Raw genomic sequence first — 55,015 nt, 5'->3', positions numbered from 1 at the left:
TCGGCGGCACCCACCGAGTCGCGGATCACCTCCTCGAACCGGGCGGTGTGCGCGCCGAGGATGAACTTCTGCTCCGGCGCCGATCCGATGTTCTCGACGATGTCCAGCAATGCGTCCCGCTCGCCGTCGAAGAGGTCGGGCGGGAAGAACGGCAGGGTCATGATCGACCTCGGTAGAAGTCACGAATGGAGCCGCACACCTTTTCCACGTCCGCTGTGGACATGTCGGGATAAAGAGGAAGTGCGATGGTGTGCCGGCACGCGTCCTCGGCATTCGGGAAATCACCGGAACGATGTCCCAGGTCGCGGAAACAAGGCTGCAGGTGTAGGGGCACCGGGTAATAGACTTCGGTCTGCACGCCCTGCGCCGACAGGTGCGCGGCCAGGTCGTCGCGCGCCTCGACTTCGATCACGTAGACGTAGAACACGCCACCTGGACGGGCCGCGGGCAGCTTGCGCACGCCGGGCAGCCCTGTGAGCGACTCCGTGTAGTGCGCCGCGAGCAGCGCGCGGCGGGCGATGTCCGCTTCCAGCCGGGTGAGCTTCGCGAGCAGCACCGCGGCCTGGATGTCGTCCATCTTGCTGTTCATCCCGGGCAGCCCGGTCTCGGTCGAGATACCGGGGAAGTTGTCGATCGTGCGCCCGAACCGGCCGTGGTGGCGCAGCGCGTCGACCGTGCCGGCGACGCGCGGATCGTTCGTGAGCACCGCGCCGGCGTCACCGATCGCGCCCAGCGTCTTCGTCGGGAAGAACGACAGCACGCCGCCCGCCCCGAGCAGGCCGGCATGCGTGCCGCGGTGCCGCATCCCGATCGCCTCGGCGCTGTCCTCGACCACCGCGAGACCGAGCCGCCCGGCGACGCCGAGCACCCCGTCGACGTCCGCGAGCTGCGAGAACAGATGTACCGGCATGACGAACCGGGTGCGGTCGCCGGCGACGTCGGCCACCGAGGCGGGGTCGATGCCGTACCCGTCGGGCTCGATGTCGGCGAAGACCGGCCGGCCGCCCGCGAGCACGACCGACGACGCCGATGCGACGAACGAGAAGGCGGGAACGACCACCTCGTCGCCCGGCCGCAGACCGGCCGCCCTGAGCAGCAGCACCAGCGCGTCCGTGCCGCTGTTCACCCCGATGACGAAACGGGCGCCGGTGTAGGCGGCCAGCGCGGACTCCAGTTCCGCGACCTTGTGACCGTGCGAGTACTTGCCGTTCTCGATCACGTCGACAATGTTCCGTCGGGTCGCGGGCCACAGTTCCGAGAATGTGGCCGATTGTGTGTGGAAAGGGATCGACAGCGTACCCACCTCCGCGGCGAATGATCGTTTCCGAGCGTAGGGCAGCCGATCAGGACGGCGATCGGGTTCACTCTTCCTGGTCAAGAAGGAGTGGCGGGCATTGACACCGGAGGCCCTCCGGCTAGCGTCGAAATCGGCCTGAATTCCCGTTCGAAGATGGGGCTCGAACCGTGCAGTCATTCGTGGTGGGACTCGGCCGGGCCGGAGCGGGTCTGCATCTTCCGGTGCTCGCGAAAGCGCGGGATCGCGACCCGCGGCTCTTCGGTGATCAGGACGTCGTGGCGTGCGACCCACGCCGCACGCTGCCCCGCCGGCCCGGTCTCGTCGCCACCGCGAGCATCGGCGAGGCGGCCGGCGGACTCGATCCCGCCGGCACCGTGGTGCACATCTGCACACCGCCGACCGAGCGGCACGCGGTGATCACCGAACTGGCCGGGCTCGGCTTCCGCAACATGATCGTGGAGAAGCCGCTCGCGTCCGACGCCGACGACCTCGCGCGGATCATCCGGGTGCGGCGCAAGCACCGGCTGCACATCGAGGTCGTCGAGCCGTGGCTCACCAGCACGCTCACCAGGCGGCTGATCGAGCTGACCAGCTCCGGTCTGTTCGGCGCGCCGAGGTCGATCACGATCGTGCAGAACAAGCCGCGGTTCCGCCGTTCGTTCGCGGCGCCGGGCCATCCGACGGCGTTCGACGTCGAGTTGCCGCACGGCGTCGCGCTCGCGTTGCGGCTGGCCGGTGCCGCACGGGTCACCCACGCGGCGGGAACGGACCTCGAGGTGGACGGGCAGTTCAGCCCCCGGATGGGCGGCGCGGACGTCGGTCTCCGGCACAACTCGGGCGTCCGCACCGAGATCAGCTCCGACCTCACCAGCCCTGTGCGGGAGCGGCGGATCACCATCGACTTCGCGCACGGCAGCGCGGTCGGGCACTTCGCGGTGAGCGACGACGACGACCACTCGCAGCTGACCCTGCGGGCGAACGGCCTCAGCGAGCACGTGGTGCTCCGCGACGACTCGCTGACCGAGTGGATGGTCCAGGCCTACCGCAGGTTCCGGGCCGGCGGGGAGCAGACGCGCGGGTTCAACTTCGCCGCCGAGGTCGTGCAGCTGTTGTCGGTGGCCAAGAACATCTGTGCGGAGCCGGTGGTGCCCGCGGCTCGCACGGAGACCGGCCCCGTGGCGATGGCGCACCATGCCGGCTGACGTCGTGCTGGCGGGCATCACCGACGAAGCGGCGCACGATCTCGCCACCCAGATCGAGGTGCTCGCCGAGCTCGGCTGGCCCGCGATCGAGCTGCGCACGATCGACAGGCGGGCCGTCGCCGACCTCACCGACGACCAGTTCGCCGCGGCGGCGACGGCGTTGGCCGACAGCGGGTTGCGGGTGATCTGCCTCGACTCGCGGATCGGCAACTGGGCCCGTCCGATCACCGCGGACTTCGAGCAGGACCTCGCCGAACTCGACGTGCTCGCCCGCCGCGCCAGGTCGGTCGGCACCCGCTACCTCCGGATCATGTCGTACCCCAACGACGGCCTGAGCGATCACGACTGGCGCACCGCGGTGATCACCCGGATCAAGGCGCTCACCCGCAGGGCCGAAGCCGCCGGCGTGACGCTCCTGCACGAGAACTGCTCGGGCTGGGCGGGCACCGGCGCCGCACGGATGCTCGAGCTGCTCGACGAGGTCGCGAGCCCGGCCCTGAAGCTGTTGTTCGACACCGGCAACGGCGTCGCGCACGGCTACGACGGCTTCGACCTGCTCGGTGACATCGCCGGCCACGTCGAGCACGTGCACGTCAAGGATGCGGACGCGCACGGGTTCACGCTCCCCGGCGAGGGAACCGCGCGGGTGGCGGAGTGCGTGAAGCTGTTGCGGGCGAACGGCTACCGCGGCGCCTGGTCACTGGAACCGCATCTCGCCCTGCGCCCGCACGAGCCCGGTGAGCTCGCCGGCGACGCGGTGGCGTCGTTCCTCGCGGCGGGCCGGGCGATGGCGGAACTCCTCCGGTGATCGGACCGGACCGGGACCTGCTGCTCCGCCTGCTCAGCCTGCCGACCGCCGGCCCGCTGGAGACGACGGCCGAGGTCCACCTGTGGGAGGCGATGGACGTCTTCGCCTCAGCGGCGGCCGGTGCCGGCTTCCGCGTCGCGCATCTCGCCGCGCCCTCGCCGTCGGTTCTTCGCCGTCCGGACGTGCCGTCGGTCCTCCACGACGTGGGGCCGGAGTTCCTCGCCTGCCAGCCGAGCCTGGTGCTCCGGCTCGGGCCCGCCGAACCTGCCGTGATGTTCAACGTGCACCTCGACACCGTGGCGCCGTTCGAACCGGAGGGCTTCGACGGCACCAGGTTCCACGGGCGCGGCGCGATCGACGCCAAGGGCCCCGCCGTGGCGATGCTGGCCGGGATCCGGGCGGCGATCGCCGCCGACCCGGCGGTCGGCCGCGACGCCGGAGTGCTGATCCAGGCCGTGTCCGGCGAGGAGGGCGGCGCCATGGGCACGTTCGGCACCCGGCCGCTCGTCGAGGCCGGATTCCACGGCGGGCTCAACATCTTCTGCGAGCCGACCGGGCTGCGGCACCTGCCGCGCTGCACCGCGGCCATGACGGCGAGCGTGCGGGTCGACGGCGACGACGCGATCGACGACGAACCGCACCGGGGTCACAACGCCACGGTGCTGCTCGGGTTCCTCGCCCAGCACCTCGCCGCCGGACTCGCGCCGCGCGGGCAGGTCTGCGTGGCGGGGCTGCACACCGGCCGGTTGCACAACCGGGTCTACGGCAGCGGCGAACTGCTGTTCAACATGGCCTACGACTGCGCGGACTCGGCGCGGACCATGAGCGCGGCGATGGAGACCGGCCTGCGGACCGGGCTCGCCGAGTTCTCCGACCGCTTCCGCGAAGTGCCGTTCTTCCACCGCACCGCCGCCGACGCCGCGGCGATCACCAGTCTGCGGTGGGCTAAGCGCGGGTTGCCCGCGCTGCCACCGCAGGACATCCCGCTGCTGGACGCGATCGTGCCGCGGTGGCCCGCCGGCGAACCGGCCTTCACCTGCGACGCCATCTGGCTCGCCGATGTGCCGGACGCCCGGACGGCGGTGCTCGGTCCGGGTTCGCTCGGCGCCAACAACGCTCACGCTCGTGGTGAGTTCGCCGATGTCGCCGAACTCGACCGGTTCAGCGACATCGTGCGCGACATCGTGTTGCGGTTCACCAGGAATGGAGGAGCATGACGGTTCTGGTGCCCTATCGGACACTGCTGTCCACAGTGGCCGACGTGTTCGCCGGCAGGGGGATGCCCGCCGGCCGGGCTGCGATCGCCGCCGAGGCGCTGTGCCACGGCGAGCTGACCGGCATGACGTCTCACGGCCTGGTCAACCTGACCCGGTTGTACCTCCCGCTGTTCGACGACGACCGCACGGATCCCCTGGCGGACATGGTGATCCAGACCGATCTCGGCGCGTGCGTGCTGGTCGACGCCCGGCGCACGCTCGGGCTGTGGTCGGCGAGCCAGGCCGTGGAACTGGCTTGCGCCAGGGCGTCCCGGCACGGCATCGCGATGGTGTCGTTGCGCGGCGCCACGCACATCGGGTGCGCGGGCCACCACGCCGCCAGGGCTGTGCCGCACGGCATGATCGGCCTGATCGCGTCGAACTGCGGCGGTCAGCGGATCGCCCGGCCACCCGGTGGCGCCGTCCCGATGCTCGGCACGAACCCGCTCGCCCTGGCCTGTCCCGCCGGCGACGCGCACCCGTTCGTGCTGGACATGAGCACCACCGTCGTGCCGACCGGCCGGGTGCGCGCCGCGGCTCGCGCGGGCGAGCCGATCCCACCGGGCTGGCTCGCTGCCGCCGACGGCACACCGGTGACCGACCCGGCGGCGTTCGACCGGGGTGACGCCCACCTGCTGTGGCTGGGCGGCGAGCCCGAAACCGGGGCCTACAAGGGTTTCGGTCTGGGTCTGCTGGTGGAGGTGCTCGCCGCGCTGGTGCCCGGTGCGGCGCTCGGCGCGTTGTCCGCCGACGGCGACCGGGACGACGACATCGGCGTCCTGGCGGTCGCGATCGCGCCGGATCTGCTGCGCACCGGTTTCGCCGCGGACGCCGCGTCGCTCTTCACCGCGGTGCGCGGCTGGCCCGCGCTCGACCCCGCCGCCCCGGTGGCCTACCCGGGCTGGCACGAGGGTGAACGAGCGGCGCGGTTGCGGGAGCACGGTGTGCCCCTGCCGCGCGCGTTGTTCGAGGAACTGCGGTCGGTGACGACGGGGGTGCCCGCGTGATGCGGCTCGGCATCGTCGGACTCGGCGTGATCTCCCGTTTCTACCTGACCGCGCTGGAGAGGTCCCCGGACTTCACGCTCGCCGCGGTCTGCGATCGGGACCCCGCCGCGCTGGCGGGTCACGGGGTACCCGGCTACCGCGACCACCGCGAGCTGCTCGCCGCGGGCGGGCTGGACGCGGTCGTCGTCACCGCGCCGAACGACGTGCACGCCATCGTGTGCCGCGACGTGCTCGAAGCCGGACTGCCGGTGTGCGTGGAGAAACCGCTGGCCACCACTCTCGCCGACGGCCGTGACCTGGCCGGGCTGGCCGCCGGGCGGCAGGTCGCGTTGTTCACCGCGTTCCACCGCCGCTACAACAGCAACGTGCTCGCGTTGCGCGACCAGATCGGCGCCGCGACGATCGAGTCGATGACGGTGCGGTACCTCGAACAGATCGAGGACCACGTCGGCCACGACCGCTGGTACCTCGACGCGGCGCGCTGCGGCGGTGGCTGCGTCGCGGACAACGGCCCGAACGCGCTCGACCTCGTCCGGCTCTTCCTCGGGCCGGTGACGCTGCGCGGCGTGCGGATCGACCGCGACGACGTCGGCGTCGACCGGCAGGCGGTGCTGACGCTCGACCGTGCGACCGTGCAGCTCGACTGGTCGTTCTCCGGCGAGGTCAAGGACGTCGAGGTCCGGCTGTCCGACGGGTCGGTGCTCCACGCGGACATGCTGGCCGGTTACCGGGAGTTCAAGGAGTCGCTCCGGCACGAGTACGAAGGCGTGCTGCGTGAGTTCGCGCTGGCGGTGCGATCGGGGGCCGCGTGGTCCGACGGCGGCCTGGCCGCGCTGTCCGTTGTGGACGAGGCGTATCGGAGGGAGACGCATGCGTGAGGACGGGCCGAAGCGGGAGATCACCGCCACGGTCGTGAAAGTGCTGGTGCACCAGCGCGACGACCGCGGCATGAGCCTGGAACCGTTCGCCAGCCGGTGCGTGCGCGAAGGTGAGGTGCACGAGCTGGTCACCACCGACCACGACGACACCACGCCCGGCGCGCGGATCGACCGGGTCGGTTTCCTCGGGTTCGCCGAGATCGGCTGCGCGGGCGTGATCGACCGCGGTGACGAGGTGTGGATCGGCGGGGTCCGGGTGGGCACGGTGCTCGGGTTCGACGCGTGCCACTTCCCCAACCACTACAACATCCTCGTCCACGTGCCACAGCTGCGCACCGGGCCCGATCTCGGCATGAAACCCGAGCTGGGCGTGCGGTTCACCCAGTCGAGCTGAACACAGCGGAACGGGCCCCGGGCGAATCCGCCCGGGGCCTGTTCCGCCGCGCGGTCAGCGGCCGAGCAGCGGCACGTCCAGCTTGCCCATGTGGTAGTCGCGCACGGCGAACACGAGCTCGTCGACTGTCAGCTTGCCGTTGCCGTTGGCGTCGATCTTCCGGAACGCGTCCGCGGCGGCGGAAGGCTCGACTCCGACGGCGTCCAGCCACTTGCCGAACTCCGCCGGGCTCACCTCACCGTCCCCGTCGGTGTCGCACATCCCGACGATCGCCGCGATCGTGGGACGGACGACCCGGTTGAACCCCGAGTCGCCGTCCTGGAAGATCTGCGACTCGGCCACCTCGATGAACTGCTCCTCGGACATCGCGCCGTTCGGTCCGACGCCCGCCTTGGTCGCCAAGTACTCGAACATGCTCGTGAACGCGTCGATCAGGGCGCGCGCCTGCGGCGACGCGGCGTCCTCGCCGAACGCGTCGATGATCCGGCGGGCCTCGGCCTCGTAGTCGGACCTCTCGATCCGGCCGTTGTTGTTGACATCCCATTTCGCGAAACGCTTCTTGAGCCGGTCGTTCTTGGCCGTGGAGGTCGTTGCGGCGGTCATTCGGGCACACTCCTTGTACGGAAGTTCGGAAGAACTGATGTCCGCCTGCCGGGCCTCACCCCCGGCAGGCGCCCCTGCGACAGGCGCACTTACAGGCGCACGACCTCCTCTCCGGGAACGCGGCCCGTCACGTCGAAGAACAGCCGGGCGGTCCTCGCCAGCCGGCCGAGGTCGTAGTCGCGGTGAGCGACGAGCAGCACGGCGGCGTCCGCGGTGCGCAGAGCCGTGCCGAGATCGTCCACGGCCGGCCCGAGTTCGGGCACCACACCGGCCACCGGGTCGTGGTAGGTCACGATCGCACCGAGGCCACGCAGGCGCAGCGCGATCCGCACCGCGGCGGACTCACGGGTGTCCGGCACGTCCGCCTTGTAGGTGAGACCGAGCAGCAGGATCTTCGTCCCCCGCAGAGGTCTGCCGTATTCGGCGAGCAACCTCGTCACGCGTTCGGCCACGTAGGACGGCATCTGGTCGTCCACCCGCCGTGCCGCGTGCACGACGCCCAGCCGGGTGCCTTCCCGTTCAGCCTTGTCCAGCAGGTACCTGGGGTCGACCGGAATGCAGTGCCCGCCGGCGCCGGGGCCGGGCACGAACGGCGCGAACCCGAACGGCTTGGACGCCGCGCAGTGCAGCACGTCCCACACGTCGACGCCGATGGTGTCGCAGAACATCGCGATCTCGTTGACCAGCGCGATGTTCACGTACCGGTAGGTGTTCTCCAGCAACTTGGCCATCTCGGCCTCGCGGGTGCCGCGCGCCACCACCACCGTGTCGACGAACCGCCCGTAGAACGTGGCGCAGTGCTTGGCGCACAACGGAGTGTGACCGCTGACGACCTTCGGCGTGTTGCGCAGGCCGAACCGCGAATTGCCGGGGTCGATCCGCTCGGGCGAGTAGGCGAGCGGGAAGTCCTCGCCCGCGATCAGCCCGTGCCGTTCCAGGATCGGCCGGACGACCTCGTCGGTGGTCCCCGGATAGCTGGTCGACTCCAGCACCACCAGGGTGCCGGGCCGTAGGTGTTCGGCGACGGTCGTGGCGGCGGAGCGCACGGCGGCCAGATCCGGCCCGCCTCCGGCATCGAGACCGGTGGGCACGCAGATCGTGATCGTCTCGGCACCGCTCAGCACCGCCGGATCGGAGGTGACGGTGAAACCCCTGGCCTTCATCGCCCGCAGTTGAGCCGGCGACACGTCGAGCACGTGCGAACGGCCCTCGGCCACTCCGGTGACCACCTCCGCCGAAGTGTCGTACCCGATCACCGACAACCCGGCGGCGACGGCTTCGGCGGCGAGTGGCAGTCCGACGTAGCCGACGCCGACCACGACAAGATCGACAGACACGTGTGTCCTTTCCGACTCGTCACACCAGGGGGTCAGTCCTTGACGGAGAAGGCACCGCTGCCGGGGGTGACGTGGGAGCCGTGCTCCTCCCCGACGACCAGCCCGGGGGTCAGGCAGAGCGGGTCTGCGTGCACGAGGACGTCGGTGTTGGTCAGGTTCACCAGCACGTGCGCGTCAGCCGGGAGTTTGTTGCAGCCGCTGGGATTCTTGTAGATCTTGACCGGCGTGACCTCGGTCGAGAACACCGCCACCCGGCCTGCCGCGGCCTGCGCGGGAGGGCTGACCGAGGCGAGCAGAGCGGTAGCGGCGAGCGTGCTCAACGTTGCGGAGACAAGGCGTTTCATGGTGTCCTCCAGGTCCGGAGATGTCGCTCTCCGTACGCTAACAGCGACTGAGCGCTACCTCGGGTTCGCGACCGAACATCACGCGTCCAGGTTGCGGTCGGCCGGGAGGAGCATCCGAACGGGGTGACCGGAGCGCCCCTGAGTGTTCTTCCACCGCGGACGTTCCCCATGAACGAGCAGACAGCTGAACCATCGGGCGAGAGCGGCGTGACGACCCACCACTCAGCGCAGTCCCGGGCTCGCCCGTGGCCGGCCGTCAGTCCCGAGGCTCCAGGTAGCCGCGGGAGAACGCGGCGGCCACGGCGGCTGCCCGGTCGTTGACGCCCAGCTTCGCGTACACGTGCAGCAGGTGCGTCTTGACCGTCGTCTCGCTGATGTGGAGCCGTTTCGCCGCCTCGCGGTTCGTCGAGCCCTGGGCGATCAGCTCCAGCACTTCCCGTTCGCGCTGGGACAGCGGTGCCGGAGCCGGTTTGCGCACCTGGCCCAGGAGCCGGGTCGCGACGGTGGGTGAGAGCACCGCCTGCCCGCGTGCCGCGGCCTCCACCGCGCGGACGAGCTCCTCCCTCGGCGCCTCCTTGAGCAGGTAGCCGGTGGCGCCGGCTTCGATGGCCGGCAGCACGTGGCTGTCGGTGTCGTACGTGGTGAGCACCAGCACCCGGGACGGCACCCCGCGCTTCACCAGCTCCCTGATGGCGGCGACGCCGTCGGTGCCGGGCATCCGCAGGTCCATGAGGATCACGTCGGGGCGCAGGTGCTCCGCGGCCGCGACCGCTTCCGCGCCGTCACCGGCTTCGCCGACCACCTCGAAGCGCGGATCGGCACCGAACATGCCCCGCAGCCCGTCCCGCACCACCGGGTGGTCGTCGACGATCAGCAGTGAGATCAACTCGTGCTCCCGGCGGGGATCGCCGGCACCGTCACCGTGATCGCGGTGCCTGCGCCTGGCTCGGACTCGACGTCGAGCCGGCCCGCGAGGCGCTGCACCCGCTGCCGCATGCCGGCGAGGCCGAAGCCCCCGTCCGGGGAGCCGCCTGCTCGCTCGGCGCCGGGCAGGAAGCCCACTCCGTCGTCCAGCACGTCGAGCGTCACCAGGTCCTCCATGTACGACAGGGTCAGGGCGACGCGACCGGCTCGTGCGTGCTTCGCGACGTTGGCGAGAGCCTCCTGCGCGGTGCGCAGCAGTGCCACCTCGACGTCGGTGTGCATCGGCCGGGCGTCGCCGGTCGTGGTCAGCACCGCCTCGACGCGGTTCACCTCCGACCAGCGCTTGGCCACGTCGCCGATCGCGTCCGGGAGGCGGGAGTCCGCCAGCGCGGACGGTCCCACCGCGTGCACCGACCGGCGGGCCTCGACGAGGCTCTCGCGGGCCAGGTCCATCGCGTTCGCCACGTGCCGGCGCGACACCGCCGGTTCGTCCGCCGCCTGCTCGGCGGCCTGGAGCTGGGTGAGGATGCCGGCCAGGCCCTGGGCGAGGGTGTCGTGGATCTCCCGCGCCATCCGCTGCCGCTCGTCGAGCACGCCGGCCTCGCGTGCGCGCACCAGCAGTTGGGCGTGCAGTCCCGCGTTCTCCGCCAAGGCGGTCTCCAGCTCGGCGTTGGCCCTGTGCAGCTCGGCCAGCGCCCGCTTCTGCCGGTGGTTGCGCCGGTCGGACATCACGTCGGCGTGGAAGCCCGCCGTGGCCATCACCGTGGTGAGCGCGCTGACGGCGGGCCACTTCCACCACTCGTCGGCCGTGATGTTGTCCGACCCGCCCACGTAGGAGACCGCCGAGACCGCGGACGTGACCGCCACGCCGACGTAACGCCACCGGCCCTTCAGGTACTGGAAGGCGTGGACGTAGCCGACGAACGCGAAGAAGCCGAACCACGGCGTGAGCAGCACCAGGCAGCCGGTCAACGCCACGAGCCCCGTGTAGTACACGCCCATCACCGGGCCGTTGCCGTGCAGGTCCGGGCGGAACGTGTGGAACCAGACGACCCACGCGGTGAGCAGGGCCGAGAGCCCGAGCACCCACGGGAGGTGCACCGTTGCGTCCCAGAGCGGCTGCAGCAGGGCGAACACGATGCTGACCGCCAGCAACGGGTACGGGAGCACCTTCAGGACCGCGGTCTCCTTGCGCTCCCAGCGGTCGAACTCCTCGCGCAACTCGGCCTCGACGCCCACGACCTGCATGATCGCACGCCCGCGCCCGGCTACACCGTTGCCCGCACGGCGGGCACACGGCGCAGAGCGCCCGAGATCGCCCAGCTCGCGACCACGGCGATCACCAGGGTCAGCAGGAACTCCGGCACGGGTCCCGCGTCGAGTGAGTGCAATGCCGCTTCGGCTCCGACGATGACCGGCGCGTGCACGAGGTAGACGGCGAAGGCGTTGTCGGCGAGGTAGCGGCTGAACCGCGACGTGCCGGCGGCGAAGCGTTCGAACACGCGGAGCAGGACCAGGACGACGCCGACCGCGAACAACGACTCCGCCAGGGCCAGCGCCAGGTGGGCGAGGTCGTGACCGGCCAGGGCACCGGACGCCCCGAAGCCCCGGTAGCCGCCGAGTGCCAGCGGCACGAGCGACGCCACCACCAGGAGCACGCCGAACCAGCCCGACCTCCGCGGAAGCGTCGCGAGCCAGCGGTGGCGGTACGCCGCGACGCCTGCGGCGAAGAGCAGCACGTACTGCGGCAGGTAGGCAGGGCTGGGCAGGCCGAGCAGCGGCTCTTTGGTGCCGTGCGGGACGAAAATCCGCCACGCATAGGTGACCACGCTGAGGACGAGCACGAAGGCGAGCAGGTCCCGCCACCGCAACGGCAGTGACGGCACTGGTCCCGCGGTCGCGCGCAGGTGCCGCAACAGCGCGTACGCGAGCGAGAAGAGCAGCAGCAGTTCGAGGAACCAGGCGGGCCCGACCTCCCAGGTGGTGAGGTAGTAGACCGCGAACGACGGCCGGGTCGCGGCCGGGAGGGTGACGTAGTCGGGCAGGACGAAGAACGGGCGCAGCAGCACGATGAACCCGAGGAACGGGATCCCGAGCCGCTTCAGACGCTCGGCCGCGAACTTGCGCGGGCCTCTTCTGTCGGCCGCACCGGGTGCGAAATACCCGGACAGCAGGAAGAAGAACCCCATGAAGAACGTCTGGTTGACCAGGAGCAGCAGGTCCAACGGCTCCGCCGCGGACGACGGAGCGGGGTGCTGCCACTTCGGCCAGGCGTCGAGATTGCTGTAGGGAGCCGCGGAGTGGTGCGCGACCACCAGCAGGGTCAGGAAGACGCGGAGGTTGTCGATGTGGGAGATCCGCGCCGGGCGCTGCACCTCGATCAGGGTCATGCCCCGAAGCCTGCGGCTTGCAGCGCCGCGCCGGATCGACCACGCGGGCGGGGATCACGGCGGACGCGGTAGAGCCCCTCCATCCTCCGATCGGAGGATGCGAAACGAAGAAGGGTGCGTGCATCGCCTGATGCACGCACCCCTCCGAGTTCTCAGGTCACTTCTTGAAGACGTCCTTGACCTTCTCGGCCGCCTCCTTGAGGTGACCCTTGCTCTGGTCGGTCTGGCCCTCGGCCTGCAGGCCCGGGTCGTCGGTCGCGTCGCCGACGCCTTCCTTGACCTTGCCCTTGAGCTGGTCGGCCTTGGCGTCGAACTTGTCGTCGGTGCCCATGTCGTCCTTCCCCGACACCTGACTCTCAGGTGCGACATCTGTCTCTGGGTGCCCACGCAGCCGAACCTCAATCCTCGATCGCGTCACTGTGCCGTTCCCGGACCAGGTCAGGAACTCTGCAGGATGACATCGATCTGCTTGCCGAGCTGGGCGTACTTCTGCGTGTACAGGACGGGGAAGACGCCGGGCGGGTCCGCCGGACGGACGGCGTCCACGTAGTCCATGCCCAGGTTGCCGAACACGACGACGATGTAGTCACGCTTGTTCTTCCCGGGCAACGACTTCACGATGCCCGCGTCGGAACCCGCGTTGGCGGTCCAGCCGGTCTTGTGCGCGAACGTCACCTCCGCGGCTTCGTTGCACGGACGCACGTCACGGTCGTAGATCGCGTCGCCGACGGTCACGGTGCCGTCCGGCTCGATCCAGCGTGACGGCACCTGCTGCGGGATGCCCTGCACCGGGTAGCCGCGCCCGCACCAGTTGGACGTGGACAGCATCTCGTTGTGGCCCTGGCCCGCCAGGGTCTCCAGGAAGAACTTCCGCGACGACGGTGAGAGTTCGTCGGCGGTGACCGGTTTGCCCTCGCTCGTGATCCACAGCACGCCCTCGCCGCCGTTGACCAGCAGCAGGAGCTTGGCGGTGTCGAGGCCGCTCATGTTGGCGCCTCCCCAGCCGCCCCCGTTGCCGGGATTCGTCCTGGTGACCATCAGCGTCGGCATTCCCAGCTCCGCGAACGTCCGGTTGACCTGATCCCACGCGTTCAGGTCGTGGAGCAGCTTCACCAGCGAGCAGGTGGACTCGTTCTGCGACTTCGTGATCATCTCGTCGAAGTGCTGCCGGATCTTCTTCACCGTCGGCCCGCCGCACGCCTCGCTCGCCGGGTTCGGGTCGAAGGCGTAGTCGGCGTCGAGATCGATCTTGCCCAGGTCCACCAGTCGCAGCACGCCGAAGCCCACCAGCAGCTTGAGCACGGACGCCGGGTACGGCGAGGAGAAGTCGATCGGCGCGTTCTCCCGGCCTGGCACCACGTCCCGAGTGCCCACGCCGCTGGTGTCCCACTCGACGTTGTCCCACCAGCGATAGCGGACCTGGTCGGTGGACAGCCCCTGGGGCTGGACCGGCACCACCACGCCGTTCGGGTGCTGCGGGCTGAGCAGTACGTTCGCCACGTCCGCCGCCCGGCCGGCAGCGTCGAGCTTGATGATCGCCACGTCCAGGTTCGGCGTCTGGTGCAGAGGTCTGCCGTCGGCGCGCGTGCGGGCCCGCTTCATCAGCTCGGCAGGTGAGGGGTCGTACATCTCCTGTTGCGCCAACGGTTGCGTGCCGGGCGGAGTCAGGTCGACGACGTCCTTGAAGTTCTGCGCCACGATCACCTCGCGCAGGCGCTCGGCCAGCGGCCGGCCATCCGCTGCGGCCACCGGCGTCGTGGAGGCGGCTGCCGCGAGCGCCGCGCACACCAGGCTGATCCACTTGAGCTTCATCCCGGTCCTCTACATCGGACGTCGATGGCTCGGTGAACCGGCCGGTTCGGGCGAACCGGCGGTGACGGTGCCGACCGCGGTTCGCACGTCGTCGGTCTCACCTGGCCACTGGGGCGCCGTCGCGTCTCTCGCGGGCGCGCCCACGTACTTGGCGTAGAGCTCGTCGAAGATCGGTGTCCTGGTCATGCGGACCATGGTGAACAGCAGAGATGACAGATCACGTGACAACCCGCCTAAACCGCTAGAAGAGGTGATGTGAGCGCTGCCGGCAAACCCTTGCGGCGCAACGACAACCGGATATGCGGTGAAGCGCCCGGCTGCTTGTCGCAGCCGGGCGCTTCACGGGAGAACACATCGCCACCACGCGCGCCGCGTCAGGCGTACCGGCCCCCGAAGTGATCAACCGGTAGGAGCCAGTACGTCGGCGACTTCACGTGATGTGCCGCGAGTCAGCGGTCCGAGTCGTCCTCGTGGTGGTGGTGGTGCACGTCCTCGATCTCGATGTCGGGGTTCGCGCACAATCCGCTGTCGTTGTTGGAGAGGATCGGCACCGCGATGACGTTCACGTCGACGTGGCAGACGTTGATGTCGCTGAGCAGCTCGGAGTCTTCCATGTTCACGAGGCCGACCTGGTGGTCGTGGTCGTACTTCGAAGCGAGATCCATCATGTCATCCATCGCGCCGCCCTGGGTCGCGAAAGCGGGCGTGCCCATCATCAGGAAACCCGCGCCCACAGCAGCCGCGGCGATAGCCTTCTTCAGCATGACGATTTTCTCCTACGAGGCAGTTGTTGATCCGCACGTGCAACAAGGAGAGGAACGGAACCGGCATCCCTGCCCGTTCCGCTCCTCTTGCGAAAGAACGGCGCGTCGCCTCAGAGGGGGCGCCGTCTCACGTCACTTGTCGTCAGGGTTGGCGCACAGGCCGCTGTCGTTGTCCGACAGCACCGGCACCGCGATGACGTTGACGTCGATGAAGCAGGCGTTCAGATCGCTGGCGACCTCGGAGTCGTCCAGGTCGACGAGGCCGACCTGGTCCGTGATGTCCAGCTCAGGGGCATCGGCCAGCGCCGTGGAACCAATACCGAGGAAAGCGCCCGCGATTGCGACGGCCGCCCCTGCCTTCTTCAGCACAGAAATCTCCTTGTTTGACCTGTCAAGAAAGGTTTGCGTCGGCAACGTGCCCGTCGCAAGTCCGACAGGACCGTATCCAAACAATCAAGAATAGTCCAAATGAGCAATCACGCGAAGGTGTGAACACAGCAGCCTCATGTCACACCATCGAGTGATGCTCGATTAGTTGTGTTTAGAGCGCTGTCAGCCGTTGAGCTGGGCAGAACACGCGTATTCCACGCTCGCATCCTGCTATCGGGTGAATGCCTGCCGCGTCAGCTCCCGAGTCTTGACCCGCGATGGCCCGACTCACTCGCCGAAGCTGCCCTGACCAGCGCATTCGTCTTGTTCCGACGAAATCTTCGCTGCGGCGGCACGCACTCGCCTTCCGGCCCCGGAGGTGGACGACGCCGGTTGCGCTCTCTTGTCGCCGCCGCCGGCAGGCAATACGGTCGATCTATTCACCACCGGAACTGGTCGAGTTGAGCCGGCAGCTCGGAGTCGCGCTAGACGTCGAGGATGCGGCGGGGCGAATGCGAATCGCGATGGTGTCGGTACAGGCAGGTCCACTCCCTGAAAACGGTGGACAGGGCGCGCACGTGGCGGAGCTGTGCGCGGGGTTGAGCGTTTCGGGGCACGAACCGGTCGTCTACACGCGGCGCGACGATTCCACGTCGCCGACGACTCTCCGAGCGGACGACGGTTACGACGTCGTGCATGTTCCCGCCGGACCCCCTCGCGCACTCGCGGAGAACGAGCTCGTGGAACATCTCGGTGATTTCACCGAGTTCCTCGCGGATCAGTGGCGGGAGCGGCCTCCGGACGTGGTGCACTCCCACCACTGGACGTCCGGGCTGGTATCGGTGATCGCCGCGCATCGCATCCGGATTCCGGTGGTGCACTCCTATCACGGCTTCGGCGAGACCGGGATGGATCAGCGCTCCGACGCCGAGGCGCTCATCGCGCGGCGAGCGGCGTGGATCACCGCGACCAGTTCGGCGGAAGCGGCACAGCTGTCACAACTGGGAGTGCGGCGCTCCCAGCTGTCCGTGGTGCCCAGTGGTGTGAACTCCGATTTCTTCACCCCGGACGGTCCGATCGCGGTCCACGATGGACGAATGCGCGTCGTGGTGACCGGAGAACTGGCTCACGGCACCAGCTCCGCGGCGGTCGATGCCGTCGTGTCCTCAATGGATCATGTCGAGCTGGTCGACGCGAACGCGGTTCCACGCACCGATCGGCCGGCATTGTTGAGATCAGCCGATGTCGCGGTGTGCGCACCGGCCGTCGAGAGGTACGGCAGCGCGGCACTCGAGGCGATGGCCTGCGGTGTCCCCGTGGTGGCCACGGCGGTCGGGGCGCTGAGCGACGTCGTGCTGCCGGACGTGACCGGCCTGCTGATCCCGCCGCGGGACGGCCGGCGGCTGGCGCAATGCCTGAAGGCGTTGCTGGCCGACGAGACGCGACGGGAGCAGTTCGGCATCGCCGCTCGCGACCGCGTTCTCGGCCGCTACTCGCGAAGCCGGCTCGCGAAGGAGGCGATGGCCGTGTACCAGCACGCCGCGACCGGAGGAGCGGTTCCGGCCCGTGGAGGACGCCGCGACGCCGAGGTGCGGACCTGATGTGAGGCCGGACGCGCGCCGGTGCCGCTGGCCGGTCAGGGAGGACGGCGCCGAGGCCCCGGCGCCGGTGACGCGCTGTGCGAGCGGCCGTCCACGGTGGCGGCGACCCGTGCGTTCGTCGAGGTCACCGCCCACCGTCACGAACGTGCGTGGACCGAAGCTCCGCGCACGCCGGAGCTCGAAACCGACGGAGTGCCGTCAGGCACCCGCGCCGCCGTCCACCGGCACGAGCGCGCCGTTCACCATCGACGCCCGGTCGCTCAGCAGCCACGCCGCCACCTCTGCGACCTCGCGCGGCTCGGCCATGCGCCCCGCCGGGCTCGTGGCGGTGATGTGCGCGCGGATGCCGGGGGTCGCGGCCTCCCACTGGTCGATCATCGCCGTCGCGGTGCCGCCGGGGGTGATGCCGTTGACCCTGATGCCGTCCTTGGCCCACGTCACGGCCGCGCTCTCGGTGAGGCTGTTGAGTGCGCGCTTCATGGCGCCGTACGCGGGCAGGACCGGGTTCGCGCGGCGGCTGCCGATGCTCGACGTGTTCACGATCGCGCCTCCGCCGTGCCGCCGCATGAGAGCGGCCTCGGCGGTCATGGCGGTCCAGTGGGCGCGGAAGTTCACTTCGAACTGCTCGTCGATCTCGTCGTCGCTGGTCGTGTCGAGCGGGCCGGGCTGCTGGACGACCGCGGCGTTGTTGAACGCTCCGTCGAGGCGTCCGTGCAGCTCCTCGACCTGGTCGATCGCGGTGCGGATGCCGGCGCGGTCGGTGAGGTCCAGCGTGATGGCGTCGGCGGTGCCGCCCTTGGCCCGGATCTCGGCGACGATGCGGGTCAGGGTGTCGGTGCTGCGGGCGGCCAGCACCACGGAGGCGCCTTCCTCGGCGAAGAGCCGGGCGGCGGCCTCCCCGATGCCCCGGCTGGCGCCGGTGATGAGCACGATCTTGCCGGTGAGAAGTCCGCTGGTGTTCGTCATGGCACCAGCGTCGGTCGTGCCCGGCGGCGGAGGCAGGCACAGGCTGTACCAGGCTGGGCCGCCACCCGCGGCCCATACTCGGGGTATGGACAAGCAGCAGCTCGGAGCGTTCCTGCGCAGCCGTCGTGAGCGGCTCCGGCCGGAGGACGTCGGGTTGACCGCGGGACCGCGGCGGCGGACGTCCGGGTTGCGGCGGGAGGAGGTGGCCGTGCTCGCGCACATCTCCACCGAGTACTACGTCCGGCTCGAACAGGGCCGGGCGCCGCGGCCGTCCGCCGAGGTGCTCGCCGGGATCTCCGCGGCGTTGCGGCTCACGGACGCCGAGTCCGACCACCTGCACGTGCTCGCGGGAACGGCGCCCAGCCGCAACGGCAGGGTTCGGCGCGATGTCCGGCCGAGCATCCTCGCGCTGCTCGAACGGCTGCCGCGGACGGCCGGGTTCGTCACCTCGGCGATGTTCGAAGTGCTGGCGTGCAACGATCTCACGGCCGCGTTGATGGAGGACTTCCGCGAGCTCGAACCGCGGGAGCGCAATCTCGCACGCCTGGCGTTCCTGCAACAGCGGCCGCTGTACGGCGTTTCGGATGCCGCGGAGTTCCGGCACCACGTCGTCATGCAGCTGCGCAGCACGCTCGCGCGGTACCCGGCCGATCCCGCGGTGTCGGAGCTGGTCGACGAACTGCGCGAAGGCAGTCCCGAGTTCGCCCGGCTCTGGGAGCGGCACGACGTGCAGGCAGCGGTGGTGCTCACGAAGACCTTCCAGCACCCGAGCGTCGGCGAGATCACCGTCGACTGCGACTCGCTCGCGCTCACGGACCGCGACCAGCACCTCGTGCTCTACAGCGCACCGCCGGGATCGCGTGACGCGGAGGCGTTGGCGCTGCTGGACGTGCTGGGGGCGGAGAAGTTCGCGACCGGACAGTCCTGAGAGGACCGAGGCGTTCCTCGGTCCTCTCAGGACCAAGTGGTCAGATCTTGCCCGCCGCCACGTCGGCGAGGTTCACGCGGGACGACTTGTAGTTCGCCACCGAGGGCTTGCTGTCCGATCCCGGCGCCGGGATGACCTCGGAACGGATCGGCAGGCCGTTGTCGGCGTAGACGGTCAGCACGTGCGTACCGGTTCCGCCCTGCAGGGCGGGGCCCGCGGTGAGGGTCAGCGCGGGCCGGCCCTCGGCGTCGGTCCTGCCGATGGTGACGTCCTTGATCGTGGCGAGCAGCTTCAGCACGCCCGCGCGGACCTCGGCGTTGGCCGCGCCGATGAACAACGCGTACGTGGTGTTGCTCCACAGGGCGTTGTTGACGCCGTCCTCCAGCTCCTTGCCGGTCGGGCGCGGCTTGGGCGGGGGCACCGGCAGGCCCTTCAGGCGGTAGACCTCGGCGGTCGCCTCCTGGCGCTGCGCCCACTCCTTCTCCTGCTCGGCGGTGCTCTTGCCGAGCGCCCAGCCGGGCGAGACGTTGACCATCGCGTTCTTGGCCTGCTCGAGGTCGCCGTTCGCGGCGAGACGGGCGGCCGCCATCACGGTCGCGTCGTACTCGGTCGCCTGGTTCTCGCCCTTGGCGACCGAGGCCGACAGGGTCTTCGCCGAGTCGCCGTGGAAGGTCTGCCCCTTGTCCGTGTAGACGGTGTAGACGACGTACGGCGAGTTGTCCGGCGCGATCGTCGAGCGGATGATCAGCGACGCGTCACCGGGCTGCGCACCCGCCTTGATGTCGGAGGCCAGCTTCACCAACGGGGAGTCGACCACCTGTGGGGCCGCGACCGGGGAGGCGGGCGGGACGGTACCGCCCGTCGTGCCCATCACCACCGCCGTCGCCACGGCTGCCGCGCCGACCGCGGCGATACCGGCCCTGGGCCAGGAGAACCAGCGCTTCGGCCGCACGACCGTGGCGGTGGGCTCGGCCATCGCGGTGCTCAGCGCCGTGCGAGCACGGTCGTACGCCTCTGGGCGTGGGGACGGCACGTCACGCATCTTCTTCATCAGATCCATCTCATCCATGGGGTGTCTTTTCACGTTGTCGGGACTTGCAGCAGCGCGACGACCTCGGGGGCGTCACGCAACGCGTTGCGCGCCTGGTGCAGCAGGCGACGGGCCGTGCCCGCCGGGATGTCGAGCACCCGTCCTGCTTCGGCGACCGTCAGGTCCTCCCAGGCGACCAGGCCCAGCACTTCGCGCTCGTCCGGCCTGAGCCGTGCCAGTGCCTGCCGCAGCAGTGCCTGCGTGTCCACGCGGGCGTCCACTTCGGGCCAGGGGTCCCATTCGTTCGCCAAGCGGGTGATGTCCGAGGCCGGCTCTTCCGCCGGTTCGGACCGCCAATGCCGCCGCAGCCTGTTCAGCGCGACGCCGTACAGCCAGGGCCGGGCCCCGGGATACGAGCGGTCGTAGCTCGCCCGGGACTCGAAGGCCGCCACCCACACCTCACCGAGCACGTCCTCGGCGGTCTGACGTCCTACTCGGCGCGCGAGGTAGTTCCCGATCGCGGTCTCGTGCCGGCTGACCACTTCGACGAAGGCATCGGTGTCTCCGCTCAGCGATCTGCCGATCAGTTCCGCGTCTGACGACGACATGAAGCTCCTCGGGTTCGCTTCGCCTTACACCCCGTCTTTGCCAACGCGCGCCGAAACCGTTCAGGTTGCTTCGGCCGCTGGCGAAGATCGCTGGTCAGCGCGTGGTGAGGAGCTGGGCGATGCGGCTAGCCGTGGGAGCGCATTCGCCTGAGCAGGTGCTGTTCGGCGATGTCGAAGTACTTCCGCAGCGCCTCTTCCGCCTCGCCGGCGGCACCACCGTCGGCGAGTTCGAGGATGTCGCGGTTGAGCTGCACGTAGTTCTCGTAGAACTCGCGCTCGTCGCCCATGTGGTGGAACACCAGGCGCATCTCCGCGAGCAGCCGCCGAACCTCCTCGTCGAGGCGCGCGCTGCCCACCAGGCCGGTGATCGCGAGGTGGAACCGCATGTTGCCGGTGGCGACGTCGCTCCAGCGTTCCGCCCGTGCGGATTCCTGCTGGAACCGCACGGCGTCGCGCACGGCCTGACGCTTCTCCTCCGGCGCTGTGGACCACGCGGCGAGCGCACCGCCCTCGATCACCCGCCGGGCGGCGTAGAGGTCCACGATGTCCGCCACGTCCGGCGTGCGCACGAAGACGCCTCGGCTGTGCTCGTGCACCAGCAAACGTTCGCGCGTGAGGAGCCTGAACGCTTCCCGCAGCGTGTTGCGCGCGACGCCCAGCGCGGTGCGCAGTGCCTCCTCGGACAGACGGGTGCCCGGCGGGAGATCGCCTTCCAGGACACGGGTCCGGACGAAGTCGGCGACACGCTCCGCTGTGCTGACCCGCCCGAGCTCGACGCCGTCAGCGGTCAGTGAGGCAAGCCAGTCCGTGCCCGTCATGCGATCACCTTATGGGCTCGGCGGTGCGGAAGCCCTTCGTCCAGTAGAACGCCGGCGTGGCAGCGGCGACGACGGCGAGCACCAGCATCGCCGGGGTCAGCCCCGCGGTCTCGGCGAGGACCGTGCCGGCGACGGCACCGAACGGCACGGTGGCGACGGTGACGGCGTTGATCAGCGCGCTCACCCGGCCGAGCATCGCGGGCTCGGTCCGGCGCTGCCGCAGGGACAGCAGGATCGTCGCCCACGCGGTGGCCGCGGCGCCGAAGAGGAACTGGTACGCCAGCAGGACTTCGAAGGGCCTGCCCAGAGCCGCCGCCGGGATGAGGAACAGCGCCGCGGCTGCCACGGAGGCGCACACCGCGCACGCGAGCCCGGTGCCGAGCCGCCGGGACGCCCAGGCCGAGCCTGCCGCACCCAGTACGGCGCCGAGGCTGAACGCGGACATCGTCAGGCCGACCTGACCGGGCCGCAGCAGGAGTTGCTGGTAGGCGTAGACGAAGAAGAGCGCGCCGATCCCGCTGCCCGCGAAGTTGAGCGTCGCGGTGCCGAGAAGGCTGCGGCGGAGCACCAGGTCCTTGCGCAGGTAGCCGATCGCGTCGCTCAACTGCCGATGTACAGGCCGCGCACCGTTCATCTGGGCTTTGGCGCGCAACGCGGGTGCGGTCGCGGCGGCGATGACGACGGCCGAGGAGAGGAACGTGACGGCGTTGAGCAGGAGCGCCAGTTGAGCCGACGCCGCCGCGATGATCAGGCCGCCCAGACCCGGCCCGGCGATGCGGACCAGGTTGAGCAGGCCGGAGCGGGTGGCGTTGGCCCGGTCGAGGTCCTGGACCAGCTGGGGTATCGCGGTCTCCGCGGCGGAGTCGAACACCGCCGACGCGACGCCCAGCACGGCCGCGAGGACGTACAGGATCCAGACCGACCGGACGCCCGACCCGATGGCGGAGGCCGCGGTGAGGAGCGCACAGGCCCGGACGAAGTCCATCGACACCAGCACGGAACGCAGCCGGGCCCGGTCGATCAGCACGCCGCCGAACGGGCCGAGCAACGCGGCGGGCAGGAACTCCGCCACCAGCAGGAGGGTCGCCGGGCCGATGCCGGAACCGAAGGCCAGGATGGCGACCGCGGGCAGCAGCACCACGGTGATCTGGGTGCCGGTGGTGCTGATCGCCTGTGCCACCAGCAGAAGCCACCAGTCGCGCGCGAACCTCCGCCGGGCGCCCATCTAGGCGATGACCACCTCGACGCCGCCCGCGCGCAACCGGTCCAGTTCCTCAGGGGGTGCCGAGGAGTCGGTGATCACGGCCTGGACGTGCTCCTGACGCATCCGCTCAACATAACGCACCGATCGCGCTGGACGTGACGAGTCCACTTCGGACCTTCGGATCGGCGGGTGGTCCGGCTCCACGGCGCCTTCTCGCTACAGTCGCTCATACCCAATCACCGTTCGTGAGCGATCAAGGAGTCAGGCGCTTATGACCTCCCCTGCGCGCGCCCTCACCGGGACCGCCCTCGCCGCACTCGCCCTCGCGGCCTGTGTCGCCGGGCCGCTGGCCTCGTCCAGTCAGGCCGGCGGCATCACGGCCGCGGCCGTCGAACTGCCGCCCGTGAACGCAGTGCTCGACTACCAGCTCGGTGCCGCGTACACGCCGCCACAGGGCGTGACCCTGGTGACCCGCGACAGCACCGCCTCACCCGCGGCCGGGCTCTACAACATCTGCTACGTCAACGGGTTCCAGTCGCAGCCCGCGGACCGCGACGTCTGGCTGAACCAGCGCGGCCACCTGGTGCTCAAGGACTCGTCCGGCAAGCCGATCATCGACCCGAACTGGCCCGACGAGTTCCTGCTCGACACGTCGACCGCCGCGAAGCGCACCGAGCTCGCCTCGATCATCGGCCGCACCCTCGACCAGTGCGCGGCCAAGGGCTTCAAGGCCGTCGAGGTGGACAACCTCGACTCGTACCTGCGTTCCCACGGCAGGCTGAGCGTGGACGACAACCTCGCCTACGCGAAGCTGCTCGCCGACCGCAGCCACGCCAAGGGCCTCGCGATCGGCCAGAAGAACTCCGCCGAGCAGGCCTCCCGCGGACGCTTCGAAGTCGGGTTCGACTTCGCGGTCTCCGAGGAGTGCCACCGGTGGGAGGAGTGTTCGTCCTATTCGGACGTGTACGACGCGCACGTGATGGACATCGAGTACACCGACGACCTGCGGGGCACGTTCGAGGACGTGTGCAACGACCCGGACACCCCGGCCACCACGACGTTGCGCGACCGCTACCTCGTCGGGCCCGGCCAGTCCGGGTACGCGTTCGACCACTGCTGACGGGACCGGGGTGGCGGTGCGCGCCGCCACCCCGGAGCTCAGCCGGTCAGCACTTCACCCAGTGGTTCGGTGAGGTCTGCCGGATCGTGCTGGTGGTGAAGGTGTTCCACAGCCCCAGCGGCTGATTGGAGCCCAGCGCGTAGGTCTGCCCCAGCGTGGCGTAGGCACGGCCGGCGACGGTGTGGGCGTAGTTGCTGGCGGTGACGCACTGAGAGGTCGGCGGTGTGGTGGTCGTGGTCGTTGTGGTGGGCGGTGGTCCTCCGGCGCTCAACGCCTTGACCATGTTCACGACGGCGGTCATCTGCGGACCGGTCTTCAGCGCGTACTGAGGCGACTGGTAACCCCACCAGTCCCAGCAGCCGCGCGGGTTTCCGGTCATCGTGGTGGCCTGCGGGTAGAGCACGATCATGTTGTTGGTGTCGGCGTACTCGTTGAGATATGCCTTGTCCAACAACGCGTTGCCGATCAGCCCGAAGTACTGGTAGCAACCGTGGAGCGTCACCATCAGCTTGCACGGCCCCGTTTCGCACGACCGTGGCACGTAAGCGAAACCCTCACGTCCCATGCTGATCGACGCCGCGTTGCCACCGGGGGCGTAGGTGTTCTGGTCGAACTGGACGAGCTTGCCGGACAACGCCGAGGCGGCCGCGTTCACGGGGCCGGTCAGGTGGGCCAGCATCTCCCTGACCACGTCGGTGCCGCACTTGTTGACGTACGGCGAAGCTGTGGCACCGCAGGCGTTCGGGCCGATCGGACTGACCCAGGCGTGCCCGGCCGCGGTGGTGTTGTTGTAGGCGACCCGTGCGCCGAAATCGCGGTAGTAGGTGGCGAGGTCGTCGTTCACCACGCGGGCGACGGTGTCGTCCGCGCTGCCGTGGAACAGCCAGACCGGGTCGCCCGAGAGGTTCTGCGGCGGATCGACGCTGCCCGCCGCCGCCCGGTTCCTGGTCAGCTGCTCCAGTTCCGCGGGTGTCTTGCGGGCCTGGAAGGTGTCCATGCACGCGTACAGCGCGGTGTTCACGTTGTTCTGCGCGCAGTCGTAGGCCCCAGCGGAGAAAATACCCGCGCCCTGGAAGACGCTCGAATACGCGACGTGGAGCTGGTTGGCGAGGTAGCCGCCGGACGACACGCCGCTGACGTAGGTACCGGTGATGTCGTACTTGGTGAGCGTGCCGGGCTGCGGTGGCGGGACCGCCGCGAGCGAGATCGACAGGGATGCCGCGGCCAGGCCGGTGGCCGCCGCGAGTGCCACGAGCGCGTTCCTCAATCGCATGTGTTCGCCTCCGTCATTGCAGGCAGGACATGTGATCGAGGTTAAGAGCCGGTAACTGGACGGCACCACGTGTGCGGTCACCACCTCATGCGCCCACCAGACGTAGGCCCGCCCCATTGACTAGTTTGGCCTCATGCGGACGTTCAGCCAGGTAGACGTGTTCACCGACGAGTTCACCAAGGGCAACGCGCTTGCGGTGGTGCACGACGCGGAAGGCCTGACCACCGAGCAAATGGCGGCGTTCGCGAACTGGACGAACCTCGCGGAGACGACGTTCCTGCTTCCTCCGGAAGACCCCGCCGCCGACTATCGGCTACGAATTTTCACGGTGAGCCGCGAGCTGCCTTTCGCGGGCCACCCGACGCTCGGATCAGCCCACGCGTGGCTGGCCGCCGGGCACACCCCGCGCGACCCGGACCGGCTGGTGCAGGAGTGCGGTGCGGGTCTGGTGGAGGTGCGCCGCGACGGTTCACGGCTGGCGTTCGCCGCCCCGCCGCTGCTGCGCGGCGGCCCGGTCGAGGACCACGTGGCCCTCGCCGCGGCGCTGGCCATCACGCCGGAGGAGATCGCCGGCGCGCAGTGGGCCGACAACGGGCCGGGCTGGGTCGCCGTGCTGCTGCACTCGGCCGCGGCCGTACTGGCTCTGCGGCCCGACTACCAGCGGTTCGGTGAGTTCACGGGCATCGGGGTGGTCGGGCCGCACCCGGACGGAGGCGAGGCGGCGTTCGAGGTGCGGGCGTTCATCAACGAGGGCGGCCGGTTCGAGGAGGATCCGGTGACGGGCAGCCTCAACGCCTCGATCGCGCAGTGGCTCATCCCGGCGGGGATCGCCCAGCAGCGCTACGTCGCGGCTCAGGGCACCGCGCTCGGCCGCCGGGGCCGGGTGCACCTCTCGCAGGAGCGCGGCGAGATCTGGGTGGGCGGGAACTCCGTGCTCGGGATCACCGGCCAGGTGGTGCTGTGATTGTCCTTTGAGGACTTCTACCCCCTCGGGCGGGTTTCAAACGTTGTTCTTGATCGGCTTTCGATGAGACAATTCGAGTGTGGTCACGGTTTCCAGCTGGTTGCGTGCGCCGTGCCCCGCGCTTGTAGTCGATGCCGTGGGTGCGGTGCACGGCATGAACGACGCCGCCAAGTCCCTCCTCCCCGAACAGGTCCTGCCGTCGCAATGGCGGCACGGCGAAACCGTGCACATCGCGGAGCGCACCTACACCACGCATCGGGTGGACAACGAGGACGACTCGGTCACCTGGTGGCTGCTCGACGAGACCGACCTGCTGCTGGAACGGGAACGGGCCGCGCTGCTCACACGGGTGTCCAGCGCCCTGATGACTTCCCTCAACCCCGAGCGGTGCATGACCGTCGTGGCCGAGATGGCCGCCGAGCACCTCGCGGACGAGGTCCTGGTGATCGCGCCGCGCTCGGGCGACGGGCATCCCGTCACGCGCTGCCGCCGGGGTGAGACGCCGACCTACGAACTGCGGCACGTCGACGTCGAGGCCGTGATCGGGCTCAGCGAGGCGCTGCGCGGGTTCCCGCCGGTGCCGTCGCGGTGGATCGACCCGGCCGCCGCGCCGCAGTGGCTGGCGCACGACGTGGCGTCGATCGTCGTGACGCCCCTGCCCGGTCACGGCGTGCCCGCCGGCGCGTTGATCCTCATGCGCCGCAGCGGGCACTTCAGCGAGGACGAGGAGGCGTTCGCGCGGCTGTTCGCCTCGCGGGCGGGGGTGGCGATCTCGGCGGCGAGCCTGTTCACCCAGCAGGCCGTGATCACCGACCGGCTGACCCGCGACCTGCTGCCGCCCGCGTTGCGCCGCTACGAGCACGTCGAACTGGCGGGCCGCTACCGCCCCGCGGCCGACACCGAACGCGTCGGAGGCGACTTCTACGACGTGCACGAGCTGCCGGACGACGAGCTGTTCGTCGTGCTCGGCGACGTCTGCGGCAAAGGCCTCGACGCGGCGGCGCAGACCGGCAAGGTCCGCACGGCCGTGCACGCGCTCCTGCAGGTCGTCACCGACCACGACAAGATGCTGCACGCCCTCAACCAGGCACTGCTCACGACGGACAGGTCCCGCTTCATCACCACCGTCGTCGGCACCGTGCGCCCGGTGAGCGACGGCCTGCGCGTGACGCTGACCTCGGGCGGGCACCTGCCGCCGCTGATCGTGCGGGCGAACGGCGAGATCGAGGCGGCCAGGACGAAGGGCACGCTCGTCGGCATCCTGCCGCGGATCATCACGTCGACCGACGAGGTGGTGCTGGCGCCCGGTGACTCGTGCCTGCTCTACACCGACGGCATCACCGAGGCCCACGGCGGCCCGCTGGGCGACGAGGAGTTCGGCGAGGACCGCCTGCGCCGCGCCCTGACGGCCTGCGGTGGCATGCCGGCCGAGGCGCTGGTCGAGCACGTGCACATGCTCGCCGCGCAGTGGGTCGGCCAGGGCGAGCACGACGACATGGCGGTTCTCTCGATCACCGCGCCGCGCAGGAGGACTCAGTGAGCACGGTGGAAACCGCGGTCGACTCCCTGTGGGAGGCCGCGTTCGCCGGCGACGAGCACCGCGCGACGGACGTGGTGCTCGAGGCCGCTGGCGAACTCGGCCACGAGACCGTGCTGCTCGAGGTGATCGCCGGGGTGCAGCACCGCGTCGGCCGGGAGTGGGCCGCGAACCGGATCAGCGTGGCGCAGGAGCACGCGATCACCGCCATCAACGACCGCGCGGTCACCGCGCTGTCGATCACCCGGCCGCGGCGGCGACCCGAACACGGCCGCGTGCTGGTGGCCTGCGTGGACGGCGAGTGGCACGCGCTGCCCGCGCGGTTGCTCGCGGAAGTGTTGTCGTTGCGCGGTTTCGCCATCGACTACCTGGGTGCGCAGGTGCCCACGCCGCACCTCATCACCTACCTGCACCGCACGGGCCCGGACGTGGTGGCGCTGTCGAGCTCGATCGCCACCCGGCTGCCGGTGGCGCACTCCACGATGACGGCGTGCCAGGCGACCGGCGTGCCGGTGATGGTGGGCGGCGCGGCGTTCGGCGCGGACGGTTCCTACGCGCGGCGGTTCGGCGCGAACGCCTGGGCGGCTGACGCCCGGTCCGCGGCGGACATGCTGCTGTCCCGGACGCTGACGGCGCCGGGCACACCGCACCAGCCCGTCGACGACCTGCCGCACCTGGCCGACCAGGAGTACACGCTGGTGTCCCGCAGCGCGCGCGACCTCGTGCGGTCGGTGTACCGCGGGCTCGAGGAACGCGTGCCGGCCATGCGGTCCTACAGCGACGTACAGCGGCAGCACACAGCTGAGGACTTGGCGCACATCGTGGACTACCTCGCGACCGCGCTGTACGTCGACGACGCCTCGTTGTTCCGCGACTTCCTCCTGTGGACCGGCGCCGTGCTCGACGCCCGCGGGGTGCCGGCGCAGGTGCTGGAACCCGCGCTGGAACTGTTCGCGGCTCAGCTGCGCGACTTCCCGCGTGCGCGGCGAATGCTCACCCAGCAGGCCAGTCCGCTGTCCGCATAGACCCACAGTAGTCCTTTGTGGACATATGTGGGGCACTGCGCGTACTCGGCCGATCGCCCTTCGTGTTGCTCGATTTCATTGTCCACAACAGCCTTGTGTCCGATAGATCTGAAATGTTTTCATCTCGCTCATGGACATGGGGACCTTCACGCCGATCGCCGCCTACGCCGTGGCGTTCCTCGGCTCCGTGCTGGGTCTCCTGTCCGCGGAACGAGCACGACACGCGACCAGGACGACGCGCAACTGGTGGATCGGCGTCGCCGCGGTGTCGATCGGCGGGCTCGGCATCTGGGGCATGCACTTCACCGCGATGCTCGGCACCTGGATGGGCGCGAACGTCGCCTACGACATCCCGATCACGTTGCTGAGCATGATCGTCGCCATCGTGGTGGTCGCCGCCGGCCTGTTCCTGGTGCGCCGCTACGGCGTCAACGGCGACACGCGCTTCTGGCCACTCGCCGCGGGCGGGCTCGTCACCGGGCTCGGCGTCGCCGCGATGCACTACACCGGCATGTCCGCGATCGTGATCAACGCCGACATCGGCTACAACCCCGGTCTCGTGGCGCTGTCCATCGTGATCGCCGTCGTCGCCTCGACCGTCGCGCTGTGGTTCACGCGGAAGGTCAGCGGCCTGTTCGCCGTCATCGGCGCCGCCCTGGTGATGGGAGTCGCCGTCACGGGCATGCACTACACCGGCATGTACGCCATGAGCATGGCCCACGACCACAGCGCGTCGATCGTCGTCGGCAACTCGCAGGAGCTGATCACGTCGCTGATCATCGGCGGGGCAGGCGTCAGTGTGATCATCATCTTCCTGCTCGCCCTCACCGCGTCCGGCGAGGAGAGCCACGAGGAGGCGGAACTGCTCGACCGCGTCATGCGGCGCACCAGCCGGGGCTGAGCCTCACCTGAGGTGCACCAGCACCATTCCGTCGTTGCCGGGCGCGACCTCCACCCTCCGGTAGAACTTCTTCACGTGCGGCTGCTTCAACATCGCGAGCACGCGGCTCTTGAGCTTGCCGGACCCCTTGCCCGTGATGATCTCGACCAGCGGCACCTTCTGCCCTGCCGCGCGGAACAGCGCGTTGCGGACGGCCTGGGCGATGTCCTGGTCGCTGCGGAAGATCGGGTGCAGGTCGACGGTCAGCTTCTCCAGGCTCACACCACGCATTCTGCCTGAGCCGCGCGGGGCATCAGCGCCAGTCCGGCCAGCGCGCCGCCCGCGGTGACCACGCAGGCGACCAGCACGGCGGCGGACAGCGACACCGTCTGCGCGAGCAGCGGTCCCGCCAGTGCGCCGATCAACGTCGCCAGCGCCTCCGCCGTCAGGAACACCGCGCTGATCCGGCCGAGCGCCTCGTTCGGCACTGCCCGCTGCAACGCCGTTTGCGGTGTCACGAGCGTCATCGAACCGAACACGCCGATGGCGACACCGGCGGGCAACGCGACGACCAACGAGGTGGAGCCGAAGAGCACGAGGAACGCGACGGCGGTGGCCAGCTGGCTCGCCGCGAGCAGGAACCGCGGCCGCACCCGGTCGACCAGCCCGCGGATCGCCACCGCGCCGAGCAGGAACCCGATGCCGAGTGCGGACACCACGAGCCCGATCTGTTCGCTGCCACCGAGTTGCCGGATGCCGAACGGCACGAGCAACGCGCTGAGCGCCGCGTTCGCCGCGAGGAACACCGCCGTCAACGGCAGCAGAGCCATCGCGATCGGCAAGCCCCGCAACACCTTCCAGCCACCGGCGAGATCGGCCGGCACCCGCTTGTCCGCCGCCTTCGCCGTGGTGCGCGTGGTCGAGGCGATCACGGCCGCCGAGACGAGGTAGCTCGCGACGTCGATCCAGATGAGCGCCTGGAAGCCGGCGAAGGTCAGGATCACCGCGCCCAGTGGTGGCGCGACGAGGCGGACCGTGCCGTCGACGGCGGCGTTCAGCGAGTTCGCGCTGCTCAAGCCGCTGCCGGTGCCGACGATGGCCGGGACGTGCGCCTGCGCTGCCGGGCGGAACAGCACGGCGCCGGTGCTCTCCGCGACCAGCGCGGCGTAGACCAGCCAGAGCGAGTGCCCGGCCGTCGCGCACAGCATCAGCGCGACCGCGGCGGCGCGGAACAGGTCCGCGGTGATCATCACCCGCCTGCGGTCCCAGCGGTCGGCCACCACGCCCGCGATCGGGCCGAGCAGCAACGGCGGCAGGTACTCGGCGACCAGCGTGAGACCGGTCGCGAGCAGGGAGCCGCTGAGCGCGTACACGTGGGCCGGGATCGCGATCACCAGCAGCCACGAGCCGAGCAGGCTCACCGTTCGCCCGGTCCACAGCAGCCGGAAATCGCGCACCTTCAGCGCTTCGAGCACCGCCCACCCCCAGGTAGTAGCCTGACAGAATAAGAGCGTCGATCGAAGTGTTCTGTCAAGATAGGAGTGTTCGTGCCGAACGAGCCCATCGGGCCGAGACTGCGCGCGCTGCGGCAGGCGTCGGGCCGTACCGTCGCCTCGGTCGCCGCCGACGCCGGGCTGTCCGTGCCCTACATCGCGAACCTGGAGAACGGCCGGGGGAATCCGACGACGAACGCGCTGGGCAGGCTCGCGTCCGCGCTCGGCACCGAGCTGTCGATCGGGTTCTCCTCAGATCCGCCGGTGACGGCCGCGCCCACGCCTCCGAGCGTGCTGAAGTTGAGCAGGAGCAAGCGTTTCCGGGCGACCGTCGCCGCTCTCGCCGAGAAGTCGGGTCAGGATCCGCAGGACGTGGCCGCGCGACTCATCAGCGCGTGCGTCCTGCTCACGGAGGCGCTCGGGCACGAGGCGAGCGAGCACGACTGGTGGCGGGTGCTCGACGCCTTGGTGCTCATCGCGGAGCACCCGGCGTGATCACTGGCTGCTGAGCTCGCGACCAGGTTGGTCGTCGTGGCCAGCACGCCGGTGCCGAACAGGTACGACAGCAGGGCGTGCTTCAGTGCCGTGCGGCGCATCTCGCGGCCGGACAGGCTCGTGTCGGACACCTGGAACGTCATGCCGATGCACGAGCCAGTACGAAGCCCCCACGGACACAAGGCTCGCCAACGCCCCCGCACTAGGTACACCAGGGTCGCGACGTCCCAGCCGACCAGCAGGCCGAACTCGCCGTGGCCGGTCAGGGTGACGGCGAGGCCGCAGACGAGGCCCGCCGCGAGCGCCGCCACGACCTTGGTGCGGTCCAGCACGAACCCGTCCGGTATCGGCCGGGCCGGCAGGTCAGCCGGCGCGCAACGCCGCGTCCAGGTCGAGGTACAGGTCGAGGGTCTCGTTCAGCGTGGTGGCCCGCAGTGCGCGCAGCACGCTGCCCCTGGGCGACACCAGGCGCAACGGGACGCCGCGGTCCTCGCCGAGCAGGTGGTACTCCACCAGCACCGAGAGGCCGGCGGACGCGAAGAACTCGACCGCGCTGAGATCCAGCACGACGGGAAGTCCCGCGCGGAACGCCTCGGAAAGCTTGTCGCGCAACAGTTCCGCGGAGTAGGAGTCGACCTCGCCCTCGGCGCGCAACACGACCGCGCCGGAGCGGTTCTCGGACTCGACCTTCAACGGCGTCTCTTCCACCTCACGCCTCCCAAGCCTGAGTCAACGCTCGCCCGAACAGTTCGGCCGGCTGCGCACCGGCCACCGCCAGACGTCCCGCGACGACCACGAACGGGACGCCGGAGACACCGATCTCCCGAGCGCGCTGCTCGTCGGCGCGCACCTCGTCGGCGTACATCGCGGGGTCTTCGAGAACGGTCTTCACGTCGGCGGCGTCGAGCCCGGCCCCGGTCGCGATCTCGGTCAGCGACTCGGGTGTGAACAGCGACCGCGCCTGCCCGAAGTTGGCGTGCAGCACGGCGTCGAGGACCTCGGCCTGGACGCCGCGCTCCCCCGCCAGGTGCAACAGCCGGTGCACGTCGAAGGTGTTGCCGACCTCGCGGTCCAGCCGGTATTCAAGGCCCTCGTCGCGCGCGAGCTGGGCGACGGAGTCCTCCATCTCGGCGGCGCGCGGGCCGAACTTGGCGGCGAGCATGGCCTGCACGGACTCGACGCCCTCCTTGTGCGGATCCAGCTCGAACGCGCGGTGCACCACGGTGACCTCGGCGCGGTGCTCGAACCCGGCCAGCGCCTTGTCGAAGCGCGCCTTGCCGATGTAGCACCACGGACAGATGACGTCAGCCCAGAACTCGACCTGCATCGTTCGATCATGTCACGCCCGCGCCACCCCGTCCGTTCAGAAACGATAATCGTTGTCATGTAGGGTGCGGGACATGGCAGCACGGGTCGTATTGGTAGCCGGGTTCACCCACTACGACGTGGCCGACGAACTCTGGCGGGCAGCACCGGAATCGTCGCTGGTCAGGCATGATCTGAGCAGCCTGGCCGACGGGGTGGTGCGGCGCTGGGCCGACGGCCGGCTCACGGTGCTGGAGCTCGCGCACGGGTGTGTCTCGTGCACGTTGCGCCTCGATCTCGTCCCCCTGCTCGAAGGGCTGGACGGCCGGGTGATCGTGCAGCTCGACCCGATGCTCGAACCGGAGGCCGTCTGCTTCGCGCTGAGCGAGACCGAGGTGGAGGTCGAGGCCGTGGTGACGGTGATCGACACCGCCACCTGGCTCGACGACGCGACCGGCGCCGACTCGCTGGCCGACCGCGGGATGCGCGCTGCCGAGGGCGACGAGCGGACCGTCGCGCAGGTCGTGGTGGGGCAGGCGGAGTTCGCCGACGCGCTGGTGCTGACCGGGCCGGCCGACCCGGTGCTCACCGCCGTGCTGGACCGGCTCACGCCCGGCGCCCCACGCCGGCAGCTGGACTCGCTCGACGTCGTCGACCTGCTGGCGGCGATTCCCGCCGGAGCGCGCCGGGGCGAGATCGACGACGGGTTCGGTTCGCTGCTGTTCGGGCGGCCGTCGCTGGAACCGGCGCACGGCGTGTCCGTCGTCCACTTCACCGACCGGCGCCCGTTCCACCCCATGCGGCTGCACGAGTGCATCGACGTGCTGCTCGACGGCGTGGTGCGCGTGCGCGGCCGGGTGTGGGTGGCGAGCCAGCCCGACGCGGCGCTGTGGCTGGAGTCCGCGGGCGGCGGGTTGCGCGTGGGCAACCTGGGGCCGTGGGAGGGCGAACGCGACCAGGAGCTCGTCGTGATCACCAGGTTCGCCGACGCCGCCGAGATCACCGCGGCGCTGCGGTCGGCCCTGGTCACCGACGAGGAGCTCGCGCTGGTCAGCGAGCTCGACTTCGCGGACCCGTTCACCGACTGGCACGAGGAGATGGAGCTCTGACACTCACCTCGTGACGGTGCTGTCCGCGGTCGACCGGCCTGAACGCCAGCGCTCCCAACGCGAGGACCGTCAGCCACACGTACGTGTCGAACTCGTGCAGACGGGTCACGAACACCAGGAACACGGCGGCGAAGGCGGGCCAGGCGTTGCCGCGCAGGGCGAGGAACACCAGCACCGGCACGCACCACACCCAGTGGTGCAGCCAGGAGACCGGTGAGGCCAGCAGCCCGGCACCCGCGATGACGAACAGTGCGACGAGGTCGTCGCGGGTCCGCCGGGCCACGAGCACCGCGACAGCCACGACGACCGCGGTGATTCCCGCCCACAGCAGCGTTTCGACGCCGGGCGCGAGGCCGAAGCCGCGCAGCAGGCCCCGGATCGACTGGTTGGTCGACAGCGACATGTCGCCGATGCGGTCCGGGTTCAGCAGCGAGTGCAGCCAGTACTGCAGCGAATCCCCTGGTGCGATCAGGAATCCCGCGACCGCCAGGCCCGCGAACGTGGCCGCCGTCGTCATCGCCGCCCGCCAGTCGCGCCGGGCGACGAAGTAGAGCACGAAGATCGCGGGCGTCAGCTTGATCGCCGCGGCGACGCCGATCAGCACACCCCGCCAGCGCCTGTCCTTCACCAGCACCACGTCGATCACGACCAGCGCCAGCAGGTACAGGTTGATCTGGCCGTAGCCGTACGTCGTCCACACCGGGTCCAGCGCCAGGGCGCCGATCGCCGCGAGCAGCCCGGCCGTCCACCGGAGATCGGGACGGACCCTGCCGGCGACCGCGACGCACACCGCGGTGAGCGCGAGGAAGCCGGAGACGACCATCAGCGGGTTCAGCAGCGCGCCCGGCACGAAGCTCAGGCCGCTGAACAGCATCGCCGCGATCGGCGGGTAGGTGAAGGGCAACTGCGGGTCGAGCGGCGGGCCGGTGAACCCGACGTACAGGGGGCGCCCTTCGAGCCAGGCGAGGCCGCCGAGCCGGTACACGTCCAGATCGATCGGGTAGTGACCGGACCACGTCACCAGCAGCCACGCCAAAGCGGCGAGCCAGAGGGCAGCGGCCAGTCGAGAAAGAAATCTTCGCGGAACCAGATCGGTTTTCCGCGTCAGGGAAGCGGTTGACACCTACTCGAAATTAGCGACGGCTCATGCCTTTCACCTTGCTGAACCACCGGCAGAACCACCGGCAGAAGTGCTCTTGCCAGCAACGACGAGCGTGCCCGGACGTCTATCAGGGCGGATGATGCGCAGGAACGAAGAGGGGGTGCGCAGTGAGCACATCAGCGTTCGGGGACTTTCTCCGCTTTTACCGATCGCGTGTTCCGCTGACGCAGGAAGAACTCGCGGAACAGACCGGCTTGAGCACACGGGCGATCAGCGACATGGAACGCGGCCGCACGCTCAGCCCGCAGTTCCGCACGGTGCAACTGCTCGTCAGCGGACTCGGGTTGCGCGACGAGGAGGCGACGGAGTTCACCGCGCTCGCCCGCGCCAGCCGGGTCGTCGCGGTGCGGGAACGGCCGGACGCGCCGTTCGTCGTGGCGTCCTCCTCGCTGCCGCCGGTGCTCCTCGAGCTCACCGGACGGGAGGCCGAGAAGGAGCTCCTGGACGGGTTCGCCGCGGACGCCGCGTCGTCGTCCCGGCTGCAGATCGCGGTGGTCCACGGCGCACCCGGTGCGGGCAAGACCGCGCTGGCCGTGGACGCGGGCCATCGGCTGGGCGCGCGGTTCCCGGACGGCTGCGTGTTCCTCGACCTGCGCGGCACCGACGCCGAACCGCTGACACCGGAGAAGGCCGCGCACCGGCTGCTGCGGTCGTTCGGATCCGACGATCGCCAGATCCCCGCCGACCCGGACGACAAGCTGTCGCTGTACCGGTCGCAGCTGCGCGACCGGACGGTGCTGCTGGTGCTCGACAACGCGGCGAACGAGGCGCAGGTGCGCCCGTTGCTGGCGTCCAGTCCCGGCACGCTCGTGCTGCTGACCAGCCGCCGCACCCTGACCGGCCTCGACGTCCGGCACCGCCTCGCCCTGGCGCTGCTGCCGCTGGACCGTTCCGTCGCACTGCTGCGGGCCGTGACGGGCCCCGAACGGGTCGACGCCGAACCCGGGGCGGCCGAGCGGGTCGCCGAGTTGTGCGGTGGCACGCCGCTGGCGTTGCTGATCGCGGGCAACCGCCTCACGAGCAGACCGCGGTGGACGATCAGCCACCTCGCCGAGCAGCTGGAGGACGAGGGCCGCCGCCTGTCCGTGCTGCGGGCGGGTGACCTGCAGGTGCGGGCGGCGTTCGAGATCTCCTACGACCAGCTCAGCGCGGGCGCCGCCACCCTGTTCCGCAGACTGGCTCTGCTGCCGAGCCCGGACACGAGCGCGGCCCTGGCCGGTGTCCTCGTCGACGACGCGGAGGAGGCACTGGAGGAACTGGCCGACGCGAGTCTGCTCGGCATCAGCGACACGCCCGGCCGCTATACCCGCCACGACCTGCTGCACGTCTTCGCGGCCGAACGGCTGGAACTGGACGACGACCCGGCTGCCGTGCTCGAGGCGCGCACGCGTTTGCGCCACTGGCTCCTCGACACCGCGACCAGGGCCGCGCTGTTCTTCGACCACGACGTGCCGGCCGAGCGGTCGGGTCCGGTGCGGGACAAGGAGTCCGCGTCCCGGTGGCTTGAACTCGAACTCGACAACTGGCGCACCGCGGTGAAAGCAGGCGTGGAAGCCGGCGAGTACGACCGCGTTCTGGCACTGGCACGGGCGATGCACTGGTACTCGGACATGCACGGTGTCGGCGAGCTGTGGCGTGAGGTCTTCTCCGCCGGGGCTCACTCGGCCCGTCGGCTCGGGGCCGCCAAGGACACCGCGGAGCAGCTGAACTACCTGTCGTGGGCGCTGTACGCGTTGTGCGGCCGGCCGCACGAAGCACTGTCCGTGCACGAGGAGGCCGCGGCGGTACCGGTCGGCGACACCCTCACCGAGGCGTGGACCTGCTACTACGGCTCGGCGATCCGGCGGCGGGTCGGCGAGCCGGACAAGGCGGTGTGGCTGGGCCGCCGAGCCGTCGGCCTGTTCGAGCAGGCGGGCTACCGGATCGGCGAGAACCTCGCGCTCTCCCTGCTGGGCGTCATGCTGCACACCGCCGGTGACCTCGCGGAAGCCGTCGAGGTGCAGCAACGCAGCGTCGATCGGCACCGCGAGACCGGTGGTGACGACGAACTGCTGTCGATGCTGCTGATCCGGCTGGCGACCACCCTGGCGGCCGCGGGCCAGGTGATCGCCGCGATGGACCTGCTCGACGAGGCGGAGTCGTTGTTCCGCAAGCACTCCAACACCGCCGGAACCGCCCGCGTGCAGCACAACCGCGGACTGGTGCTGATGGACGCGGGCCGGTTCGGCGAGGCACAGGAGCAACTGCTCGCGGCCCTCGACGAGGCGCGGCTGTCCGATCACCGGGTCGAGATCATGGCCCGGCTCGCCGAACTCGCCGACGCCGCGGGAGATGCGGCGCAGGCCCGCGAGTACCGGGTGCGGGCGCTGGCGGAGTGCGACCGCTACGACACACCGGCGGTGCGCGTCACTGCGGCGAAACTGGTGGCCGCACTGGGATGACGCCTGTGCCGTGTCATCGCCTCTTCGGCCAGGGGATCAGCAGCATGACACCCGCTCCGGCGCACAGCAGCCCGATGGTCGTCCACAGCTGCTGACCGGTCATGAAGCTGCCCTTGAGGTAGCCGAGGCCCTGTGCCGTCCACACACCACCGAGCAGGAGCAGCACGACGCCGAGCCCGACCAACAGTTTTCTGCTCATGCGGGCGCAGCCTACCGGCGGCGTTTTCGCTGGTCGTCCGGCCAGTCGCAGAGTCTGTTCCGCGCATCGAGAAAAGTCCGGCGAAGTTTCCGTTATCGCCGGACGCCCTGGGCATCTCCTGGTCAGAGGACCCCTGGACCGGCTGGTGAAGTGAACGCCGGTCCGGAGTCCTCCTCTCCCTGTGCCAGCTCTGCCCGAAAGGACCTCCATGCCTCACGTCCACAGTTCACGGTTGCGGCGGCGCGTGTGGATCGCCGCCCTCGCCGTGGCGGGCGTCGCGGCGTCCGCGGTGACCGCGAACGCGATGTTCTTCCACCCGCCCGCGCCGCCCAAGGCCAGCCAGACGTCCTCGCCCGCGGCCGCGGCCCCGGCGCCGGTGATCGCGGACACCACGACGCCACCGCCGGCCGGCACGACCACGCAGGCGGCCGAGACGACGAAGGCCGCCGTGGTCGCTCCGGCCAAGCCCCAGGAGCCGATCCCGCCGAACGCGGTGCGCGTCGCGGAGTTCGTCGCCGAGTGCCCGTTCACGCACCGGCTCCCGGACGACCCGATCGTCATGCCGAACCTCCCCGGCGCCTCGCACATGCACAGCTTCTTCGGCAACGCCTCCACGAACGCCCGTTCCGACGTCACGAGTCTGAGCAAGGCGACCAGCACGTGCAGCCCGAAGGTCGACCTGTCGTCGTACTGGGTGCCGACGCTGCTGGTCGACGGCCAGCCCGTCGAACCGACCGGCACGACGTTCTACTACCTCGGCGAGGGCGTGCGTGACGACGTGACCGCGCGGATCCAGCCGCTGCCGTACGGGCTGCGCATCGTCGCGGGCAACGCCAAGGCCACCGCTCCGGACAACACCACGATGTCGCGCTGGTCGTGCCTGCACGCCGGGCACGTCGGGGCGTCCAAGGACTTCGTGAACTGCCCGGCGGGCACGATGATCGAGTCCTATCTGGACTTCCCGCAGTGCTGGAACGGCAAGGACCTCGACTCCGCGGACCACAAGAGCCACATGTCCTACCCGGTCGCGGGCGACTGCCCGGCCACGCACCCCGTGCCCGTGCCGAAGCTGCGCCAGGTGCTGCGGTACCCCGCGAGCGGCGACCCGGCGCGGTTCAAGCTGTCGTCCGGTCCCGGGTTCACGATGCACGGCGACTTCTTCAACGTCTGGCCCGAAGCCGAGATGGCGCAGCGCGTGCACGACTGCATCAACCGGATCGTCAAGTGCGGACCGGACGGCCGCCCCTAGTGGTGCGCGCCCTCGTCCTCATCGCGGCCGTCCTGGTGGCGACGGGATGCGGGGCACCGGCCGGCGCTCCCCCGCCGGCCAGTGCCCCGCCGGCCGGCCTCAGCGCGACGGACCTGGCGTTCATGGATCTGGTGATCCCCCAGAACGAGTCCACGCTCGCCGCACTCGAGCTCACGGCCGGCCGGCCCGGCTCCGCGCTGCGTCCGGTGGCCGCTCGGCTGCAGGACCGCTACCGGGCCGAACTGGCGCAGGTGCGGGAGCTGCTCGCCCGGACCGGGAGGCAGGAGAGCGACCAGCACGACGGGCACGACATGCCCGGCATGATCACGGCCGCCGAACTCGCCGCCGTCGGGTACGCCGAGGGAACCGCCTTCGACCAGCAGTTGACGGCGTTGCTGCGCACTCAGCTCGAAGAGGCGCGCACCGTCGCCCGTGCGGAGCTGTCGTCGGGCACGAGCACACCGGTGGTGGAACTGAGCGCGCGCGTCGACAGCACGCGCGCGGAGTTCCTGACGCTTCTGGAAGACGCCTCTTGAGCGCGGTGCCGTCACCACCACCGGTGACGGCACCCGCCCCGCTCACTAGGCCTGCTCGGCCTCGGGCGTCGCCGCGGGCTGACCGGCGGGCGCCTGGCGGTTCTCCAGCTTGATCCCGCACTTGCCGACCAGCGCGAGACCGGCGCCGATCGTCGTGGCCACCGGAGCGGCGAACGCCGCGACCAGCCCGAGAGCGACCGGCACCTCGAGCACCACGTCGTCCCTGCTGTCACGCACGACAACGCGACGGTTCATGCCCTCGCTGACCAGGCCACGCACGGCGTCGACCATCGAGTCGACGGCGTTGCGGGCGGACTCGGACGTGGATTCGCTCATGACTCTCCTAGAACCGCGGATCTCCTTGACGACTCCAGCCTGCCCGCGGCCGGACGTCCTGCCATCAGGGTTTCCCCTGATCCCCACCTGATCTGCCCTCGGCAGGACAGGGTGGTCAGAGCTCGGTGTTGATGATGGCCTCCACGAGCACCTCTCCGTCCTCGGTCAGCGAGACTCCCCCGGCGTCGACGGAGACGAGGCCGCGCTCCGCCAGGGAGCCGAACTTCTCCCGCCACGGGCTGTCGTGCAGGGAGCGGCCGTACCGGGCGCGGTGCAGGTCCGAGCGCACCGGCTGCAGGGTCGACAGCGCCATCTTGACCGCCCTCGCCTCCTGCGCTCCCGCGTCGAACCCGGTGGCGGAGCCGAGCGGGATCCGGCCCGCCTCGACGGCCTGGGCGTAGTTCTTCCAGTTCACGTCGGTGATCGCCTCGGAGACGCGGCAGCTGGAACTGCCGCCCAGGCCGATCGCGACCTCGGCCTCCTGCTTGTCCTGGTCCACCATGATGGACTTCCACTTCTCCGGGCCGAGGCCGTCGCGGGCGAAGTACATCGTGGGGTGCTCGGTGTAGCCGGCGGCGCGCAGGCCGTCCGTCAGCACCTCGCGCATCCGGTACTGCTCCTGCAACGACGGCCAGAAGTGCCCGTCGCGCACGAGCTTCTCGCGGTACTGCGGCAGCTGCCACGGCGCGGGCTGCTCCCCCGCCACTCCCGTCCTGGTCTCGGCGTAGGACTTCAGGTGCAGCTTGGTGCACACCACGGCGGTGACCTCGTTCTCCAGCACCACGTCGAGGTCTCGCCTGACGCTGTCGACGGTCTGGTCCAGCAGGCCGTACATCAGGTCGATGCTGATCCACTCGAAGCCCGCGGCCTGGGCGTTGCGCACGAAGTCGACGCACATCTGCGCGCTGTGCTCACGACCGCACTCGCGCAGCACGTCGTCGTCGAACGACTGGACTCCGCTGGAGAGCTTGGTGCAGCCCAGCTCCCGCAGGGTCTCGAGCTTCGCCGGCGTGAACGTGCTCGGGTCGCCCTCGAAGCGGATCGTCGTCTCCTCGGTGAACCCGAAGTTCTCTCGGTAGAAGTCGAGCAACCGGCGGATGTCCTTCTCCGGCAACAACGACGGCGTGCCGCCGAAGACGTTGAACTCGCCGACCGGGGCGTGCGCGAGCTCCGGCACCCGGCGCAGCCAGAGTTCGGCCTCCCTGATGTTCCAGTCCACCCACCGCGACAGCTTCTCCTCGTTGCGGCCGCCTTTGACCAGCACGACCGGGTACTGGCAGAAGCGGCACTTGTAGGCGCACGTCGGGATGTAGGACCAGAGGTGGATCGGTGCCGTGCCGGTGAGCTGGTCGCTCAGATCGGCGAGGAAGTCGTCGACGCCGTAGCCGGGAACGTTGCCGGGGAACACGTGCGCGCCGAACGGGTCTTCGGTGACGTAGTCGAGCAGGTGCGCGTTGGCGGGGTCCTGCAGCGCCGCCCACACCCTGGGTTCGGAATCGGTCAGAACACGGTTCATCAGAACACGCCTCCATTGCCGAAGTAGTTGTGCGCCTCCCCCGACTCGCGGTCCTCGCAGTAGTACTTCACGAACTCCGCGAACCGGTCCTCCGGCACCGCGTCGAAGCACTCCGGCAGCGGCGGCGGGTAGCCGATGTCCTCGCCGGCGGTGGCGCGCAGCCGGGCGAAGATCTCGTCCCGGAACTCGAGGTAGAGCCGGTAGGACGGCGTCTTGTAAGAGTGGATGGGGAGGAAGTCGACGACGCTCATCTCGGCCTTGATCTCCGCGATGCGCGTGGCGAGCCTGGCCGCCAGGTCCTCGCCGAAGAACGCGATCACGGCGTCCTCGTCCAGGAAGGACGGTGTCAGCAGTACGGGGAGGATGGTGTTCTTCGGGGTGAAGTCCTTGATCGAGAACTCCCAGGCCTGCAACGCCTCGGCTTCGGTGAGATCGGTGGTCTTCGCCGGGGCCTCCGGCCGGATGTCCCGCATGACGATGATGCCGTCGCTGCCGTACGCGCGCCCGGAGATGACCTCGTCGATGGCGTGGTCGACGCGCCGCGGGTTGATCTCGACCCGTGACTTCGGGGCGTAGGCGATGTCGTGGCCGGAGCCCGCGACCTTGATGCCGAAGTCCCAGTCGTCGGACAGGTGGTTGACGAACTTCCCGTGCTGCAGCTGGTAGAAGATCTCGATGCCGCCGACGTCCTCGTAGGCCTCGCGCTCGACCGCGAAGCCCTTGCCGTCGGGAAACCCGCCGAACAACGAGAACGTCACCACGCGGCACCGCAACGTGCGCTGGATGGCGTCCCAGAGCCGTGGCCTGCCGACGAAGTGCTCGGCGTTGTAGTAGTAGTCGCACACCCCGATCGCGGCCTTGTCCTTGTCCATCACCGCGAGCAGCTCGACCAGCCAGCGGCGGTCGACCCGGCAGTCCGCGTCGGCCGACACGAGGTAGAAGCGCTCGCCGGGGTCCTTGCGGTTGCGGCTGCGGCGCACCGCGAACTCCATGCCGGCTCTGCGCGCACACGCCACGCCCTGCTCGCGTTCGCTGATCACGTGGATGTCGACGGGCGAGGTCTCGGCGAACCGGCGGGCGATCTCGACCGTGTCGTCCGTGGAGTTGTTGTCCACCAGCACGATCTCGTACGTGCTGGGGTCGACGTCCTCCTGGTCGCGCAGGGACCTCAACACGGTCTCGATGTTCGCGGCCTCGTCGAACACCGGCAGCACCACGCTGAGCCGCACGTGCGGCCCCATCGCGGGCGGGAACAACGTGCTCACCAGATCGGTCGCGGCCTCGCGGGTGTGCGTGCCCAGTTTGCTGTTGTGCGCCACCACTTCCGCCCGCCTCGCCGCGTTCGTCATGAGTTCGTGCACCTGCCGGGCGAACTCGGGCGTCGGCAGGTCGTGCGCAAGAATGTCGAGCACCGGTGCCTCGTAGCCCGCGTACACCGTGTCGTACAGGGCGTAGCGGCTCGCGATGTACGGCACACCGGCCGCGATCGCCTCACCGATGGGGTTGCCGAAGCTCTCGTAGTCGTACGACGTCAGGAACGACACGACATCGGCGTGCGCGAGCAGGTCGCGCACCGAGAACCCCGGACCCGTCGACTCGCACGGCTCCAGGACGCCGCCGAAGACGACAGGCACTCGAAGCTCTTCCGCGAGCGCGCGGAGTTTCCTGGTCTCGGCCGGGTCCTCCTCGGTGTCACCGGCGACGAACAGGCAGGTGCCCGGTAACCGGGCCACCAGGTGCAGGTCGCGGTCGATGCGCTTCTGCGGGATGATCCTCGTGAACCTGGCGATGATCTTCGTGCCCGGCGCGATGCCGTGGTGGTGGAGGAAGTCGGGCCTGCCGGGGCGGTCCGGCTCGGTGAAGGTGTTCGGCAGCAGGTCGAGGTTGCGCAGCTGCGGCATCCACTCCAGCGTGCGCCGTCTTGCCTCGTCGTGCAGCGCGAAGTAGTGGATGTGCGGCGAGTTGACCATCGGAGGCGTTGCGGGATAGGGGAAGCTGCCGTACTTGGCCGGCTCGCTCTGCCACATCAGGTCGTGGTCGCGCCACAGCACGTACCGACCGAGGTCGTGCGCGGCGCCGTACCGGGCGATCGCCTGGTAGAGCGCTTTCGTGTAGGCGACGTTCTCCGGCAGCGTGCCGTTCTCGACCATGACGAGCGCGACCTCGCGGTCTTCCCAGGTGCGCACGATCGCAGCGGCGAGAGCCTCGGTGACGTGATCGGTGTCCGGCACCTCGTCGCGGCGCACGGATTCCAACGTCGCCGCCACGAATTCGCTGTCGTACCCCGCAATGCGCGCAATGCCGTCGACGCGGTCGAGTTCCACCCAGTCCGGCACTCTTTCGTGCCGGTAGTCCTGGAAGAATCGGCCTTTGTCGGCCTTGATGTCGTAACCGAGGTCGAGATGAACGCGATAGCCCTGGTCAGCGAAGGATCTGGCGGTCTTGAGAAACTCGACCACCACGCCGGACATGGCCGTGGCATCGAACGAGACACCCCAAAGAGCCGGCATAGGCTGCTCCGTTTCGAGTGATTCACTCTCACTCGAACCTAGCATGAAAGCGCTCTCCCGCCAGGTCGCGTCTCAATCGGCTACAGCACCGTCCACTGAGGACTCTTCGGTCGATCAGCGACGTCGAAGGCGTCCGGTCGACGCGCGTCTCCGCCGTCGCGAGGTCGGCGAATCCGGCCCTGACCAGCGCGCCCGTCTGGCACAATCCGCGACTCAGCGCCGCGGCGAGCAGCGCCGAACGACCAGGGGGACTTCCGCCATGCACGTTCGAACACGAAGAGCCGCGCTCGGCGTCCTGCTGACGGCGGGCCTGATCGCGTCGGCCTCCACCTCGGCGGCCGCCCAGCCCACCGGCATCAGCGTCGGGGACAACCCGATCGCGATCGAGATCAGCCCCGACGGAACCCGTGCGTACGTCAGCAACGCGGCCGATCGCACGGTGTCGGTCATCAGCACCGCGAGCCGGACGGTCACCGCCACCGTCGGCGTCGGCACGCAGCCGGAGGGCATCGCCTTCAGCCCGGACAGCCGCACCGCCTACGTCACGAACGCCGGCGACCACAACACCGACTGGGGCTCGGTCTCGGTGATCGACACCGCGACCAGCGCGGTCGTCCGGACCGTGTCGGTCGATCCGCTCAAGTCTCCGAAGGCCATCGCCGTGGCGCCGGACGGCGGCAAGGCCTACGCCGTCGGGTCCAACCACCTGGCGGTGATCAACACGGCGACCGGTGTCTCCCACCCGGTCCACATCGGCGGCAACGCGACGGACGTGCAGATCACCCCGGACGGTTCCCGCCTCTACGTCGCGGACTTCTACAACAGTCGCGTCGTGGTGGTGAACACCGCGACCGAGAGCGTGATCGCCACCGTGCCGCTGCCCACCGCGCCCAACCACATCGCCATCACGCCGAACGGCACGCGCGCGTACGTCACCAGCTACTCGAGCAACAAGGTCTACCTGATCACCACCGCGGACAACCAGATCGGCGCCACCGTGGACGTGCCGGGAGGCCCGCTGGGCGTGACCGCCGCACCGAACGGCGGCCAGATCTACCTCACCGGGCACCAGGCGCACACCCTCATGACGTTGAGCGTGAACACCAACACGATCATCCAGACCAGGCCGGGCGGCTGGTACCCGCGATCCGTGGCCATCACACCGAACGGCTCCGAGGCCTACGCGCTCCAGGCCTACTACGTCTCGATCGCCGACATCTCCAGCGTGAACGAGCCCGGCCCCGACCGGCTGGTACGCGGTGAGAGCCTCACCGCGTACCAGTCCCGGACCTCACCGGACGGCAAGTACCGGCTGCTCATGCAGGCCGACGGCAACCTGGTGCTCTACGTCGCGGCGACCAACCAGGCGTTGTGGGCCACCCACACCCACGGCTCCGGCGCCACCCGCGTGACGCTGCAGCACGACGGCAACCTCGTCCTGTACGCCCCGAACAACGTGCCGAAGTGGAGCACCCACACCTGGAACACCGCGGCCGACCGCCTGCTCGTGCAGAACGACTCCGGCCTCGCCCTCTACGGCCCCGGCGGCACCCGCTTCTGGACGCGCTAGCAACTATTTCGTCGATCCGGCCAGCACGCCCTGCACGAAGTACTTCTGGAACACCAGGAACACGCCGAGCGGCACGACCATCGACAGGAACGCGCCCGTCGAGAGCATGTCGATGTTCGTGCCGAACTGGCGCAGCTGGGCCCGCAGCGCCACCGTGATCGGCGCCGAGTCCTGGTCCGCGAACACCAGAGCCACCAGCAGGTCGTTCCACACCCAGAGGAACTGGAAGATCGTCAGCGAGGCGATCGCCGGCTTCGCCACCGGCAGGATCACCCGCTTGAAGATCACCCACTCCGTCGCGCCGTCCATCCGCGCGGCCTCGATGAGGTCGCGCGGGATGCCGGTGAAGAAGTTGCGCAGCAGGAAGATGGCGAACGGCAGCCCGAACGCGACGTGGAACAGCACCACGCCGGTGATCGTGCCGAACAGCCCCAGGGCGCCGAACAGCTTCGCCACCGGGATCAGCGCGACCTGGATCGGCATGACCAGCAACCCGACGACGACCACGGTCAGCGTCTCGCGGCCGGGGAACTCGATCCACGCCAGCGCGTACGAGGCCAGCGACGCCATCACGACGACCAGCACCGTGGCGGGGACGGCGATGTAGAAGGTGTTCAGGAACGACTGCCACACCGCCTGGTTCGCGACGAGATCGGCGTAGTTGGCCAGCGTCAGCTCGGCGGGCTTGGTGAACACCGTCCACCAGCCGTTCGCGGTGTTGGCCGACTCGTCGCGCAACGACGCGATCAGCAGGCCGAACACCGGCACCAGCCAGAACACCGCCACGAGGGCGAGCACGACCTGCACGAAACCGTTGCCGAGCCGGGCGACGAGCCGCGTCAGCACACTCCGCTTCGGCGCGCCGGACACCGGCACGTCGATGCGGACCTCTTCGGCCACCAGGGTCATGACCGCTCCCGTCGGAATCGGCGGATGTTGAACAGCATCGCCGGGGCCACCAGCAGGAACAGGATCACCGCGAGCGCGCTGCCCGCCCCCTGGTCGCCGCCCGTGCCGAAGGACACCTGCCACATCTGCAGGGCCAGCACGTTGGCCTCGGACTGCACCGAGCCCGGCGCGATGACGAACACCAGCTCGAAGATCTTCAGCACGTTGATCACGAGCGTCACGAACACCACCAGCAGCACCGGGGAGAGCAGCGGGATGGTGACGCGCTTGAACACCTGCCACTCGGTCGCGCCGTCGACCCGCGCGGCCTCCAGCGCGTCCCGCGGGATCGCCGAGAGGCCCGCCGCGATGAACGTGATCGCGAACCCGGTCATGATCCAGATCCAGGACGAGATGATCACCGGGGTGATCAGCGACGCCCCGAGCCAGGTGAGGCCGCGGAACGGCAGAGTGAAGTTCTCCGCGGGCAGCCGCACGGTCACGTCGCCCGCTCCGAGGTCGGGGAACGTGAACCTGCCGTCGTCCCCGGTCGTCGTGCGGGCGACGACCTGGCCGTCCCGCACGGCCTCCACCGCGACGCCGGGCAGTCCGCGCTCGGCCGGGTCGACCGATCCGGCCCTGCCGCCGACCGACACGTCGAGCCACAGCACACCGCGCAGCTCACCGGTGCCCGCGGTCGGCGGAGAGGCCGCGAGCGCCTGCGGGGGCACGTCCTGCGGCGAGTACCCGATGAGCGGCAACGAGATCGTGTCACCCGCCCGGGACGGCCTGATCGAGGCGAAGCCCGCTTCCGTTGCGGCGTAACCGTCACGAGGCCGCGCACCGGGGTACTGCGACGCAGGGCTGAACATGTCGTGCACGCCGACGACGACCGCGTTCACGACGCCCTGGTTCGGCGCCTCGTCGTACACGAGCCGGAAGATGATGCCCGAGGCGAACAGCGAGATCGCCATCGGCATGAACAGCACCAGCCGGAACGCGGTCGCCCACCTGATGCGCTCGGTCAGCACCGCGAGGATCAGGCCGATGCCGGTGACGGCCGCCGGGGCGACCACCACCCAGATCACGTTGTTGCGGAACGCGGTCAGCGTCCGCGGGTCGGTGAAGGTGTCGACGTAGTTGCGCAGGCCGACGAACTCGTCCCCGCTCGCGTCGAAGAAGCTGCGGATGAGCGAGAACACCAGCGGGTAGAGCACCAGCGCCGCGAGCAGCACCAGCGCGGGGAGCAGGAACGGGATCGCCTGCCGGGGCGAGCGCCCCGGCGCGGCGTCCACGTTCACCCGAAGCCTCATTTGCCGTAGGCCTTCGCCGCGTTGGCTTCCAGCCGTTGCATGATCCCGTCGACGTTCTTCGGGTCGGCCAGGAAGTCCTGCAGGTCCTTCCACTCCCCCGCGCCCTTCGTGCCGCCGAACGCGGCCGGCGCGAGGTCGGACATGTCGAACCGCACGTTGTCCCCGGCGTCGACGATCCGCTTGGCGAGCTCCTGGGTCACGGCGTCGGGGTACGCGGACTCCGGGATGTCCTTGTTGGGCGACAGGAACCCGCCCAGCCCGGCCCAGACCTTGCCGGACTCGGGCGAGGCCAGGAACTTCATCAGCTCGGTGGTCGCCTTGTCGTCCTTGAACTGCACGGCCATGTCGCCACCGGCGACCACGGCGTCCTTGCTGCCCGCGACCGACGGGAACGGGAAGAACTTGGCGTCCTCGCCGACCTTCGCCTTGGTGTTCGTGGTGATGATGCTGGCGACGAAATCCGCCTCGAACACCATCGCGGCCGTGGAGGGCTCGCCGAAGACGTTGGTCACGGACTTCGGGAACTCGGTCTGCAACGCGCCGCCCGCGATCAGCGTCGGGTCGCCCCAGAGCTTCGCCAGTTCCTCCAGCGCCTTGCGCACGGTCGGGTCGGTCCACGGGATCTCGTGCTTCGCGAGCTTGTCGTAGTTGTCCGGGCCCGCGGTGCGCAGGTAGACGTTCTCGAACCAGTCGGTGAGCGTCCAGCCGTCCGCGCCGCCGACCGACACCGCGGCGAGCCCGGTCTCGGAGATCGCCTTGCTGGTCTTGATCAGGTCGTCCCACGTCGCCGGCGGCGTGGCACCGACCTGCTGGAAGGCCTTCTCGCTGTACCAGAACGCGGACTTGTTGGCGGCCTTGAAGGTGAAGCCGTAGAGCTTGCCGTCGACGCTGCCGAGCTTTCTCCACACCGCCGCGTTGTGGTCGGTGACGGCCTTCTCGACGTCGGCGTTCACCGGCTTCAGCGCACCCGCCGCGGCGAACTGGGCGACGAGACCGGGCTGGGCGATGAGGGCGACGTTCGGTGGTGTGCCGCCCGAGATTCTGGTCTGCACCACCGTCGGCAGCTCGTCACCGGCGGGTGTGTACTTGACCTCGGCGCCCGTCTTGTCGGTGAACACCTTCAGCACCTGCTCGAAGCTCTTCTGCTCGTCGCCGGTCCACGGGCCGACGACCTCGACGGTCTGGCCCTTGAGGTCCTCGGTGGTCCCGGTTCCCGCCGCGCCGCCGGAGCACGCGGCGGCGGTGAGCGCGAGCAGCGCGATCCATTGCTTCCTCATTGAAGCTCTCCTCTACTTCCAGATCGAGGACCCGGTGGCCGGGTCGAAGAAGTGCAGCCGGGAGGTGTCCACCCAGGCGGCGACGGGTTGTCCTTCGTAGATGCGGGTGCGCGGGCTGAACCGTCCGACGAGGACGGTCCCCTTGCTCGCCCTGGGCAGGTCGTCGGTGCCGGTGTCCTTCGCGAGCTCCCGCGTGTCGTCGGTGACGACCGGCGGGACGTCGACCGGGAAGTGCACGAGGACGTCCGAGCCCATGGCCTCGACCAGGTCCGCGACGGAGTGCAGGATCTCGCCTTCGCGGGCGTCGGCCAGAGCCGTGTCCTCCATGTCCTCCGGGCGGATGCCGACCACGACGTCGCGGCCGACGTACTGCTTGAGCGCGGGCCGTTGCTGCGGGACGGACTCCGGCAGCAGCAGCGCGTCGGAGCCCAGCGAGAGCCAGAAGCGGCCGTCGGGGTCCTCGTCGAGCTTCGCGGACACGAGGTTCATGCCCGGCGAGCCGATGAACCCGGCGACGAACAGGTTGACCGGGCGGTCGTAGAGCTCCTGCGGCGGCCCGACCTGCTGCAGCACACCGCGGCGCATCACGGCCACGCGGTCGCCGAGCGTCATGGCCTCGGTCTGGTCGTGCGTGACGTACACGGTCGTCACGCCGATCTCGCGCTGGATCCGCGCGATCTGCGCCCGCATCTGCACGCGCAGCTTGGCGTCCAGATTGGACAGCGGCTCGTCCATCAGGAACGCCCGCGGGGCCCGCACGATCGCCCGGCCCATCGCGACGCGCTGGCGTTGCCCGCCGGAGAGGTTGCGGGGCTTGCGGTCGAGGTGCTCGGTCAGTTCGAGGACCTCGGCGACCTCGCGGACGCGGTGGTCGATCTCCTTCTTGGGGAGCTTGCGGAGCGTGAGGCCGAACGCGATGTTGTCGTAGACGTTCAGGTGCGGGTAGAGCGCGTACGACTGGAACACCATCGCCACGTCGCGGTCACGTGACGGCACGTCGTTGACGACGTTCTCCCCGATGTGGATCGTGCCCTCGGTGATCTGCTCGAGCCCGGCGATCATCCGCAGCGCCGTCGTCTTGCCGCAGCCCGACGGGCCCACGAGCACCAGGAACTCGCCGTCGCGGATCTCCAGGTTGAGGTCGGTGACCGCACGGGTGCCGTCACCGTAGGCCTTGCCCAGCCCCGTCAGAACGACTTCTGCCACGCCAACTCCCTGGTTCGGTGTGGTGCAGACCGTAGGCCCGCCATCCCTAAGGGAGATTTAAGGACGAAACACGATCTCGATAAGCTCGTGACATCTCTCCCCATCGGCGGGTTCGCTCCTTACGCTGCGTGTATGTCGAAGGTGCTGGTGGTCGAGGACGACCCGGTGGTCCAGGCGGCGCTCGTGCACGCGCTGACCGACCTCGGGCACGTCGTGCACGCCGTCGGCACCGCCGTGGCCGCCCTGCGCGAGGCGGGGACCTCCGAGCTGGACCTGGTGATACTCGACCTCGGACTGCCGGACCTGGACGGCGTCGCGGCGCTGCGGATGCTGCGCGGGGTGAGCAACGTGCCGGTCATCGTGGCGACCGCGCGGGGTGCCGAGGCCTCGGTCGTGAGCACGTTGAACGCGGGTGCGGACGACTACATCGTGAAGCCGTTCTCGGCCGAGCACCTGGCCGCGCGGATCAACGCGTTGCTGCGGCGCACGGGTGGTTCCTCGGCGCCGTCCGAGGTCGTGGAACTCGGCGGGCTGCGCATCGACCTCGCCCAGCGGGCGGCGACGCTCGGCGACTCCGCTCTCGCGCTGAGCAGGCGGGAGTTCGACATGCTGGCCTATCTGGCGCAGCGGCCGGGCCGGGTGATCTCACGGCGAGAGCTCATCCAGGCCGTGTGGGGCAACCCGTACGTGGGCGACGACAAGACGATCGACGTCCACGCGTCCTGGTTGCGGCGCAAGCTCGGCGAGACCGCGGCGCATCCCCGTTACCTGCACACGGTCCGGGGAGTCGGGTTCAAGCTGGCGGCGCCCGAATGAGGGCTGTGATCACCCGCGCCCTGTTGCTCGCCGCCGGTCTGGTCGCCCTGGTTTTCGTGGTCACAGCCGGGTTTCTGGCCTACTCGCACGCCGCGGCCACCGCCGCCGAGGCCGATCGACGCGACGCGGCCGTCGTCACCGGGGTGCTGGCGGTGTCCGCGGATCCCGACGCCGTCCGGGGAACGATCGCGCGCACCGCCGCCGGTGCCGAGGGGCGGTTGTCCGTGGTGCTGGAGGACGGCACGCGGCTCGGCGCCGGCGGTGGCGCGCCGGTCGCTTCCGTTGCCGGGGCGGTGGTTTCGGTGGTGCCCGCCGCCGTGCCGTTCCCGTTCTTCCCGGTGTTCCTGGTCATCGGGGTCGCGCTGGTGGCCTTGGGCGCGGCGGTGTGGCTGGGGCACAGGCCTTTCACGCCCGTGCTGGCGGCACTGCGGGAGTTGACCACGTCGGTCGGGCGGCGGGTGCGGCTGCGCGGGCCGCGCGAACTGGAGGCGCTGGCGGCGTCGATCGACGAGGCCTCGTCGCGGACGTCGCAGCTGCTCGCGAAGGAACGCGAGATGATCGCGGACGTGTCGCACCGGCTGCGGACCCCGCTGGCGGCCCTGCGGCTGGACGCCGACGCGGTGGGGTCCGGGCCCGTCGCCGACCGGATCCGCAGCGCCGTAAGCACGCTGGGGCACGACGTCGACCGGATCATCCAGTCCCTGCAGCCCACCGAGGGCGAGCAGGCCGGCACGTGCGACGTGGCGTCGGTCGTGCGGACGCGGATGGTGTTCTGGTCCGCGCACGCCGCCGATCAGGGCCGGATGTGCGAGATCGACGTGGGCGAGCCCTGCTGGGTGCCGCTGGCGCCCGACGCGCTGGGCGCCGTGGTGGACACGTTGCTGGAGAACGTCTTCCGGCACACGCCTCCCGCCGCTCCGGTCGGGGTGTCGGTGGTGCGGCACGGCGGGTGGGTGACGCTGGTGGTCGAGGACGGCGGCACCGGCGTGGCCGACCCGTCCTCGGCGTTGCACCGCGGCAGCAGCGGCGGCGGGTCGACCGGGCTGGGCCTGGACATCGCCCGTGCCGCCGCGGAGGCGACCGGCGGGACCATCCACCTGGAGCGCGGACGGCTCGGCGGTGCCCGCGTGCGCCTGCGGTTCGGGGAGGCCGACAGCCACCACGAGCCGGCGAGCCCTCGCGCGTGGCGGCTGTGGCAGGGCCACCCCTGACGCCTCCGGTCAGGGCACGTCGATCTTGAACGGGTCGTGGTCGGTGAGCAGCTTGTCCAGCCGGGCTCTGTCCACCCGGCTGGTGATGTAGGTGTCCTCCTGGCGGTCCCTGAGCACCTTCGCCAGCGTGAACGCCGAGGTGACGGTGTAGAGCATCGCGATGCCCAGGAACGCGCGCACCCACCCGTCGACGGGCAGGAACACGACTCCGATGCCGACGGCGGTCAGCGAGAGCCCGAACGAGAGGACCGCCTGCACGTAGAAGGCGGCGGTCGTCGGTGTGTGCGAGGGCGTGGCAGTGGTCATGATCCGAGAGTCCTGCGTCACACCCCGGCTGTCATGAGTACGGCTACTCATGTCCAGGTCACGGTCCGTGCAGCAGCAGGGCGCAGCGGATCAGGCCCGGTCCGCCAACCCCGCCAGTCCTCTGTGGACGCCGGGCGGTGCGGTTCGTGCCCGCCACGCGCAGACCGCCGGCGGCGGGTTCCGACTGGACAACTTTCTGGTCGAAATCCGAATGGGACGCGAACTCCAGCACCGCGGGCTCACGCCCTTCGACCGAACGCACCAATCCACCGGCCGAGCTGTCGGTAACCTGAAGACCCGTCCAGCGGGTTCGCACGAACTCCGTACCGGATGCGTACCGTTGGCCCAGCGGAAGCTGGTTCCTCCGGGGCCGCACCGGAAATGCCCGGCACCACCCGGAACCGGCCGGGTCAGGAAGTCCACGCAGGTCAGGTGAGCAGGCGCTAGGGCCATCAGTCCTGTGTTGGACGGGATTCACACGAGTCCTGAACCTTTTTATTACATCGGATTCGGATGCGTGGATTGTTCGCGTTGAGCCATGTCGATAGGGTCCGCGTATCACCACAGGGCATCAGGTTAAGAGGGCTTTCTTTGATCGGGCAGCGTGGACGACCGTCGTCGGATGCCGACCTGATCGATGCCGTGAGAGACGGCAAGGTCGAGGAGTACGGCAAGCTCTACGAACGGCACGTGCGCTCGGCGACCATCCTGGCGATGCAGCTGTCCACCTCGTCCTCGGACGCCGACGACCTGGTGGCGGAGGCGTTCGCCAAGGTCCTCGCCGCGTTGCGCGGCGGTGGCGGTCCCGGCACCGCTTTCCGGCCGTACCTGCTGACGGCCGTGCGGCACGCGGCGTACGACCGCACCCGCAAGGAGAAGCGGCTCGAGCTCGCGGGTGACATCGAAGAGGTTCCGGGCGCCACCAAGGCGACCAGCGTGCCGTTCCGCGACAAGGCGGTCGAGGACCTCGACCAGGCGCTGGCCGCGACGGCGTTCGCGACGCTGCCCGAACGGTGGCAGACGGTCCTGTGGCACACCGCGATCGAGGGCCAGTCGCCCGGCGAGATCGCGCCGCTGCTCGGCCTGACCGCGAACGGCGTCTCCGCGATGGCGTTCCGCGCGCGGGAAGGCCTGCGCAAGGCGTTCCTGCAGGCGCACATCAACCAGGAGCCGACCGAGAAGTGCCGCGCCACGGTGACGAAGCTCGGCGCCTGGACCCGCGGCGGGCTCAAGGGCCGTGACGCCGTCCAGCTCGACGCGCACATGGACGACTGCGCCGAATGCCGCAAGCTCGCCAGCGAGCTGTCCGACGTCAACGGCGCGCTGCGCGGGCTCGTCGCCCCCATCGTGCTCGGCACGGGCACCGCGGGCTACCTCGCCGCCGCCGCGACCGCGGGCAAGGGCGCCGCGGTGACCGTCAGCCTGACCTCGTGGCTGGGTGTCGCGGCCTCCGCCGCGGCCGTCGTGGTCGTCGCCGCCTCCGGAGTCGTCGGCTCCGACGGCGGGCCGTCCTCGACGATCCCCGGCGCCGCCCCGGCGACCGGCACGAGCAGCTCGGAGGGCGTGTCGCAGACCAGCCAGCCGGGTCAGCCCGGCTCGAAGCAGAACTCGGGCAGCGCGCCGGCGGGCACCTCCGCCGGTTCGGCGGCGCCGGGAGTGGGGACGAGCGGCGCCGCCGGACCGGCGACCACGACGAACAACACGGTCGCTCCCGCGGCGGCCAGCCTGTCCGGGTCGGCGCCTGCCGGTGTCGCCATGACCACCGACGGCCCGCCCAACGAGATGAACATCAGCATCACCAACAACGGTACGGCGCCGACCACGGTGCCAACGTTGACGCTGACCATGCCCGACAAGATCAAGACGGTGGGACCGGGCAAGACCTCGGCGGGCGTCATCGCGTGCCCGGCCGCCAAGGGCACCGTGACGTGCGAGGGCGGCCAGACGCTGGCGCCCGGCGAGACGATCACGTTCCGGGCCCGGCTGCAGGCGGGTCCCAAGGCCGGGGACGGGGTCATCACCGGGGTCGCGGGGCCGGTGCAGGTCAGCATCCCGATCACGATCGCCCAGGCGCAGGCCTGAGTCCACTTCGGACAGCGGGATCGGCGCGGGCACCGCACCATGGGCGGGTGGAGGAGCTCACGGCGGCGTTGACCGAGCTGGAAGCACCGTTCCGCACGCTCGTCGACGACTCGGAGTGGGCGCACGCGAGCGTGGAGGGCCTGGTGCTCGACCTGGGCACGTGGTGGTCCGCCGACGCCCTGACCAGGCTGCAGCCGCAGGTGACGTTCAGCGACGCCTTCACCGAGGCGAGCCGCCACAACGGCGGGACGTACGTCGAGGGGTACGTCTGGGCGGACGGGTTGGCCGTCGCGGCCGCGTGGTGCGGGCTCGGCGGCGCGGTCGTCTACGGGCCCCGTGCCGACGCCTACCTCGGGGTGGCGTTGTCCCCGCACTTCTGCCGCCGGATCCAGCAGCGCAACGGCACAGCCGCGGTGCTCATGAGCAAGCACCCCAGGCTGTTGCCGTTGCTGCGGGACGGACTGCCGCGTGGCGCGGTGCTGCCCGGCGGGAGGCCGGGCCCCCGCTCACTCGACGCCTAGCTTGAGTTTTAACCTCTGAGTGGCTGGGTGAGACCCCGGGTGATCATGGGTGAAGCCCTTGGTCGATTCTTCTTCTTGCGACAGACGAAGATCGAGACCAAGGGCTTCAGTTGATCAGTGTGCACCATGTTCGTG

At 70.0% G+C, this 55,015-nt stretch carries 57 protein-coding genes and 1 pseudogene (1 of these 58 cut by a window edge); 23 read left to right on the top strand and 35 right to left on the bottom strand.

Translation table 11 applies throughout. The features are described 5' to 3' along the window. Together AB0M48_RS38205 and AB0M48_RS38200 are read right to left on the bottom strand one after the other, a co-directional pair. Positions 1–161, bottom strand: the 5' portion of a protein-coding gene (locus tag AB0M48_RS38205) for a DegT/DnrJ/EryC1/StrS family aminotransferase (RefSeq protein ID WP_363851791.1). It extends 958 nt beyond the left edge of the window; 161 of the gene's 1,119 nt are visible here — the first part of the coding sequence; it begins with the start codon at positions 159–161; the stop codon falls past the left edge of the window. After that, positions 158–1,303 (bottom strand): DegT/DnrJ/EryC1/StrS family aminotransferase, encoded by a 1,146-nt coding sequence (locus tag AB0M48_RS38200; protein WP_363851788.1) that lies wholly within the window; start codon positions 1,301–1,303, stop codon positions 158–160. The genes AB0M48_RS38205 and AB0M48_RS38200 overlap by 4 nt, the downstream gene beginning before the upstream one ends. A gap of 161 nt (positions 1,304–1,464) precedes the next feature. On the opposite strand from AB0M48_RS38200, the gene AB0M48_RS38195 reads away from it, so the two are divergent. The 6 genes from AB0M48_RS38195 to AB0M48_RS38170 are packed head-to-tail and all read left to right on the top strand — an operon-like array spanning position 1,465 to position 6,842. Next, a complete protein-coding gene (locus tag AB0M48_RS38195) occupies positions 1,465–2,499 on the top strand; it encodes an oxidoreductase (protein WP_363851785.1) in 1,035 nt (344 codons plus the stop codon). Further along, positions 2,489–3,307 (top strand): sugar phosphate isomerase/epimerase family protein, encoded by an 819-nt coding sequence (locus AB0M48_RS38190; RefSeq protein WP_363851782.1) that lies wholly within the window; start codon positions 2,489–2,491, stop codon positions 3,305–3,307. The genes AB0M48_RS38195 and AB0M48_RS38190 overlap by 11 nt, the downstream gene beginning before the upstream one ends. Beyond that, the gene (locus AB0M48_RS38185) at positions 3,304–4,524 is read left to right on the top strand and encodes a M20/M25/M40 family metallo-hydrolase (RefSeq protein WP_363851778.1); all 1,221 of its coding nucleotides are present in this window, start codon (positions 3,304–3,306) and stop codon (positions 4,522–4,524) included. Before AB0M48_RS38190 ends, AB0M48_RS38185 begins: the two co-directional genes overlap by 4 nt. Next, positions 4,521–5,570 (top strand): Ldh family oxidoreductase, encoded by a 1,050-nt coding sequence (locus AB0M48_RS38180; RefSeq protein ID WP_363851775.1) that lies wholly within the window; start codon positions 4,521–4,523, stop codon positions 5,568–5,570. Before AB0M48_RS38185 ends, AB0M48_RS38180 begins: the two co-directional genes overlap by 4 nt. Further along, positions 5,570–6,448: a Gfo/Idh/MocA family oxidoreductase gene (locus AB0M48_RS38175; protein ID WP_363851772.1), complete on the top strand. Its 879-nt coding sequence runs from the start codon at positions 5,570–5,572 to the stop codon at positions 6,446–6,448. Before AB0M48_RS38180 ends, AB0M48_RS38175 begins: the two co-directional genes overlap by 1 nt. Further along, the gene (locus AB0M48_RS38170) at positions 6,441–6,842 is read left to right on the top strand and encodes a hypothetical protein (RefSeq protein WP_363851769.1); all 402 of its coding nucleotides are present in this window, start codon (positions 6,441–6,443) and stop codon (positions 6,840–6,842) included. The genes AB0M48_RS38175 and AB0M48_RS38170 overlap by 8 nt, the downstream gene beginning before the upstream one ends. 54 nt (positions 6,843–6,896) lie before the next feature. On the opposite strand, the gene AB0M48_RS38165 is transcribed toward AB0M48_RS38170, so the two are convergent. From AB0M48_RS38165 to AB0M48_RS38115, 11 genes are all read right to left on the bottom strand, one after another. After that, complete coding sequence (locus AB0M48_RS38165) at positions 6,897–7,445, bottom strand: EF-hand domain-containing protein (RefSeq protein ID WP_363851766.1); 549 nt, start codon at positions 7,443–7,445, stop codon at positions 6,897–6,899. An 89-nt stretch (positions 7,446–7,534) separates the two neighbouring features. Further along, complete coding sequence (locus AB0M48_RS38160; RefSeq protein ID WP_363851763.1) at positions 7,535–8,782, bottom strand: nucleotide sugar dehydrogenase; 1,248 nt, start codon at positions 8,780–8,782, stop codon at positions 7,535–7,537. 32 nt (positions 8,783–8,814) lie between these two features. Then, positions 8,815–9,126 carry a hypothetical protein gene (locus AB0M48_RS38155; RefSeq protein ID WP_363851760.1) on the bottom strand — a complete coding sequence of 104 codons (312 nt, stop codon included), beginning with the start codon at positions 9,124–9,126 and terminating at the stop codon, positions 8,815–8,817. Between the two features lie 256 nt (positions 9,127–9,382). Next, on the bottom strand, positions 9,383–10,012 hold the full coding sequence (locus tag AB0M48_RS38150; protein ID WP_363851757.1) for a response regulator transcription factor: 630 nt from the start codon (positions 10,010–10,012) through the stop codon (positions 9,383–9,385). Beyond that, complete coding sequence (locus tag AB0M48_RS38145) at positions 10,009–11,298, bottom strand: sensor histidine kinase (RefSeq protein WP_363851754.1); 1,290 nt, start codon at positions 11,296–11,298, stop codon at positions 10,009–10,011. Before AB0M48_RS38145 ends, AB0M48_RS38150 begins: the two co-directional genes overlap by 4 nt. A 20-nt stretch (positions 11,299–11,318) precedes the next feature. Further along, the gene (locus AB0M48_RS38140; RefSeq protein WP_363851750.1) at positions 11,319–12,440 is read right to left on the bottom strand and encodes an acyltransferase family protein; all 1,122 of its coding nucleotides are present in this window, start codon (positions 12,438–12,440) and stop codon (positions 11,319–11,321) included. 157 nt (positions 12,441–12,597) lie between these two features. Further along, positions 12,598–12,771 carry a CsbD family protein gene (locus AB0M48_RS38135; protein ID WP_258952818.1) on the bottom strand — a complete coding sequence of 58 codons (174 nt, stop codon included), beginning with the start codon at positions 12,769–12,771 and terminating at the stop codon, positions 12,598–12,600. Positions 12,772–12,878: 107 nt separating this feature from the next. Next, positions 12,879–14,252 (bottom strand): serine hydrolase, encoded by a 1,374-nt coding sequence (locus AB0M48_RS38130; RefSeq protein ID WP_363851745.1) that lies wholly within the window; start codon positions 14,250–14,252, stop codon positions 12,879–12,881. A gap of 9 nt (positions 14,253–14,261) precedes the next feature. Beyond that, positions 14,262–14,438, bottom strand: coding sequence for a hypothetical protein (locus tag AB0M48_RS38125; protein WP_363851742.1), 177 nt, complete (start codon positions 14,436–14,438; stop codon positions 14,262–14,264). Between the two features lie 263 nt (positions 14,439–14,701). Beyond that, a complete protein-coding gene (locus AB0M48_RS38120) occupies positions 14,702–15,016 on the bottom strand; it encodes a hypothetical protein (protein WP_363851739.1) in 315 nt (104 codons plus the stop codon). Positions 15,017–15,148: 132 nt separating this feature from the next. Continuing rightward, positions 15,149–15,385 (bottom strand): hypothetical protein, encoded by a 237-nt coding sequence (locus AB0M48_RS38115; RefSeq protein WP_363851737.1) that lies wholly within the window; start codon positions 15,383–15,385, stop codon positions 15,149–15,151. 278 nt (positions 15,386–15,663) lie between these two features. On the opposite strand from AB0M48_RS38115, the gene AB0M48_RS38110 reads away from it, so the two are divergent. Continuing rightward, entirely contained in the window at positions 15,664–16,986 is a 1,323-nt protein-coding gene (locus AB0M48_RS38110; RefSeq protein WP_363851734.1) for a glycosyltransferase, read from the top strand. A gap of 198 nt (positions 16,987–17,184) precedes the next feature. Here AB0M48_RS38110 and AB0M48_RS38105 read toward each other — a convergent pair whose 3' ends face one another. After that, the gene (locus AB0M48_RS38105; protein WP_363851731.1) at positions 17,185–17,952 is read right to left on the bottom strand and encodes an SDR family oxidoreductase; all 768 of its coding nucleotides are present in this window, start codon (positions 17,950–17,952) and stop codon (positions 17,185–17,187) included. Between the two features lie 85 nt (positions 17,953–18,037). On the opposite strand from AB0M48_RS38105, the gene AB0M48_RS38100 reads away from it, so the two are divergent. After that, positions 18,038–18,880 (top strand): helix-turn-helix transcriptional regulator, encoded by an 843-nt coding sequence (locus AB0M48_RS38100; protein WP_363851728.1) that lies wholly within the window; start codon positions 18,038–18,040, stop codon positions 18,878–18,880. Between the two features lie 40 nt (positions 18,881–18,920). Here AB0M48_RS38100 and AB0M48_RS38095 read toward each other — a convergent pair whose 3' ends face one another. The 4 genes from AB0M48_RS38095 to AB0M48_RS38080 form a co-directional block, all read right to left on the bottom strand. Next, positions 18,921–19,931, bottom strand: coding sequence for a hypothetical protein (locus AB0M48_RS38095; protein ID WP_363851725.1), 1,011 nt, complete (start codon positions 19,929–19,931; stop codon positions 18,921–18,923). 29 nt (positions 19,932–19,960) lie between these two features. Beyond that, positions 19,961–20,518, bottom strand: a complete 558-nt coding sequence (locus AB0M48_RS38090) for a sigma-70 family RNA polymerase sigma factor (protein ID WP_363851722.1) — start codon at positions 20,516–20,518, stop codon at positions 19,961–19,963. A gap of 125 nt (positions 20,519–20,643) precedes the next feature. After that, a complete protein-coding gene (locus tag AB0M48_RS38085) occupies positions 20,644–21,336 on the bottom strand; it encodes a GntR family transcriptional regulator (protein ID WP_363851719.1) in 693 nt (230 codons plus the stop codon). A gap of 4 nt (positions 21,337–21,340) precedes the next feature. Next, a complete protein-coding gene (locus tag AB0M48_RS38080) occupies positions 21,341–22,561 on the bottom strand; it encodes an MFS transporter (RefSeq protein ID WP_363851716.1) in 1,221 nt (406 codons plus the stop codon). A gap of 250 nt (positions 22,562–22,811) precedes the next feature. Between AB0M48_RS38080 and AB0M48_RS38075 the strand changes: the two genes are divergently transcribed. Further along, entirely contained in the window at positions 22,812–23,660 is an 849-nt protein-coding gene (locus tag AB0M48_RS38075) for an endo alpha-1,4 polygalactosaminidase (protein ID WP_363851714.1), read from the top strand. A gap of 46 nt (positions 23,661–23,706) precedes the next feature. Here AB0M48_RS38075 and AB0M48_RS38070 read toward each other — a convergent pair whose 3' ends face one another. Continuing rightward, positions 23,707–24,933, bottom strand: coding sequence for a PHB depolymerase family esterase (locus AB0M48_RS38070; RefSeq protein ID WP_363851711.1), 1,227 nt, complete (start codon positions 24,931–24,933; stop codon positions 23,707–23,709). A gap of 133 nt (positions 24,934–25,066) precedes the next feature. On the opposite strand from AB0M48_RS38070, the gene AB0M48_RS38065 reads away from it, so the two are divergent. The 4 genes from AB0M48_RS38065 (at position 25,067) to AB0M48_RS38050 (ending at position 29,360) form a co-directional block, all read left to right on the top strand. Then, positions 25,067–25,897, top strand: a complete 831-nt coding sequence (locus tag AB0M48_RS38065; RefSeq protein WP_363851708.1) for a PhzF family phenazine biosynthesis protein — start codon at positions 25,067–25,069, stop codon at positions 25,895–25,897. Between the two features lie 154 nt (positions 25,898–26,051). Further along, entirely contained in the window at positions 26,052–27,437 is a 1,386-nt protein-coding gene (locus AB0M48_RS38060; RefSeq protein WP_363851705.1) for a GAF domain-containing SpoIIE family protein phosphatase, read from the top strand. Next, positions 27,434–28,459 carry a cobalamin B12-binding domain-containing protein gene (locus AB0M48_RS38055; RefSeq protein WP_363851702.1) on the top strand — a complete coding sequence of 342 codons (1,026 nt, stop codon included), beginning with the start codon at positions 27,434–27,436 and terminating at the stop codon, positions 28,457–28,459. Before AB0M48_RS38060 ends, AB0M48_RS38055 begins: the two co-directional genes overlap by 4 nt. Before the next feature lie 130 nt (positions 28,460–28,589). Continuing rightward, positions 28,590–29,360, top strand: coding sequence for an MHYT domain-containing protein (locus AB0M48_RS38050; protein ID WP_363851700.1), 771 nt, complete (start codon positions 28,590–28,592; stop codon positions 29,358–29,360). Between the two features lie 3 nt (positions 29,361–29,363). Here the strand turns inward: AB0M48_RS38050 and AB0M48_RS38045 are convergent, their stop codons facing one another. Further along, positions 29,364–29,621, bottom strand: a complete 258-nt coding sequence (locus tag AB0M48_RS38045) for a Smr/MutS family protein (RefSeq protein ID WP_363851697.1) — start codon at positions 29,619–29,621, stop codon at positions 29,364–29,366. Further along, a complete protein-coding gene (locus AB0M48_RS38040) occupies positions 29,618–30,814 on the bottom strand; it encodes an MFS transporter (RefSeq protein WP_363851694.1) in 1,197 nt (398 codons plus the stop codon). Before AB0M48_RS38040 ends, AB0M48_RS38045 begins: the two co-directional genes overlap by 4 nt. Positions 30,815–30,886: 72 nt before the next feature. Here AB0M48_RS38040 and AB0M48_RS38035 point away from each other — a divergent pair, with 72 nt between their 5' ends. Next, positions 30,887–31,327, top strand: coding sequence for a helix-turn-helix transcriptional regulator (locus AB0M48_RS38035; RefSeq protein ID WP_363851691.1), 441 nt, complete (start codon positions 30,887–30,889; stop codon positions 31,325–31,327). Between the two features lie 50 nt (positions 31,328–31,377). On the opposite strand, the pseudogene AB0M48_RS38030 reads toward AB0M48_RS38035, so the two are convergent. The 3 genes and pseudogenes from AB0M48_RS38030 to AB0M48_RS38020 form a co-directional block, all read right to left on the bottom strand. Continuing rightward, positions 31,378–31,470, bottom strand: a pseudogene (locus AB0M48_RS38030) (DUF1345 domain-containing protein); the annotation flags it as partial. 220 nt (positions 31,471–31,690) lie between these two features. Beyond that, a complete protein-coding gene (locus AB0M48_RS38025; RefSeq protein WP_363851689.1) occupies positions 31,691–32,035 on the bottom strand; it encodes an STAS domain-containing protein in 345 nt (114 codons plus the stop codon). 1 nt (position 32,036) lies between these two features. After that, complete coding sequence (locus AB0M48_RS38020) at positions 32,037–32,654, bottom strand: DsbA family oxidoreductase (protein ID WP_363851686.1); 618 nt, start codon at positions 32,652–32,654, stop codon at positions 32,037–32,039. Positions 32,655–32,727: 73 nt separating this feature from the next. On the opposite strand from AB0M48_RS38020, the gene AB0M48_RS38015 reads away from it, so the two are divergent. Beyond that, the gene (locus AB0M48_RS38015; protein WP_363851683.1) at positions 32,728–33,741 is read left to right on the top strand and encodes a GTP-binding protein; all 1,014 of its coding nucleotides are present in this window, start codon (positions 32,728–32,730) and stop codon (positions 33,739–33,741) included. On the opposite strand, the gene AB0M48_RS38010 is transcribed toward AB0M48_RS38015, so the two are convergent. Beyond that, on the bottom strand, positions 33,710–34,864 hold the full coding sequence (locus AB0M48_RS38010; protein ID WP_363851680.1) for a glycosyltransferase 87 family protein: 1,155 nt from the start codon (positions 34,862–34,864) through the stop codon (positions 33,710–33,712). The genes AB0M48_RS38015 and AB0M48_RS38010 overlap by 32 nt on opposite strands. A 146-nt stretch (positions 34,865–35,010) precedes the next feature. Here AB0M48_RS38010 and AB0M48_RS38005 point away from each other — a divergent pair, with 146 nt between their 5' ends. Next, positions 35,011–37,344, top strand: coding sequence for a tetratricopeptide repeat protein (locus AB0M48_RS38005; protein ID WP_363851677.1), 2,334 nt, complete (start codon positions 35,011–35,013; stop codon positions 37,342–37,344). A 13-nt stretch (positions 37,345–37,357) separates the two neighbouring features. On the opposite strand, the gene AB0M48_RS38000 is transcribed toward AB0M48_RS38005, so the two are convergent. Then, complete coding sequence (locus tag AB0M48_RS38000; protein ID WP_090005767.1) at positions 37,358–37,543, bottom strand: hypothetical protein; 186 nt, start codon at positions 37,541–37,543, stop codon at positions 37,358–37,360. Positions 37,544–37,751: 208 nt separating this feature from the next. Between AB0M48_RS38000 and AB0M48_RS37995 the strand changes: the two genes are divergently transcribed. Next, a complete protein-coding gene (locus AB0M48_RS37995) occupies positions 37,752–38,792 on the top strand; it encodes a DUF1996 domain-containing protein (RefSeq protein ID WP_363851674.1) in 1,041 nt (346 codons plus the stop codon). After that, positions 38,768–39,328, top strand: a complete 561-nt coding sequence (locus AB0M48_RS37990) for a DUF305 domain-containing protein (protein ID WP_363851672.1) — start codon at positions 38,768–38,770, stop codon at positions 39,326–39,328. The genes AB0M48_RS37995 and AB0M48_RS37990 overlap by 25 nt, the downstream gene beginning before the upstream one ends. A gap of 45 nt (positions 39,329–39,373) precedes the next feature. Here AB0M48_RS37990 and AB0M48_RS37985 read toward each other — a convergent pair whose 3' ends face one another. From AB0M48_RS37985 to AB0M48_RS37975, 3 genes are all read right to left on the bottom strand, one after another. Next, complete coding sequence (locus AB0M48_RS37985; protein ID WP_363851670.1) at positions 39,374–39,664, bottom strand: DUF4342 domain-containing protein; 291 nt, start codon at positions 39,662–39,664, stop codon at positions 39,374–39,376. Positions 39,665–39,779: 115 nt separating this feature from the next. Further along, positions 39,780–41,180 (bottom strand): radical SAM protein, encoded by a 1,401-nt coding sequence (locus AB0M48_RS37980; protein WP_363851668.1) that lies wholly within the window; start codon positions 41,178–41,180, stop codon positions 39,780–39,782. After that, a complete protein-coding gene (locus AB0M48_RS37975) occupies positions 41,180–43,690 on the bottom strand; it encodes a glycosyltransferase (protein ID WP_363851667.1) in 2,511 nt (836 codons plus the stop codon). The genes AB0M48_RS37980 and AB0M48_RS37975 overlap by 1 nt, the downstream gene beginning before the upstream one ends. A gap of 259 nt (positions 43,691–43,949) precedes the next feature. On the opposite strand from AB0M48_RS37975, the gene AB0M48_RS37970 reads away from it, so the two are divergent. Further along, a complete protein-coding gene (locus AB0M48_RS37970) occupies positions 43,950–45,260 on the top strand; it encodes a hypothetical protein (RefSeq protein WP_363851664.1) in 1,311 nt (436 codons plus the stop codon). A 3-nt stretch (positions 45,261–45,263) separates the two neighbouring features. Here the strand turns inward: AB0M48_RS37970 and AB0M48_RS37965 are convergent, their stop codons facing one another. From AB0M48_RS37965 to ugpC, 4 genes are read right to left on the bottom strand one after another with little or no spacing between them, the layout of a single operon-like run. Then, positions 45,264–46,169 (bottom strand): carbohydrate ABC transporter permease, encoded by a 906-nt coding sequence (locus AB0M48_RS37965; protein ID WP_319989935.1) that lies wholly within the window; start codon positions 46,167–46,169, stop codon positions 45,264–45,266. Continuing rightward, positions 46,166–47,461, bottom strand: coding sequence for an ABC transporter permease subunit (locus AB0M48_RS37960; RefSeq protein ID WP_363851660.1), 1,296 nt, complete (start codon positions 47,459–47,461; stop codon positions 46,166–46,168). The genes AB0M48_RS37965 and AB0M48_RS37960 overlap by 4 nt, the downstream gene beginning before the upstream one ends. Further along, on the bottom strand, positions 47,458–48,738 hold the full coding sequence (locus AB0M48_RS37955; protein WP_363851657.1) for an extracellular solute-binding protein: 1,281 nt from the start codon (positions 48,736–48,738) through the stop codon (positions 47,458–47,460). The genes AB0M48_RS37960 and AB0M48_RS37955 overlap by 4 nt, the downstream gene beginning before the upstream one ends. 12 nt (positions 48,739–48,750) lie before the next feature. Then, the gene (gene ugpC, locus AB0M48_RS37950) at positions 48,751–49,944 is read right to left on the bottom strand and encodes a sn-glycerol-3-phosphate ABC transporter ATP-binding protein UgpC (RefSeq protein ID WP_363851654.1); all 1,194 of its coding nucleotides are present in this window, start codon (positions 49,942–49,944) and stop codon (positions 48,751–48,753) included. Between the two features lie 132 nt (positions 49,945–50,076). Between ugpC and AB0M48_RS37945 the strand changes: the two genes are divergently transcribed. Both AB0M48_RS37945 and AB0M48_RS37940 read left to right on the top strand, forming a co-directional pair. Further along, positions 50,077–50,760, top strand: a complete 684-nt coding sequence (locus AB0M48_RS37945) for a response regulator transcription factor (RefSeq protein ID WP_363851651.1) — start codon at positions 50,077–50,079, stop codon at positions 50,758–50,760. Beyond that, a complete protein-coding gene (locus AB0M48_RS37940) occupies positions 50,757–51,971 on the top strand; it encodes a HAMP domain-containing sensor histidine kinase (protein ID WP_363851648.1) in 1,215 nt (404 codons plus the stop codon). Before AB0M48_RS37945 ends, AB0M48_RS37940 begins: the two co-directional genes overlap by 4 nt. A 9-nt stretch (positions 51,972–51,980) precedes the next feature. On the opposite strand, the gene AB0M48_RS37935 is transcribed toward AB0M48_RS37940, so the two are convergent. After that, on the bottom strand, positions 51,981–52,277 hold the full coding sequence (locus AB0M48_RS37935) for a YiaA/YiaB family inner membrane protein (RefSeq protein ID WP_363851645.1): 297 nt from the start codon (positions 52,275–52,277) through the stop codon (positions 51,981–51,983). A gap of 58 nt (positions 52,278–52,335) precedes the next feature. After that, positions 52,336–52,653 (bottom strand): trehalase-like domain-containing protein, encoded by a 318-nt coding sequence (locus AB0M48_RS37930; RefSeq protein WP_363851642.1) that lies wholly within the window; start codon positions 52,651–52,653, stop codon positions 52,336–52,338. Between the two features lie 266 nt (positions 52,654–52,919). On the opposite strand from AB0M48_RS37930, the gene AB0M48_RS37925 reads away from it, so the two are divergent. Together AB0M48_RS37925 and AB0M48_RS37920 are read left to right on the top strand one after the other, a co-directional pair. After that, positions 52,920–54,359: a sigma-70 family RNA polymerase sigma factor gene (locus AB0M48_RS37925; protein ID WP_363851639.1), complete on the top strand. Its 1,440-nt coding sequence runs from the start codon at positions 52,920–52,922 to the stop codon at positions 54,357–54,359. A 47-nt stretch (positions 54,360–54,406) separates the two neighbouring features. Beyond that, on the top strand, positions 54,407–54,880 hold the full coding sequence (locus tag AB0M48_RS37920; protein ID WP_363851636.1) for a hypothetical protein: 474 nt from the start codon (positions 54,407–54,409) through the stop codon (positions 54,878–54,880). Positions 54,881–55,015 lie beyond the last annotated feature (135 nt).

The organism is Lentzea sp. NPDC051208 (assembly GCF_040682435.1).
Taxonomy (GTDB): Bacteria; Actinomycetota; Actinomycetes; order Mycobacteriales; family Pseudonocardiaceae; genus Lentzea; species Lentzea kristufekii.
The sequence above is the reverse complement of the archived record's forward strand: the minus strand, read 5'-3'. Positions and strand labels throughout refer to the sequence as shown.

Excerpts from the sequence above, each read along its gene's own strand:
- AB0M48_RS38190 (WP_363851782.1), top strand. The coding sequence starts at position 2,489 with ATGCCGGCTGACGTCGTGCTGGCGGGCATCACCGACGAAGCGGCGCAC.
- AB0M48_RS38180 (WP_363851775.1), top strand. The coding sequence starts at position 4,521 with ATGACGGTTCTGGTGCCCTATCGGACACTGCTGTCCACAGTGGCCGAC.
- AB0M48_RS38175 (WP_363851772.1), top strand. The coding sequence starts at position 5,570 with ATGCGGCTCGGCATCGTCGGACTCGGCGTGATCTCCCGTTTCTACCTG.
- AB0M48_RS38170 (WP_363851769.1), top strand. The coding sequence starts at position 6,441 with ATGCGTGAGGACGGGCCGAAGCGGGAGATCACCGCCACGGTCGTGAAA.
- AB0M48_RS38165 (WP_363851766.1), bottom strand. The coding sequence starts at position 7,445 with ATGACCGCCGCAACGACCTCCACGGCCAAGAACGACCGGCTCAAGAAG.
- AB0M48_RS38155 (WP_363851760.1), bottom strand. The coding sequence starts at position 9,126 with ATGAAACGCCTTGTCTCCGCAACGTTGAGCACGCTCGCCGCTACCGCT.
- AB0M48_RS38145 (WP_363851754.1), bottom strand. The coding sequence starts at position 11,298 with ATGCAGGTCGTGGGCGTCGAGGCCGAGTTGCGCGAGGAGTTCGACCGC.
- AB0M48_RS38140 (WP_363851750.1), bottom strand. The coding sequence starts at position 12,440 with ATGACCCTGATCGAGGTGCAGCGCCCGGCGCGGATCTCCCACATCGAC.
- AB0M48_RS38135 (WP_258952818.1), bottom strand. The coding sequence starts at position 12,771 with ATGGGCACCGACGACAAGTTCGACGCCAAGGCCGACCAGCTCAAGGGC.
- AB0M48_RS38130 (WP_363851745.1), bottom strand. The coding sequence starts at position 14,252 with ATGAAGCTCAAGTGGATCAGCCTGGTGTGCGCGGCGCTCGCGGCAGCC.
- AB0M48_RS38125 (WP_363851742.1), bottom strand. The coding sequence starts at position 14,438 with ATGACCAGGACACCGATCTTCGACGAGCTCTACGCCAAGTACGTGGGC.
- AB0M48_RS38120 (WP_363851739.1), bottom strand. The coding sequence starts at position 15,016 with ATGCTGAAGAAGGCTATCGCCGCGGCTGCTGTGGGCGCGGGTTTCCTG.
- AB0M48_RS38110 (WP_363851734.1), top strand. The coding sequence starts at position 15,664 with ATGGCCCGACTCACTCGCCGAAGCTGCCCTGACCAGCGCATTCGTCTT.
- AB0M48_RS38105 (WP_363851731.1), bottom strand. The coding sequence starts at position 17,952 with ATGACGAACACCAGCGGACTTCTCACCGGCAAGATCGTGCTCATCACC.
- AB0M48_RS38100 (WP_363851728.1), top strand. The coding sequence starts at position 18,038 with ATGGACAAGCAGCAGCTCGGAGCGTTCCTGCGCAGCCGTCGTGAGCGG.
- AB0M48_RS38095 (WP_363851725.1), bottom strand. The coding sequence starts at position 19,931 with ATGAAGAAGATGCGTGACGTGCCGTCCCCACGCCCAGAGGCGTACGAC.
- AB0M48_RS38090 (WP_363851722.1), bottom strand. The coding sequence starts at position 20,518 with ATGTCGTCGTCAGACGCGGAACTGATCGGCAGATCGCTGAGCGGAGAC.
- AB0M48_RS38085 (WP_363851719.1), bottom strand. The coding sequence starts at position 21,336 with ATGACGGGCACGGACTGGCTTGCCTCACTGACCGCTGACGGCGTCGAG.
- AB0M48_RS38080 (WP_363851716.1), bottom strand. The coding sequence starts at position 22,561 with ATGGGCGCCCGGCGGAGGTTCGCGCGCGACTGGTGGCTTCTGCTGGTG.
- AB0M48_RS38075 (WP_363851714.1), top strand. The coding sequence starts at position 22,812 with ATGACCTCCCCTGCGCGCGCCCTCACCGGGACCGCCCTCGCCGCACTC.
- AB0M48_RS38070 (WP_363851711.1), bottom strand. The coding sequence starts at position 24,933 with ATGCGATTGAGGAACGCGCTCGTGGCACTCGCGGCGGCCACCGGCCTG.
- AB0M48_RS38065 (WP_363851708.1), top strand. The coding sequence starts at position 25,067 with ATGCGGACGTTCAGCCAGGTAGACGTGTTCACCGACGAGTTCACCAAG.
- AB0M48_RS38060 (WP_363851705.1), top strand. The coding sequence starts at position 26,052 with ATGAACGACGCCGCCAAGTCCCTCCTCCCCGAACAGGTCCTGCCGTCG.
- AB0M48_RS38050 (WP_363851700.1), top strand. The coding sequence starts at position 28,590 with ATGGACATGGGGACCTTCACGCCGATCGCCGCCTACGCCGTGGCGTTC.
- AB0M48_RS38020 (WP_363851686.1), bottom strand. The coding sequence starts at position 32,654 with ATGCAGGTCGAGTTCTGGGCTGACGTCATCTGTCCGTGGTGCTACATC.
- AB0M48_RS38015 (WP_363851683.1), top strand. The coding sequence starts at position 32,728 with ATGGCAGCACGGGTCGTATTGGTAGCCGGGTTCACCCACTACGACGTG.
- AB0M48_RS38000 (WP_090005767.1), bottom strand. The coding sequence starts at position 37,543 with ATGAGCAGAAAACTGTTGGTCGGGCTCGGCGTCGTGCTGCTCCTGCTC.
- AB0M48_RS37995 (WP_363851674.1), top strand. The coding sequence starts at position 37,752 with ATGCCTCACGTCCACAGTTCACGGTTGCGGCGGCGCGTGTGGATCGCC.
- AB0M48_RS37985 (WP_363851670.1), bottom strand. The coding sequence starts at position 39,664 with ATGAGCGAATCCACGTCCGAGTCCGCCCGCAACGCCGTCGACTCGATG.
- AB0M48_RS37980 (WP_363851668.1), bottom strand. The coding sequence starts at position 41,180 with ATGAACCGTGTTCTGACCGATTCCGAACCCAGGGTGTGGGCGGCGCTG.
- AB0M48_RS37975 (WP_363851667.1), bottom strand. The coding sequence starts at position 43,690 with ATGCCGGCTCTTTGGGGTGTCTCGTTCGATGCCACGGCCATGTCCGGC.
- AB0M48_RS37970 (WP_363851664.1), top strand. The coding sequence starts at position 43,950 with ATGCACGTTCGAACACGAAGAGCCGCGCTCGGCGTCCTGCTGACGGCG.
- AB0M48_RS37965 (WP_319989935.1), bottom strand. The coding sequence starts at position 46,169 with ATGACCCTGGTGGCCGAAGAGGTCCGCATCGACGTGCCGGTGTCCGGC.
- AB0M48_RS37960 (WP_363851660.1), bottom strand. The coding sequence starts at position 47,461 with ATGAGGCTTCGGGTGAACGTGGACGCCGCGCCGGGGCGCTCGCCCCGG.
- AB0M48_RS37955 (WP_363851657.1), bottom strand. The coding sequence starts at position 48,738 with ATGAGGAAGCAATGGATCGCGCTGCTCGCGCTCACCGCCGCCGCGTGC.
- AB0M48_RS37945 (WP_363851651.1), top strand. The coding sequence starts at position 50,077 with ATGTCGAAGGTGCTGGTGGTCGAGGACGACCCGGTGGTCCAGGCGGCG.
- AB0M48_RS37940 (WP_363851648.1), top strand. The coding sequence starts at position 50,757 with ATGAGGGCTGTGATCACCCGCGCCCTGTTGCTCGCCGCCGGTCTGGTC.
- AB0M48_RS37935 (WP_363851645.1), bottom strand. The coding sequence starts at position 52,277 with ATGACCACTGCCACGCCCTCGCACACACCGACGACCGCCGCCTTCTAC.